Source organism: Helicobacter pylori, from assembly GCF_015904775.1.
GTDB classification, from domain to species: Bacteria; Campylobacterota; Campylobacteria; order Campylobacterales; family Helicobacteraceae; genus Helicobacter; species Helicobacter pylori_DM.
This window is the reverse complement of the sequence record NZ_JADZNC010000001.1, coordinates 57,672-115,342: the sequence shown is the minus strand read 5'-3', so window position 1 is coordinate 115,342 and position 57,671 is coordinate 57,672. Positions and strand designations below refer to the sequence as shown.

At 39.7% G+C, this 57,671-nt stretch carries 51 protein-coding genes, 1 other RNA gene and 1 pseudogene (2 of these 53 cut by a window edge); 35 read left to right on the top strand and 18 right to left on the bottom strand.

Going from position 1 to position 57,671, the window contains the following annotated elements; genetic code table 11:
• Positions 1 to 79, bottom strand: partial view of a co-chaperone GroES gene (gene groES / locus I6852_RS00525; RefSeq protein ID WP_033767138.1) — the 5' portion only. Its footprint begins 278 nt before the window's first position; only the first 79 of its 357 coding nucleotides appear in the window; its start codon is at positions 77 to 79; its stop codon lies beyond the left edge, outside the window.
• A gap of 283 nt (positions 80 to 362) precedes the next feature.
• Here groES and dnaG point away from each other — a divergent pair, with 283 nt between their 5' ends.
• From dnaG to I6852_RS00495, 6 genes are all read left to right on the top strand, one after another.
• Positions 363 to 2,042, top strand: coding sequence for a DNA primase (dnaG, locus tag I6852_RS00520; RefSeq protein ID WP_197291165.1), 1,680 nt, complete (start codon positions 363 to 365; stop codon positions 2,040 to 2,042).
• A complete protein-coding gene (locus tag I6852_RS00515) occupies positions 2,039 to 3,091 on the top strand; it encodes an MnmA/TRMU family protein (RefSeq protein ID WP_150200036.1) in 1,053 nt (350 codons plus the stop codon). The genes dnaG and I6852_RS00515 overlap by 4 nt, the downstream gene beginning before the upstream one ends.
• A 92-nt stretch (positions 3,092 to 3,183) precedes the next feature.
• A complete protein-coding gene (locus I6852_RS00510; RefSeq protein ID WP_165516843.1) occupies positions 3,184 to 4,011 on the top strand; it encodes a DUF5718 family protein in 828 nt (275 codons plus the stop codon).
• 145 nt (positions 4,012 to 4,156) lie between these two features.
• Positions 4,157 to 4,438: a TrbC/VirB2 family protein gene (locus tag I6852_RS00505; RefSeq protein ID WP_001272690.1), complete on the top strand. Its 282-nt coding sequence runs from the start codon at positions 4,157 to 4,159 to the stop codon at positions 4,436 to 4,438.
• Positions 4,438 to 4,701 carry a hypothetical protein gene (locus I6852_RS00500; RefSeq protein ID WP_000584948.1) on the top strand — a complete coding sequence of 88 codons (264 nt, stop codon included), beginning with the start codon at positions 4,438 to 4,440 and terminating at the stop codon, positions 4,699 to 4,701. Before I6852_RS00505 ends, I6852_RS00500 begins: the two co-directional genes overlap by 1 nt.
• A gap of 1 nt (position 4,702) precedes the next feature.
• Entirely contained in the window at positions 4,703 to 7,066 is a 2,364-nt protein-coding gene (locus I6852_RS00495; RefSeq protein ID WP_197291166.1) for a VirB4 family type IV secretion/conjugal transfer ATPase, read from the top strand.
• 30 nt (positions 7,067 to 7,096) lie between these two features.
• On the opposite strand, the gene ffs is transcribed toward I6852_RS00495, so the two are convergent.
• Positions 7,097 to 7,194: signal recognition particle sRNA small type (ffs, locus tag I6852_RS00490), an RNA gene on the bottom strand.
• A gap of 173 nt (positions 7,195 to 7,367) precedes the next feature.
• Between ffs and I6852_RS00485 the strand changes: the two genes are divergently transcribed.
• The 3 genes from I6852_RS00485 to nspC all read left to right on the top strand — a co-directional run bounded on the left by I6852_RS00485 (position 7,368) and on the right by nspC (position 10,995).
• A complete protein-coding gene (locus I6852_RS00485) occupies positions 7,368 to 8,708 on the top strand; it encodes a COG3014 family protein (protein ID WP_197291167.1) in 1,341 nt (446 codons plus the stop codon).
• Positions 8,709 to 8,815: 107 nt separating this feature from the next.
• Complete coding sequence (cheV1, locus tag I6852_RS00480) at positions 8,816 to 9,781, top strand: chemotaxis protein CheV1 (protein WP_197291168.1); 966 nt, start codon at positions 8,816 to 8,818, stop codon at positions 9,779 to 9,781.
• Positions 9,778 to 10,995, top strand: a complete 1,218-nt coding sequence (gene nspC / locus I6852_RS00475) for a carboxynorspermidine decarboxylase (RefSeq protein WP_197291169.1) — start codon at positions 9,778 to 9,780, stop codon at positions 10,993 to 10,995. Before cheV1 ends, nspC begins: the two co-directional genes overlap by 4 nt.
• A gap of 22 nt (positions 10,996 to 11,017) precedes the next feature.
• Here nspC and lpxE read toward each other — a convergent pair whose 3' ends face one another.
• The 4 genes from lpxE to I6852_RS00455 form a co-directional block, all read right to left on the bottom strand.
• Positions 11,018 to 11,551, bottom strand: coding sequence for a lipid A 1-phosphatase LpxE (gene lpxE, locus I6852_RS00470; RefSeq protein ID WP_231626082.1), 534 nt, complete (start codon positions 11,549 to 11,551; stop codon positions 11,018 to 11,020).
• Positions 11,552 to 11,600: 49 nt separating this feature from the next.
• Positions 11,601 to 13,166 carry a phosphoethanolamine--lipid A transferase EptA gene (gene eptA / locus I6852_RS00465; protein ID WP_197291171.1) on the bottom strand — a complete coding sequence of 522 codons (1,566 nt, stop codon included), beginning with the start codon at positions 13,164 to 13,166 and terminating at the stop codon, positions 11,601 to 11,603.
• 605 nt (positions 13,167 to 13,771) lie between these two features.
• Entirely contained in the window at positions 13,772 to 15,838 is a 2,067-nt protein-coding gene (sabA, locus tag I6852_RS00460; protein WP_197291172.1) for a Hop family adhesin SabA/HopD, read from the bottom strand.
• Between the two features lie 620 nt (positions 15,839 to 16,458).
• The gene (locus tag I6852_RS00455; protein WP_197291173.1) at positions 16,459 to 17,739 is read right to left on the bottom strand and encodes a citrate synthase; all 1,281 of its coding nucleotides are present in this window, start codon (positions 17,737 to 17,739) and stop codon (positions 16,459 to 16,461) included.
• 201 nt (positions 17,740 to 17,940) lie between these two features.
• On the opposite strand from I6852_RS00455, the gene icd reads away from it, so the two are divergent.
• Together icd and I6852_RS00445 are read left to right on the top strand one after the other, a co-directional pair.
• Positions 17,941 to 19,218 (top strand): isocitrate dehydrogenase (NADP(+)), encoded by a 1,278-nt coding sequence (gene icd, locus I6852_RS00450; protein ID WP_156563671.1) that lies wholly within the window; start codon positions 17,941 to 17,943, stop codon positions 19,216 to 19,218.
• Between the two features lie 64 nt (positions 19,219 to 19,282).
• Positions 19,283 to 19,810: a DUF1523 family protein gene (locus I6852_RS00445; RefSeq protein ID WP_197291174.1), complete on the top strand. Its 528-nt coding sequence runs from the start codon at positions 19,283 to 19,285 to the stop codon at positions 19,808 to 19,810.
• Here I6852_RS00445 and bioD read toward each other — a convergent pair.
• Together bioD and I6852_RS00435 are read right to left on the bottom strand one after the other, a co-directional pair.
• Entirely contained in the window at positions 19,787 to 20,443 is a 657-nt protein-coding gene (gene bioD / locus I6852_RS00440; RefSeq protein WP_197291175.1) for a dethiobiotin synthase, read from the bottom strand. The genes I6852_RS00445 and bioD overlap by 24 nt on opposite strands.
• 3 nt (positions 20,444 to 20,446) lie before the next feature.
• On the bottom strand, positions 20,447 to 22,174 hold the full coding sequence (locus I6852_RS00435) for a hypothetical protein (protein ID WP_197291176.1): 1,728 nt from the start codon (positions 22,172 to 22,174) through the stop codon (positions 20,447 to 20,449).
• 110 nt (positions 22,175 to 22,284) lie between these two features.
• Here I6852_RS00435 and I6852_RS00430 point away from each other — a divergent pair, with 110 nt between their 5' ends.
• From I6852_RS00430 to I6852_RS00365, 14 genes are all read left to right on the top strand, one after another.
• Entirely contained in the window at positions 22,285 to 22,698 is a 414-nt protein-coding gene (locus I6852_RS00430; protein WP_001023005.1) for a universal stress protein, read from the top strand.
• A gap of 14 nt (positions 22,699 to 22,712) precedes the next feature.
• Complete coding sequence (locus tag I6852_RS00425) at positions 22,713 to 22,988, top strand: ATP-dependent Clp protease adaptor ClpS (protein WP_033763268.1); 276 nt, start codon at positions 22,713 to 22,715, stop codon at positions 22,986 to 22,988.
• Entirely contained in the window at positions 22,988 to 25,213 is a 2,226-nt protein-coding gene (locus I6852_RS00420) for an AAA family ATPase (RefSeq protein ID WP_197291177.1), read from the top strand. Before I6852_RS00425 ends, I6852_RS00420 begins: the two co-directional genes overlap by 1 nt.
• Positions 25,203 to 25,556, top strand: coding sequence for an aspartate 1-decarboxylase (gene panD, locus I6852_RS00415; RefSeq protein ID WP_197291178.1), 354 nt, complete (start codon positions 25,203 to 25,205; stop codon positions 25,554 to 25,556). Before I6852_RS00420 ends, panD begins: the two co-directional genes overlap by 11 nt.
• 2 nt (positions 25,557 to 25,558) lie before the next feature.
• Positions 25,559 to 25,861 (top strand): YbaB/EbfC family nucleoid-associated protein, encoded by a 303-nt coding sequence (locus tag I6852_RS00410; RefSeq protein ID WP_000347928.1) that lies wholly within the window; start codon positions 25,559 to 25,561, stop codon positions 25,859 to 25,861.
• Positions 25,861 to 26,856: a PDZ domain-containing protein gene (locus tag I6852_RS00405; protein WP_197291179.1), complete on the top strand. Its 996-nt coding sequence runs from the start codon at positions 25,861 to 25,863 to the stop codon at positions 26,854 to 26,856. The genes I6852_RS00410 and I6852_RS00405 overlap by 1 nt, the downstream gene beginning before the upstream one ends.
• Before the next feature lie 7 nt (positions 26,857 to 26,863).
• The gene (locus I6852_RS00400) at positions 26,864 to 27,919 is read left to right on the top strand and encodes a type IV secretion system protein (protein ID WP_197291180.1); all 1,056 of its coding nucleotides are present in this window, start codon (positions 26,864 to 26,866) and stop codon (positions 27,917 to 27,919) included.
• 15 nt (positions 27,920 to 27,934) lie between these two features.
• On the top strand, positions 27,935 to 28,048 hold the full coding sequence (locus I6852_RS00395) for a hypothetical protein (RefSeq protein ID WP_001217877.1): 114 nt from the start codon (positions 27,935 to 27,937) through the stop codon (positions 28,046 to 28,048).
• Positions 28,045 to 28,788 carry a VirB8 family type IV secretion system protein gene (locus I6852_RS00390; protein ID WP_197291181.1) on the top strand — a complete coding sequence of 248 codons (744 nt, stop codon included), beginning with the start codon at positions 28,045 to 28,047 and terminating at the stop codon, positions 28,786 to 28,788. The genes I6852_RS00395 and I6852_RS00390 overlap by 4 nt, the downstream gene beginning before the upstream one ends.
• Positions 28,788 to 29,774, top strand: coding sequence for a TrbG/VirB9 family P-type conjugative transfer protein (locus tag I6852_RS00385; RefSeq protein ID WP_197291182.1), 987 nt, complete (start codon positions 28,788 to 28,790; stop codon positions 29,772 to 29,774). Before I6852_RS00390 ends, I6852_RS00385 begins: the two co-directional genes overlap by 1 nt.
• Entirely contained in the window at positions 29,767 to 30,897 is a 1,131-nt protein-coding gene (locus I6852_RS00380; RefSeq protein ID WP_197291183.1) for a DNA type IV secretion system protein ComB10, read from the top strand. Before I6852_RS00385 ends, I6852_RS00380 begins: the two co-directional genes overlap by 8 nt.
• Positions 30,898 to 30,966: 69 nt before the next feature.
• Positions 30,967 to 32,379: a mannose-1-phosphate guanylyltransferase/mannose-6-phosphate isomerase gene (locus tag I6852_RS00375; protein WP_197291184.1), complete on the top strand. Its 1,413-nt coding sequence runs from the start codon at positions 30,967 to 30,969 to the stop codon at positions 32,377 to 32,379.
• A gap of 26 nt (positions 32,380 to 32,405) precedes the next feature.
• Positions 32,406 to 33,551, top strand: coding sequence for a GDP-mannose 4,6-dehydratase (gmd, locus tag I6852_RS00370; RefSeq protein ID WP_197291185.1), 1,146 nt, complete (start codon positions 32,406 to 32,408; stop codon positions 33,549 to 33,551).
• A complete protein-coding gene (locus tag I6852_RS00365; protein ID WP_197291186.1) occupies positions 33,544 to 34,476 on the top strand; it encodes a GDP-L-fucose synthase family protein in 933 nt (310 codons plus the stop codon). Before gmd ends, I6852_RS00365 begins: the two co-directional genes overlap by 8 nt.
• Before the next feature lie 393 nt (positions 34,477 to 34,869).
• Here the strand turns inward: I6852_RS00365 and I6852_RS00360 are convergent, their stop codons facing one another.
• The 9 genes from I6852_RS00360 to I6852_RS00320 all read right to left on the bottom strand — a co-directional run bounded on the left by I6852_RS00360 (position 34,870) and on the right by I6852_RS00320 (position 47,886).
• Positions 34,870 to 35,154 carry a hypothetical protein gene (locus I6852_RS00360; RefSeq protein ID WP_197291231.1) on the bottom strand — a complete coding sequence of 95 codons (285 nt, stop codon included), beginning with the start codon at positions 35,152 to 35,154 and terminating at the stop codon, positions 34,870 to 34,872.
• Between the two features lie 170 nt (positions 35,155 to 35,324).
• A complete protein-coding gene (gene hypE, locus I6852_RS00355) occupies positions 35,325 to 36,323 on the bottom strand; it encodes a hydrogenase expression/formation protein HypE (protein WP_197291187.1) in 999 nt (332 codons plus the stop codon).
• A 2-nt stretch (positions 36,324 to 36,325) separates the two neighbouring features.
• Entirely contained in the window at positions 36,326 to 38,578 is a 2,253-nt protein-coding gene (hypF, locus tag I6852_RS00350) for a carbamoyltransferase HypF (RefSeq protein ID WP_197291232.1), read from the bottom strand.
• Positions 38,575 to 39,567, bottom strand: coding sequence for an agmatine deiminase family protein (locus tag I6852_RS00345; protein WP_197291188.1), 993 nt, complete (start codon positions 39,565 to 39,567; stop codon positions 38,575 to 38,577). Before I6852_RS00345 ends, hypF begins: the two co-directional genes overlap by 4 nt.
• A 51-nt stretch (positions 39,568 to 39,618) precedes the next feature.
• Entirely contained in the window at positions 39,619 to 40,317 is a 699-nt protein-coding gene (locus I6852_RS00340; RefSeq protein WP_079355123.1) for a DNA-methyltransferase, read from the bottom strand.
• Complete coding sequence (locus tag I6852_RS00335) at positions 40,314 to 41,381, bottom strand: DNA cytosine methyltransferase (RefSeq protein WP_079355122.1); 1,068 nt, start codon at positions 41,379 to 41,381, stop codon at positions 40,314 to 40,316. Before I6852_RS00335 ends, I6852_RS00340 begins: the two co-directional genes overlap by 4 nt.
• On the bottom strand, positions 41,378 to 42,610 hold the full coding sequence (locus tag I6852_RS00330) for an HNH endonuclease signature motif containing protein (RefSeq protein ID WP_197291189.1): 1,233 nt from the start codon (positions 42,608 to 42,610) through the stop codon (positions 41,378 to 41,380). The genes I6852_RS00335 and I6852_RS00330 overlap by 4 nt, the downstream gene beginning before the upstream one ends.
• A gap of 201 nt (positions 42,611 to 42,811) precedes the next feature.
• Positions 42,812 to 44,302: a sodium/proline symporter PutP gene (gene putP, locus I6852_RS00325; RefSeq protein ID WP_197291190.1), complete on the bottom strand. Its 1,491-nt coding sequence runs from the start codon at positions 44,300 to 44,302 to the stop codon at positions 42,812 to 42,814.
• A 26-nt stretch (positions 44,303 to 44,328) separates the two neighbouring features.
• On the bottom strand, positions 44,329 to 47,886 hold the full coding sequence (locus I6852_RS00320) for a bifunctional proline dehydrogenase/L-glutamate gamma-semialdehyde dehydrogenase (RefSeq protein WP_197291191.1): 3,558 nt from the start codon (positions 47,884 to 47,886) through the stop codon (positions 44,329 to 44,331).
• A gap of 320 nt (positions 47,887 to 48,206) precedes the next feature.
• Between I6852_RS00320 and I6852_RS00315 the strand changes: the two genes are divergently transcribed.
• The 10 genes and pseudogenes from I6852_RS00315 to I6852_RS00270 all read left to right on the top strand — a co-directional run bounded on the left by I6852_RS00315 (position 48,207) and on the right by I6852_RS00270 (position 57,160).
• Complete coding sequence (locus I6852_RS00315; RefSeq protein WP_000848998.1) at positions 48,207 to 48,416, top strand: hypothetical protein; 210 nt, start codon at positions 48,207 to 48,209, stop codon at positions 48,414 to 48,416.
• A 495-nt stretch (positions 48,417 to 48,911) separates the two neighbouring features.
• Positions 48,912 to 49,229, top strand: a complete 318-nt coding sequence (locus I6852_RS00310; RefSeq protein ID WP_197291192.1) for a hypothetical protein — start codon at positions 48,912 to 48,914, stop codon at positions 49,227 to 49,229.
• Positions 49,230 to 49,245: 16 nt separating this feature from the next.
• Positions 49,246 to 51,665, top strand: a pseudogene (locus I6852_RS00300) (hypothetical protein).
• Entirely contained in the window at positions 51,662 to 52,231 is a 570-nt protein-coding gene (locus tag I6852_RS00295; protein ID WP_197291195.1) for a hypothetical protein, read from the top strand. The pseudogene I6852_RS00300 and the gene I6852_RS00295 overlap by 4 nt, the downstream one beginning before the upstream one ends.
• 15 nt (positions 52,232 to 52,246) lie before the next feature.
• Positions 52,247 to 52,507: a type VII secretion protein gene (locus tag I6852_RS00290; RefSeq protein ID WP_197291196.1), complete on the top strand. Its 261-nt coding sequence runs from the start codon at positions 52,247 to 52,249 to the stop codon at positions 52,505 to 52,507.
• A 10-nt stretch (positions 52,508 to 52,517) separates the two neighbouring features.
• Positions 52,518 to 52,772 carry a hypothetical protein gene (locus I6852_RS08250; protein WP_231626073.1) on the top strand — a complete coding sequence of 85 codons (255 nt, stop codon included), beginning with the start codon at positions 52,518 to 52,520 and terminating at the stop codon, positions 52,770 to 52,772.
• A gap of 67 nt (positions 52,773 to 52,839) precedes the next feature.
• Positions 52,840 to 54,000, top strand: coding sequence for an HNH endonuclease (locus tag I6852_RS00285; RefSeq protein ID WP_414735717.1), 1,161 nt, complete (start codon positions 52,840 to 52,842; stop codon positions 53,998 to 54,000).
• The gene (locus I6852_RS00280; protein ID WP_197291197.1) at positions 53,970 to 54,389 is read left to right on the top strand and encodes an SMI1/KNR4 family protein; all 420 of its coding nucleotides are present in this window, start codon (positions 53,970 to 53,972) and stop codon (positions 54,387 to 54,389) included. The genes I6852_RS00285 and I6852_RS00280 overlap by 31 nt, the downstream gene beginning before the upstream one ends.
• Position 54,390: 1 nt before the next feature.
• The gene (locus I6852_RS00275; RefSeq protein WP_197291198.1) at positions 54,391 to 54,738 is read left to right on the top strand and encodes a hypothetical protein; all 348 of its coding nucleotides are present in this window, start codon (positions 54,391 to 54,393) and stop codon (positions 54,736 to 54,738) included.
• On the top strand, positions 54,731 to 57,160 hold the full coding sequence (locus I6852_RS00270; RefSeq protein ID WP_197291233.1) for an FtsK/SpoIIIE domain-containing protein: 2,430 nt from the start codon (positions 54,731 to 54,733) through the stop codon (positions 57,158 to 57,160). Before I6852_RS00275 ends, I6852_RS00270 begins: the two co-directional genes overlap by 8 nt.
• A 116-nt stretch (positions 57,161 to 57,276) precedes the next feature.
• Here the strand turns inward: I6852_RS00270 and I6852_RS00265 are convergent, their stop codons facing one another.
• A protein-coding gene (locus I6852_RS00265) for an urease accessory protein UreD (protein ID WP_197291199.1) crosses the window boundary here: on the bottom strand, positions 57,277 to 57,671 show its end. Its footprint extends 403 nt past the window's final position; only the last 395 of its 798 coding nucleotides appear in the window; its start codon lies off the right edge, out of view — the gene reads right to left on this strand; it ends in the stop codon at positions 57,277 to 57,279.

Here is a 57,671-nt window from a genome sequence, read left to right as displayed (position 1 = left end):
TGATAATGCCTGAACTGGTTTTGTTCTCTTCTTCAAGTCTTTCTACTAAGACCCTTTCTCCTAATGGTTGAAACTTCATTTCAGTTCTCCTAAGTTTTGATAAATAAAATAGAAATTTAGCGCTTAGTATTCTTAAGCGACACAACTATAGCGCATTTTTAGGGATAAGTCAAGCCATAAAAACAAAGCTAATAATATAACTATAAGGATTATTAAGTCTATTTATATAAAGTTTCATTAGTTTAAAAATATAAGGATTAGAAAAGGGGCGTTATTAACAAACCTTTTTGAAGATTTTATTTATTGAGTATAATTCATTCAAGCGAGTTAAAACAAGAAGCAAGATGAAGAAAGCATGAAAAATGATTCTTAAAAGTTCCATTGATCGCCTTTTACAGACGATAGATATTGTAGAAGTCATTAGCTCTTATGTGGATTTGAGGAAATCAGGTTCTAGCTACATGGCTTGTTGCCCTTTTCATGAAGAAAGGAGCGCGAGTTTTAGCGTCAATCAAATTAAAGGGTTTTACCATTGCTTTGGGTGTGGGGCGAGTGGGGATAGCATTAAATTTGTGATGGCGTTTGAAAAACTTTCGTTTGTGGAAGCGCTTGAGAAATTAGCCCACCGATTCAATATAGCTTTAGAGTATGACAAAGGCGTTTATTACGATCATAAAGAAGATTACCACCTTTTAGAAATGGTGAGTTCGTTGTATCAAGAAGAGCTTTTTAACGCCCCGTTTTTTTTGAATTATTTGCAAAAAAGAGGGCTTAGCCTAGAGAGCATCAAAGCGTTTAAATTAGGCTTATGCACGAATAAAATTGATTACGGCATTGAAAATAAAGGCTTGAATAAGGACAAGCTCATTGAATTAGGCGTGCTAGGCAAGAGCGATAAAAAGGATAAAACCTATTTGCGCTTTTTGGATCGCATCATGTTCCCTATTTATAGCCCTAGCGCTCAAGTGGTGGGTTTTGGAGGGCGCACCTTAAAAGAAAAAGCGGCCAAATATATCAATTCGCCCAAAAATAAGCTTTTTGATAAATCCAGTTTGCTCTATGGCTATCATTTGGCTAAAGAACACATTTATAAACAAAAGCGAGTCATCGTTACAGAAGGGTATTTGGATGTGATTTTATTGCACCAGGCGGGTTTTAAAAACGCCATAGCCACGCTTGGGACAGCTTTAACGCCATCGCATTTGCCCTTGCTTAAAAAAGGCGAGCCAGAAATCCTTTTGAGCTATGATGGGGATAAGGCAGGGCGGAATGCGGCTTATAAAGCGAGCTTGATGTTGGCTAAAGAGCAAAGAAAAGGGGGGGTGGTTTTATTTGAAAACAATCTCGATCCTGCGGAGATGATCGCTAATAACCAGATTGAAACCTTAAAAGACTTGTTATCGCGCCCCATGGCTTTTATTGAATTTGTTTTAAGGCACATGGCGGGTTCTTATGTTTTAGACGATCCTTTAGAAAAAGATAAGGCTCTTAAAGAAATGTTAGGGTTTTTAAAAAACTTTTCCTTGCTTTTACAAAGCGAATACAAGCCCTTAATCGCTGCACTTTTGCAAGCGCCTTTGCATGTTTTAGGGATTAGAGGGCCAGTTTCTTTTCAGCCTTTTTACCCCAAAACAGAAAAACCCAATCGCCCTCAAAGGTTTGCGCATGTTTCTAACACGATGAGTTTGGAATTTTTAGAAAAATTAGTGATCCGCTATCTTTTAGAAGACAGAAGCTTGTTGGATTTGGCGGTGGGTTATATCCATAGTGGGGTATTCTTGCATAAAAAACAAGAATTTGACGCTTTGTGTCAAGAAAAATTAGACGACCCTAAATTAGTTGCGTTATTATTAGATGCGAATTTACCCCTAAAAAAAGGGGGGTTTGAAAAGGAATTGCGTTTGTTGATTTTGCGCTATTTTGAGCGCCAACTCAAAGAAATCCCTAAGAGTTCGCTCCCTTTTAGCGAAAAAATGATCTGTTTAAAAAAGGCTCGCCAGGCCATTATGAAATTAAAACAAGGAGAATTAGTCGCCATATGAAACAAATAAAAGCTTTAGCCCTATTTAGTGGGGGGTTGGATAGTTTGTTGTCCATGAAATTACTCATTGATCAAGGCATTGAGGTAACCGCTTTACACTTCAATATAGGGTTTGGGGGGAATAAAGATAAAAGAGAGTATTTTGAAAACGCCACCGCGCAAATTGGGGCTAAGCTCTTGGTGTGCGATATTAGAGAGCAGTTTTTTAACGATGTGTTATTCAAGCCCAAATACGGCTATGGGAAATATTTCAACCCTTGCATTGACTGCCATGCCAATATGTTTAGGAACGCTTTTTATAAAATGCTTGAATTGAATGCGGATTTTGTTTTGAGCGGGGAAGTGCTAGGGCAACGCCCTAAATCCCAAAGGAAAGAAGCGCTCAATCAGGTGAGGAAATTAGTCAGAGAAGTGGGCGAAGAGGCGCGTTTTGATCCCATTTTAGACCGAACGCAAGCAGGCGGTGAAAAACCGCAATTTTTAGATGAGTTGCTCTTAAGGCCCATGAGCGCTAAACTCTTAGAACCTACTTTCATGGAAAAAAAGGGTTTTGTTGATAGAGAAAAGCTTTTAGATGTGAGTGGTAGGGGGCGCACTAGGCAATTGCAAATGATCAAAGATTACGGCTTAAAATATTATGAAAAGCCAGGTGGAGGGTGCCTGCTTACGGACATTCAAGTGAGTAACAAGATTAAGAATCTGAAAGAATACAGAGAAATGGTGTTTGAAGATAGTGCGATTGTCAAAAACGGGCGTTATTTTGTCTTACCCCATAACGCTCGTTTGGTGGTGGCAAGGAATGAAGAAGAAAACCATAAGTTGGATATTCAACACCCCTTAATGGATAAGATTGAATTGCTAGGCTGTAAAGGCCCTTTGAGTTTAGTGGATAAAAACGCCAGCAAAGAAGATAAAGAATTAGCCGGCCGTATCGCTCTAGGCTATGCTAAGACTTTAAAAAATCAAGCTTATCTCATTCAAATAGGGAACGAAAAGCGCGAGCTTTACCCTTTGGATAAAGAGAGCGCTAGAGAGTATTTATTCGCTTAAAAGGGAGTTTTTGAGAGTTTTTAGGGGTTTTCTTTTTATGCTATAATGGAAAAAGTTCTGATCAGCGTTAAGCGATTTGCTAGGAGGTCTGTATGCAAGAGTTTTTAGGTTTTGGTGTGGTGGGGAATTTTGCAGGGCATTTGGAACAAGCAGGAGAGAGTCATAGTTTTATTAACATGAAAAGCGAAGAAAAGGACGCCCCTAAGGGACTATTCCCTTTTTATATCCCCTATGAAAATTGCTATTTGGGGCGTTGTTGCATTGATAACCATAAGATTATTTTGCCTAGTGATCCACATTTAAGGGTGCAAGCAGAGCCAGAAATCGCTTTAGAATGCGATGTTAAATACGATGAAAAACATTTGGTAACCAAGCTCGTGCCTAATTTTTTCATGGCGTTTAATGACGCTTCTGTGCGCAATTTAGAAGCCGCAAAACTCTCCCAAAAAAAGAATTTTTCACCAGCTTCTAAAGGCATAGGGCAGAAATTGCCCATTGACAGGTTTGTTTATGGGGGGGTGTGCAACAATTTCTCTATCGCGTCTTTTTTGAAATACAATCATGTTTGGCACATTTACGGGGAAAACAGCAAATTGCTCAAATACGAGTTTTTTTATCAAAAGCTTTTAGAGTGGCTCAAAGACCAACTAAACCACCAACAAGATGGCGACTCTTTAGAGGCTCTAAGACCTTTTTTAGAGCGCCATAATTTCCCCACTAAAATGATTTTTGCGATTGGGGCTACCCCTTATATGCCTTTTGCGCAAGAGCATTTTTTACAAAAAGGCGATGAGGTGGTGATTGTTGCTTACAACCATTTGCAATACAGTTTTGAAAAGATTCAAAGCCTCTTAGAAGAAGACACCCTACAAACCAAAGAACACACTAATCTTTCTTATGTCTATCAAATCGTAGAATAGTAAGGCTTTTACCTCTTTAGCTTTGCTTTTTTACCCTTTTAAAGATTAAATGCACCCCTTTTGACCCCCTTTTAGAGGATTTTTATGGTTTTTTTGAGATAATAAAGCGTTATAAAGTTAATTAAAATTAAACAAAAGGGTTTTGATGTCCGCTCATTTTTTAAAAATCGTTTTTTTAGTAGGCATGTGCGTTTCAAGTTTGTTCGCTGAAGGTTTAGAAGGGTTTTTTAACGCTCTAGAAGCCCAGCTCAAAAGCCCCATCGCTAAGGGGATTTTAATGGTGATTTTCATAGGGATCGCTATTTATGTGTGGAGGAATTTAGACCGGTGGAAAGAGATCTTATTCACGATCCTTGGCGTGGTGTTTGGGATTTTTTTATTCTTTAAGGCCCCGAGTTTAGCGAATTGGTTTATGGGAATTTTTTAATGATTATTCTCTCAGCGAGCGTGAAGAATTTGCGTGAAATTTCGGTTAAAGAAAAATTTTTATGGCTGAACGCTAAGTCTTATTTGATTTCTGTTTTTGCACCTTTTATTTTGCTCCCTTGGATTGATTTGTTGAGCGCTTTTTTATTGTATTTAGGGTTTTTAGCGCTCTTTAGCGCGCTGGAATTTTTTGATGAAGACATTGCAGATATTATTATCGCTAAAAGCAAAATAAAGACTAAAACCAAATGTTATAGAGCGTAGGATGTTAGAAAAGCTTTTAAGTGCTATCAAACAAAAAGTTTCAAACTATTTTTTAGGGGTTTTGCCTAAAAGCTATTCTATGAGCGAAGAAAACAACATTTTAGGCTTGTATGATGAGCATTTTTTACTCACTAAAAACGAAAACTTAGTGGGCGTCCTCCGTTTAGAGGGGGTGAGTTACACCCATTTAAACACAGAGCAATTGCAAGATCTTTTCACCGAGCGCCAAATGGCTTTGGATTCTTTGGAAAAAGTCGTGGCGCGCCTGGTGGTTAAAAGGCGTAAAATTGATCACCAACAAAACATTCAATCTGACTCTCAATACTTGCAAGCGATTTTGAATCAATTTGAAAACAAAGAAGTGTATGAGAATCAGTATTTTTTAGTTTTAGAAAGCGCACACTCTTTACAGGGCGTTTTAGAGCATAAGAAAAAATCCTTAATGCATGCCAATAGGGAAAATTTTAAGGATATTCTCTCTTATAAAGCACATTTTTTGCAAGAAACTTTAAAAAGCTTAGAAATCCAGCTCAAAAATTATGCCCCCAAACTCTTAAGCTCTAAAGAGGTTTTGAATTTTTACGCGGAATACATTAACGGGTTTGAACTCCCTTTAAAGCCTCTAGTAGGAGGGTATTTGAGCGATAGCTATATCGCTAGTTCTATCACTTTTGAAAAAGATTACTTCATTCAAGAAAGCTTTAACCAAAAAACCTATAACCGCTTGATTGGTATTAAAGCTTATGAGAGCGAACGCATCACTTCTATAGCGGTGGGAGCGCTTTTATACCAAGAAACGCCTTTAGATATTATCTTTTCCATAGAGCCTATGAGCGTGCATAAAACGCTAAGTTTTTTAAAAGAGAGGGCCAAGTTTAGCATGTCCAATCTCGTTAAAAACGAGCTACTAGAATACCAAGAATTAGTCAAAACCAAACGCCTATCCATGCAAAAATTCGCCCTAAACATTCTTATCAAAGCCCCCAGTTTAGAGGATTTAGACGCTCAAACGAGCTTAATTTTAGGGCTTTTATTTAAAGAAAACTTAGTGGGCGTTATAGAAACTTTTGGCTTGAAAGGGGGGTATTTTTCCTTTTTCCCTGAACGCATCCACTTAAACCACCGCTTGCGTTTTTTAACCTCTAAAGCCCTAGCGTGTTTGATGGTGTTTGAAAGGCAAAATTTAGGCTTTAAGGCTAATTCATGGGGGAATAGCCCTTTGAGCGTGTTTAAAAATTTGGATTATTCCCCTTTTTTATTCAATTTCCACAACCAAGAAGTGAGCCACAATAACGCTAAAGAAATCGCCAGAGTGAATGGGCATACTTTAGTTATAGGGGCAACCGGAAGCGGTAAAAGCACGCTGATTAGCTATTTAATGATGAGCGCTTTGAAATACCAAAACATGCGCCTTTTAGCCTTTGACAGGATGCAAGGGCTGTATTCTTTCACCGAATTTTTTAAAGGGCATTACCATGACGGCCAATCTTTTAATATTAACCCCTTTTGTTTAGAGCCTAATTTACAGAATCTAGAATTTTTGCAATCCTTCTTTTTGAGCATGTTCGACCTTGCCCCTTCAAGGGATAAAGAAGCCTTAGAAGACATGAATGCGATTTCTAGTGCGATTAAGAGCCTTTATGAGACTTTATACCCTAAAGCCTTTAGTTTGCTAGACTTTAAAGAAACGCTTAAAAGAACCTCATCTAACCAATTGGGCTTGAGCTTGGAGCCGTATTTGAATAACCCCCTTTTTAACGCTTTGAATGACGCGTTCAATTCCAGTGCTTTTTTAAATGTAATCAACTTAGACGCTATCACCCAAAACCCTAAAGACTTAGGGCTTTTAGCCTATTACTTGTTTTATAAAATTTTAGAAGAATCCAGGAAAAACGACAGCGGTTTTTTGGTTTTTTTAGACGAGTTTAAATCCTATGTGGAAAACGATTTGTTGAACACTAAAATCAACGCTTTAATCACGCAAGCCAGAAAAGCTAATGGCGTGGTGGTGTTGGCTTTGCAAGACATTTACCAATTAAGCGGGGTTAAAAACGCCCATAGTTTTTTAAGCAACATGGGAACTCTCATTTTGTATCCGCAAAAAAACGCTAGGGAGTTGAAACACCATTTCAATGTGCCTTTGAGCGAAACTGAAATTTCATTTTTAGAAAACACCCCTTTGTATGCCAGGCAGGTTTTAGTCAAAAATCTGGGTAATGGGAGTTCTAACATGATTGATGTGAGTTTGGAGGGCTTGGGGCGTTATTTGAAAATCTTTAATTCAGACTCTAGCCATGTCAATAAAGTGAAAGCGTTACAAAAAGACTACCCTACAGAGTGGCGTGAGAAACTTTTGAAGAGTTAGTTTAAAAAAGTCAATATCATTTTGAAGCACTCCTATTCAGATGGCTAAGGCACACAAGAAATTAGGGGACTCTGCTGTATTCCTACCCTGAAGCGTTACCCTAAATTCCTATTGCATAGGTCTAAATAAGAGCTTAGGGATCATTTTAGCCATAAAAAGCTTATGTTTTCATTAAAAATGTTATGATACGCTCAAATAGTCAAGCAAAAAAATGTCAATTAAAAGGGTTAGATTGAAAATATTCGTTCTGTTGATGTCGGTAATTTTAGGAATATCATTAACAGGTTGCATAGGCTATCGTATGGACTTAGAACATTTTAACACGCTCTATTATGAAGAAAGCCCTAAAAAAGCTTATGAATATTCCAAACAATTCACTAAGAAAAAAAAGAACGCTCTTTTATGGGACTTGCAAAACGGCTTGAGCGCTTTATACGCAAGAGATTACCAGACTTCTTTAGGGGTGTTAGATCAAGCCGAGCAACGCTTTGATAAAACCCAAAGCGCTTTCACAAGAGGGGCTGGTTATGTGGGCGCTACCATGATTAATGATAACGTGCGCGCTTATGGGGGGAATATTTATGAGGGCGTTTTAATCAATTATTACAAAGCGATAGACTACATGCTTTTAAACGATAGCGCGAAAGCTAGGGTGCAATTCAACCGCGCGAATGAACGCCAGCGCAGGGCTAAGGAATTTTACTATGAGGAAGTTCAAAAAGCCATTAAAGAGATCGATTCTAGCAAAAAGCACAATATTAATATGGAACGCTCTAGGGTAGAAGTGAGCGAGATTTTAAACAACACCTATTCTAATTTAGACAAATACGAAGCTTATCAAGGCTTGCTTAACCCAGCGGTTTCGTATCTTTCAGGGTTGTTTTACGCTTTAAATGGGGATAAGAATAAGGGGTTAGGCTATCTTAATGAAGCCTATGGGATCAGTCAAAGCCCTTTTGTAGCCCAAGACTTGGTTTTTTTCAAAAACCCTAACAGGAGTCATTTCACTTGGATCATCATTGAAGATGGTAAAGAGCCGCAAAAAAGCGAATTTAAAATTGATGTGCCTATTTTTATGATCGATTCGGTTTATAACGTGAGTATAGCCTTGCCCAAGCTAGAAAAAGGGGAAGCGTTTTATCAAAATTTCACTCTTAAAGATGGAGAAAAAGTAACCCCCTTTGACACTTTGGCCTCAATAGATGCGGTGGTCGCTAGCGAGTTTAGGAAGCAATTGCCCTACATTATCACCAGAGCCATTTTATCGGCTACTTTTAAGGTGGGCATGCAAGCGGTGGCGAATTATTATTTGGGGTTTGTTGGAGGGTTAGTAACTTCGTTGTATTCAGGTGTGAGCACCTTTGCAGACACCAGAAACACGAGCATTTTTGCCCATAAAATCTATCTTATGCGTATCAAAAATAAGGCTTTTGAAAATTATGAAGTTCGAGCTGATTCCATTGACGCTTTTTCGTTTTCATTAAAGCCTTGTAAAAGATCGCTTGAAAGCCCCAAAGTCATTGACGCTAGGGAATTACTTTCTGGGTTTGTAACAGCCCCACAAATCTTTTGCTCTAACCGCCATAATATTTTATACGTGCGCAGCTTTAAAAACGGGTTTGTTTTGAGTCGTTTAAAATGATTTCAAAACCCCCACCAAAGGAATTTTAGTTTTTAAGTGTCGTTGGCATTAAACACAAACACGATATAATTATAAAACGATACGAAAACCTAAATTAAGGGGAAGTCATGGCTGATAGTTTAGCGGGCATTGATCAAGTTACGAGTTTGCATAAAAATAACGAGTTGCAATTGTTGTGTTTTAGGCTGGGTAAAAATAAGGATTTGTATGCGGTCAATGTCTTTAAGATCCGTGAAGTGGTGAAATACCATGGCAATCTCACCATCATTAGCCACGAAAACAATTCGCTTGTTGAGGGGCTAATCATTATAAGAGAGCTCACCATTCCCTTGATTGATATGAAAAAATGGTTTTATTATGACAGCCAAAACAAAAACAAGGATTTACGCCCTTATAGGATAGAAAAAGAAAAAGGCGAAGACGATATTGTCATGATTTGTGAGTTTTCTCGCTGGACCATAGGGGTTAGGATCTATGAAGCGGATAGGATTTTGAGCAAGAAATGGACTGAAATGGAGCAAAGCGCTGGGCTAGGGGGATCTGCAGGCAATAACAAGCTCGTGAGTCGCACACGCTATTTTGACGGGCGCTTGGTGCAAGTGGTGGATATTGAAAAAATGCTTATAGACGTGTTCCCTTGGATTGAAGATGAAAAACACAGCGATTTAGAGACGCTCTCTAAAATCCATTCTAACCAATGCGTTTTGCTCGCTGATGACTCCCCAAGCGTTTTAAAAACCATGCAAATGATTTTAGACAAGCTGGGCGTCAAGCATATAGATTTTATCAATGGTAAAACCTTATTAGAGCATTTGTTCAACCCAACAACCGATGTGGGTAATATTGGCTTGATTATTACCGATTTGGAAATGCCAGAAGCGAGCGGTTTTGAAGTGATCAAGCAGGTTAAAAACAATTCTCTGACTTCAAAAATCCCCATCGTGGTCAATTCTTCTATGAGCGGCAGCTCTAATGAAGACATGGCCAGGAGCTTAAAGGCCGATGATTTCATCTCCAAGTCTAACCCCAAAGACATCCAGCGGGTGGTTAAGCAATTTTTGGAATTAGCATGAAAAAATACAGCGCTATCCCCACCCCTTGCTATGCGCTAGAGAGCGAACGATTAGAAAAAAACGCCAAGATTTTAGAAATCGTGCGCCAACAAAGCGGGGCAAAGGTTTTGCTCGCTTTAAAGGGGTATGCATTTTGGCGTGAGTTTGGGATTTTAAGGCAAAAATTGAACGGGTGTTGCGCGAGCGGTCTTTATGAGGCTAAGCTCGCTTTTGAAGAATTTGGGGGGCGAGAGAGCCATAAAGAAATTTGCGTTTATAGCCCGGCTTTTAAAGAGGCTGAAATGAGCGCGATCTTACCCCTAGCGACAAGTATTATTTTCAACTCTTTTCACCAATACGCCACCTACAAAGACAGGATTTTAGATAAAAACAAGCAATTAGAAAACTTGGGCTTAAGCCCCATTAAAATGGGTTTGAGGATTAACCCCCTTTATAGCGAAGTAACCCCAGCGATCTATAACCCATGCTCTAAAATGAGCCGGTTAGGGATTACGCCTAGCGGATTTGAAAAGGGGGTGAAAGAGCATGGCTTAGAGGGGGTGAGCGGGTTGCATTTCCATACGCATTGCGAGCAAAACGCCGATGCTTTGTGCCGGACTTTAGAGCATGTAGAAAGGCATTTTAAGCCTTATTTAGAAAACATGGCGTGGGTGAATTTTGGTGGGGGGCATCATATCACTAAGAGCGATTATGACATGAATTTACTCATCCAAACGATTAAGGATTTTAAAGAGCGTTATCACGATATAGAAGTGATCTTAGAGCCCGGGGAAGCCATAGGGTGGCAATGCGGGTTTTTAATCGCAAGCGTGATAGACATCGTTAAAAACGATCAAGAAATTGCGATCTTAGACGCTTCTTTTAGCGCTCACATGCCCGATTGCTTAGAAATGCCTTATCGCCCTAGTATCCTTAAAATTTCCGTAGAAAACGATGAAGAGCTTGTTGAAGTTGAAAAGGGCGAAAATCAAGGGGCGTTTTCTTATTTTTTAGGCGGCCCCACTTGTTTAGCGGGGGATTTTATGGGGAGCTTTAGCTTTGAAACGCCTTTAAAAAGGGGCGATAAAATCGTGTTTCAAGACATGCTCCATTATACGATTGTCAAAAACAACTCGTTTAATGGCGTGCCGCTCCCAAGCCTGGCTAAAATAGACTCGCAAGGTTTTAAAATCCTCAAAAACTTTTCTTATGAAGATTATAAAAACAGAAATTAAGATCTCAATTAAAGCCTTTTGATTAAGGCTTTTTGGGGCTTGTAAAAAGACCCACGCACAACATTCCAACGCCAAGCCCGGCTAGCACTGCGCCAATGGTGTGCATGTCTAAATAAATGCGAGCGAGCATGGTTAAAGGGACTAGGGGTAAGAGCCACAAGTATTTTTTAAAAGAATAACGGCGCATTAAAAACGCCACCGCCAAACCCACCATAGACGAATGCCCGCTTGGCATGTTGAAATTACCCCCATAAGGGCGCTCGCCCAAACGCTGCTCATTGATCGTTACATGGTTTAAGGCTCTTTTGGTGGTGTGCGTGAGGAGGGTTGTAGCGATAGAAGCGTTAGCGACTTGAAAAAGCCCTACCGCATCTCTTTGAATCAAGGGAATCGCCACAGATAAAATCGTAGGGATAAAGCGCGCATAATGCTCGGTGAAATGAAGCGCCAAAGGCACGCTTTGGTGTTTAGGGACTTTAGGGAAGGGCGCAAAAATGCCCAATAAAATCAAGCCCAAACTGAGCGCTAACAAAGTCTTAGAAAAGCTTTTGGGCAGGCTTTCACAAAATTTTTGTTTAAATAAGAATTTTTTCATGCGTGTTATTTTACTCTTTTTTGTGTTTGATCAGGTCTAAAGAAGGGCGATAAACAACGCTTGGGTTTTTAAAATCCAAAAACACCCCTAAAACGCTATGGAAAATCACATTTTGATTAATGGGGGTTTGGGTTTGAATGATGGAATGCTTCTCTTTAAAAAGATCATTGGCATAAACGATAAAGGGGATCTCGTATTGTTCTTTGGGGGCGATGCTTTTAGGAATGCCATGCAAATAGAACGCCTCTTCGCCCAAACTCTCGCCATGATCGCTTAAATAGATCATTAAGGCGGGCTGCTTGGCTTTTTCAAGCATGCTAATGATTTTGTCTAGCAGATAGTCGTTGTAAAAAATGGTGTTGTCATAGGCGTTAATCAGGCTTTCTTTGGAGCAAGAAGATAAATCAGCGCTTGAGCAATAAGGCTTAAACACCCTAAAATTTAAAGGCACTTTATTGTCATAGTTGGGGCCATGTGAGCCGGCAAGGTGTAAGATGAGCAAGACATTTTCGTTAGAGTGTTCTTTTAAAAGGTTAGGCAAATTATAGAGTAAGGATTCATCATAAGGAGCGATCGCTTCGCAATTGGGGCATTTTTGAATCAATTCGTAGTTTTTACGATAGCTGGTAACCTTAACGTTCTTTTCGCCGTCATTCGCGCTATACCAAAAGACTTTGATACCGGCTTTAGTCAAGTAAGTCGGCAAATTTTCATAAGCGTTGTTTTTAAAAGAAGAATCTAAAATGCATTCCAAACTCGCTGTCGTGTAAGTGGCGCAAGAAGTGGCGTTAAAAAGAGTGAGTTCGTGATTTTCTAATCGTTTGCTTAGTCTTGGGGTGGTGGGTTTTTCATAGCCATAAAGGGCGTAATTATGCTTCCTGGCGCTTTCGCCAATGACTAGCACCACAAACGAATTGGAATGGTTGGGTGAAAAGAGAGGGAGCGGCTTGATAGTGGGGGCGAAAAATTTAAGAGCGCTCACTCTAAAGGCGTTCACGCTATAAGCGAAGGGCAAAATTAAGCCCCCTATGAATTTCGCATGCTTGTCAAACCACAGCCAATTTTTAGCGTTCATAAAAGCGCTAGCGATAAAGATAAACACTAACGCCAAGATCGCTAAAAAGGGCGCTTTTTTAGAAGAATTTTTAAGGGGGATTTTATAGATGACATAGCTAGGCAACACCCCAAAAACAACGATAAAAAGGAATAATTTAACGCTCAAAAAGCCTAAAACTTCATGCGTGTTGGTGTTTAAGACATTGCCCATCATGCTCTTATTTAAAAACACCTTATAAGCGCTAATGAAATAGAAAGCGACGGAATTGAGCAGACTAAAAACTATCGCGCTCCAACGCATCAAAGAAGCAGAGATCAAGCCTAACGCCAAAAAGAGAGCACCATTAACGCAAAAAAGCACGATAATAATCATGGCTATAAAACTAACCTGGTTGCTTTCTTTATAAACGTAAGCGAATAAAGGGAAATGGTATAAAACGCCAAAAATAAGGCTATAAAGCAGACCGGCTTGCAGACAACTTAGGGGCTTTAAAAACTTCAGATGGAATAATGATGTCAAACACGCCCTTTAAAATCAATCGATCTTAGGATTATATCGTAGGTATGGGGATTTTATGGTTTATTTTAAGGGTGGAAAGCGCGTTTTTTAGGGTGGCTTGCATTTAAGAGCTTTAAAGCGTGTTTGTTGCAGGATTTCATCACGCCCCATAGTTAGGATATGGGGCAAACAAGGAGCATGCCATGAAGCTAAAAGTGGGAAGCGTAAAAGTGGCAAACGCTCTTGGAAACTATTATACCTTGAAATTTCTTTTTCTTGGTTTAAGGTAGTGTTTTTGATGAAACGCTAATTTCTAAGAGCGTTCCCCTAAGCCTAAAAAGCTTAGGGGTTTCCTTTTTAAGCGGGTTTGTCCTTGACTTTGGGGCGTTTGCATTGGGTTATAAAAATGATCGCTTGAATAACGCTAATTTTTATTTAGATTGTAAAAAACGCCCTTGAGTATTTTTTATGATTAACGCTTGAAGTCAAAAAACTTTGTTTGGTGGAAAAAATTAAAAAAGTTTAGAAAAATAAAAGCTTTATGAAAAGTTAAAAAGCGAGTGAGAGAAGTCAGCGAAAAAAGATTAAACCCCCTAAAAAGAGGGTTTAAAAAGGGGTTTAATGCTTTAGTAAGCGAACACATAGTTGAGATACACACTATAAAGCCTTCTGTATTGCAAGGTAGTGCCTAGCAAAGAATAGTAATTCGTGTTGATCGTGGGGATCTTCACGCCTAATTCCATGCCATGTTGCGCGCTATGATCAGCGCCTCTTCTCTTATTTCTGGCGAGATTGGTCCTTAAGCCTAGATTGAATAAGAATTGGAAGTTAGAGGTGTTGATTTTAGCTTTATAGTAATTGTTCACATTCGCTAAATTCACATACTGAGAATTAAGCCATGAAGTCCCGGCTAAGGCGATACCGCCAAATGCGCCAAAAGAAAGCTTGTTGTTTTTAGTGGCTTTATCGTTGATGAAATTCACTAACAAATCGCTCCCCACGCCATAAGTCCAAACATCTGAAGAAGCGTTGAAAAATTGGGATTTGTTATAGGTGTGGTTGTAATCCACAAAGCCGTAGTATCTCGCGCCCCATCGTTTGTTTTTCCCAAAGAATTGTTTATAACCCACTTGAAAGCCGATCCCATTCATCGCGCCGTTATTGGTGGTAGAAGCGGCGATTAGCCCGGCACGTCTGAAAGGGTTACTGCCGAGTTCCTGACTCCTAGATTGCACTTGAGAGTGGATGTTGGAGTCAATGTAGTAGTTATCCTGTATGCCTTGCGGGCTATTGGGGTTAGTCTTTTTGCTCACCACATTTTGTAAAGACTGAGCGTCAGGCAAGCTAGAAATGGCCGCTGTGATGCTGTCATAATGTTCGCCTAGCTTTTTATACTGGCCGCTGAAATTCGCTAAAGTGTAGGCGAGGTTTTGCGCGTTATGGATTCGCTCCGCTTGGTCGCCAAAATGAGCGATGCTGTTTTTTAGATTCGTTACGGTCTCTCCCACATACGCGCAACCGGCTCCCCAAGTGTTAGAAGTAACCGTGCCAGATGGCGTGCCACGGAGATTGCCGTCGCTACCCTTTTCATGGCATACTCCTAAAGAGTCTTTCACGAACGCTGCAGGGATTCTTTCAAAGTCCCTCACCACTGCTTGAGTGCGGTTTAAAATCTCCGCTTGCGCTCTAGCGTTAGCGAACATGCTTTGGGCGAAGTTGGCGTCTTTATAGGGGTTGAATGTCTTCCCGGTGTCTAGGTTGTGCTGGTTTTGCGCGTTTGCAGCAACGATCTTGGATTGCTCTACGGCTATTGCAGCGTTTTTGATCATGTCTTGAATCGCGCTGATTTCATTTTTAAAAATCCCGCACGCACTCCCATCGCCTTTCAAATATATTCCTTCCCATAAACTACCACTACTCGCACCACCTGCACCACCATTGTTGATCCATGGGCATGCGCTATTAAGGGTGGTTATAATAGTGCTAGCCTGTTCTAAAAGAACTTGAGCGTTATTTTTTGTAACAATTTCTTCTCCATTATTCGTGTTTCCATTACTTTTATTGATTGTAAATTTGAGTTCTGTGTTGGTGTCGCTTAAAGCAGGAATATCTTTTCCGCTGCTCCCAAAAGCCTTTTGGATGATTTGATAAGCTTTATTGATTTTCGCGTAATTTTCAGTGGATAAAATGCTGTATGGTCCTGGTTCATAACCAGTAGTGCCACAAGTAATGGTAGTGCCTCCCCATTGATTTGAAGGCGTGTTGTGGAAAGTTTGAACGCCCCCATTTTTGTCTTTGTTAGAGCCAGGGCCACAAGGGCTGATCGCATAGCTCATGACTTGCCACAACCCTGCTGCCGCATTCAAGGCTAAAAGCACGGCTTGATACGCCGGGGAATTCTTTCTATCATTGATTAAATTCTTCGCGCTAGCGTTCAAATTGCCCCTTGCGTTATTGATGGCGTTGGGGTCGGCGGACTGCCTGATGAGAGCGTTTAGGACGCTATAATTCGTTAAAAGGTTGTTCAGTCTTTCATAGCTGTCTGAGAGATCTTGAATGCCTTTGGTGTTTTTCACCATTTGAGCGGATTCACCGATTTGATAGCCCGCGCTCACAAAAAAGCCGTTGTCTTCAGCGCTTAAAGCGGAAACTAAAAGCGAACCTAAGGTTAATGACAGAAATTTTTTCTTCATGTTTTCTCCTTTACTTTATTAAAATAAGATTGAAATTGTTAGTAAATCTTGCGGAAGTGTGTCTTTAAGTAAGACCATACCGCAAGCTTTCGTTAATATAGTATAAATTAATGGGATTTTGATACTAATTAGGCGTTTTTGCCCTTTCAAAAAAAAAAAAAAAAGGTTTTTGTAGCGTTTCTAAACAAATATTAAACCAATAAAGGTCATTTTAAAAGAAATGAGGTTGTTTGAATGAGGGTAGCTATAAAAAAGGGGTTTTTAACTTTGATTGTTTGAGATTTGTTCGTAAAAAGGATTTTTCTTTAGATTTGTTGTAAATTTTGTTGTAAAAATGATTTTATTAAGGAGATAGAAAGGTTTTGCAATCATTTTCCCCAAAAACTCAAGGGTTTTTTAAAATAAAGCGGTGGTTTCAATGAAACGCTAATTTCTAAGAGCGTTCCCTGAGCCTAAAAACTCAAGGGTTTCTTTAAAAAATCGGGGTTATCCTTGAGTTTTGGGGCGTTTGCATGCGGTTAGTAAAAAATTACCGCTTGCTTGGTGCGAGTTTCTCACTCTTTTAAAAAGGCTTTGAGCGTCTTTTAAAACCATCATCAACGCTCTGTTAGAACAAAGCCTTAATCCCCTACATAGACTTGTCTTGGGCGCGTGATCCTAGCTTGCGGGCTTTTGACATGCTCTAAAAGTTGAGCACACCAGCCTACGGTTCTGCCAATGACAAACACCGGCGTGAAAAAACGCACTGGGATTTTTAAAGCCCTTAAGATCGTGCCGGAGTAAAAATCCACATTGGGGTAGAGATTCCTTTCAATGAAATACTCGTCTTTTAGCGCGATTTCTTCCACTTTCGCAGCGATTTCGCTCAACCTTTCGTCCATTTTAACGCCTTTTTGGTGCAGTTCGTCCTTTAAGCCTTTTAGGATTTTAGCACGCGGATCGTAGCTTTTATACACCCTATGCCCAAAGCCCATGAGTTTGAAATTGTCGTTTTTGTCTTTCACGCGTGCGATGTATTTATCCACGTTTTTCACATCGCCGATTTCTTCTAATTGTAAAAGGACTTTTTCATTCGCCCCACCATGCAAATGCCCCCACAAAGCGCTAATGCCCGCGCTTATAGCGGCATAAGGATGCACGCCGGTGCTAGCGACATTCCTTACCGTGGTAGAAGAGGCGTTTTGCCCATGGTCAGCGTGCAAAGTTAGGATTTTATCAAAGGCTTCCACTTCTAGGGGCGTGATTTCTACTTCGCCTTGAGTGGTGTGTTTTAAGCGGCTATAAGGGTAACCTCTCAGCATGAAAAGGATATTTTCCACATAAGAGCGCGCGATGTCCGGATAAATGATAGGTGCTCCCACTTCATTGCGATAGCAAATGGCCGCAAGCGTGGGGATTTTAGCGATAATTCTTCTGGCCATCGTTTGGTAATCTTCTTCAGTGTGCATGTTTTGGTGCGTGGAATAAAGGGTGGATAAGATAGATACGCCGCTAGAGAGTTTCGCCATAGGGTGGGCGTTGCTAGGGAAAGCTGAAAACATGTTGAGTAAGCTCTCATGCACAAAGCTTCTGTGGCGTAGTTCCAGTTCAAATTCCAAGCTTTCATCTTGATTTTTGGGTAATTCCCCTGTGAGTAATAGCCTGCACACATCTACATATTTGTATTTGGCGACTAAATCCTCTATCCTATGCCCTCTGTAATACAATTCGCCTTTTTTGCCATTGATATAGCTGATTTTAGATTGGCACCCGGCAGTGGAAGAATACCCTGGATCGTAGGAAAAAAACCCGGTCGTTTCAAAAAGCTTGGAAAAATCCACCGCTTTAGGCCCACGAGTGCATTCAATCGTTTCAAATTCGTAGCGTTCATTATTTTCATTATTGATTAAAGTAACAGACATTCAATTTCCTTAAGTTTTGATAGTATCCAACTCCTAATTATAAGCCAAAAAATTAAATGATTTCTTTTTAAAAACATTGCGTTTTTTCAAGTTATTCCTAACCGCTACTTTTAAACACGCATTCAAAAAAAAAGATTTTTAGGGGTTATATAGTATTTTTGCGCTAGTATAGTTACTCAAACTTTAGAAAAAGGATAAACAATGGCTTACAACCCTAAAATTTTACAAAAGCCTAAAGAGGGCGAAGAAATTACGATTAAAGACAACAAATTGCATGTGCCAAATTACCCCATTATCCCTTTCATTGAGGGCGATGGCATTGGATCAGATATTACCCCAGCGATGATTAAAGTGGTGGATAGCGCGGTTCAAAAAGCGTATAAGGGCGAGAAAAAAATCGCATGGTATGAAGTGTTTGTGGGCGAAAAATGCTATCAAAAATTTAAAGATCATAAGGAATTAAGCCCCGAAGAGCAATGGCTCTTACCGGACACTATTGAAGCAATCAACCATTATAAAGTCTCCATTAAAGGGCCTTTGACCACGCCTATTGGTGAGGGGTTTAGATCTTTGAATGTAGCGTTACGCCAAAAAATGGATCTGTATGTGTGCTTGAGACCGGTTCGGTGGTATGGGAGTCCTAGTCCGGTGAAAGAACCACAAAAAGTGGATATGGTGATTTTTAGAGAAAATTCTGAAGACATTTATGCGGGCATTGAATGGCAAGAAGGCAGCGCGGAAGCGAAAAAACTCATCCATTTTTTACAAAATGAATTAAAGGTTAAAAAAATCCGCTTCCCTGAAAGCAGCGGCATAGGGATAAAACCCATCAGTAAAGAAGGCACAGAGAGGCTGGTGAGAAAAGCGATTGAATACGCGATTGATAACGACAAGCCAAGCGTGACTTTTGTGCATAAAGGTAATATCATGAAATATACCGAAGGGGCGTTCATGAAATGGGGCTATGCGCTCGCTCAAAAAGAATTTAACGCTCAAGTCATTGATAAAGGCCCATGGTGTTCTTTGAAAAACCCTAAAACCGGTAAAGAAATCATCATTAAAGACATGATCGCTGACGCGTTCTTGCAACAAATCTTATTGCGCCCTAGCGAATACAGCGTCATTGCGACCATGAATTTGAACGGGGATTATATCTCTGATGCGTTAGCGGCGATGGTGGGGGGTATTGGTATCGCTCCTGGGGCTAATCTCAATGACACGGTGGGCATGTTTGAAGCCACCCATGGCACCGCTCCTAAATACGCTGGGCTGGATAAAGTCAATCCGGGGTCTATTATTTTGAGCGCGGAAATGATGTTAAGGCATATGGGCTGGGTGGAAGCGGCTGATTTGATTGTCTCTGCTATGGAAAAAGCGATTAAGAGCAAGAAAGTCACTTATGATTTCGCTCGTTTGATGGATGGGGCTAAAGAAGTCAAATGCTCTGAATTCGCTAGCGTGATGATTGAAAACATGTGAAAGAGCCTTTAAGCTCTGGTGTTTGGATGGCGATTATAGGCTAATACTATCATAAGGAATGAAGTTGATAAAATTTGTGCGTAATGTGGTTTTGTTCATTTTAACGGCGATCTTTTTAGTGCTCATGCTTTTGGTGAGCTATTGCATGCCCCATTATAGCGCGGCTGTCATTAGCGGGGTGGAAGTCAAAAGAATGAATGAAAATGAAAACACGCCCAATAATAAGGAAGTAAAAACCCTCGCTAGAGATGTCTATTTTGTGCAAACTTACGACCCTAAGGATCAAAAAAGCGTAACCGTTTATCGTAACGAAGACACGCGCTTTGACTTCCCTTTTTATTTTAAGTTTAATTCGGCTGATATTTCGGCCCTCGCTCAAAGTTTAGTCAACCAGCAAGTGGAAGTGCAATACTATGGCTGGCGGATCAATTTGTTTAACATGTTCCCTAATGTGATTTTTCTAAAGCCCTTAAAAGAGAGTGCTGACATTTCAAAACCCATTTTTAGTTGGATTTTATACGCCTTGCTGTTAGGGGGCTTTTTTATCAGCGCGCGTTCTGTTTGCACTTTATTTAAGGGCAAAGCTCATTAATTCTTTTAGGCTTTGTTGGAAAATCACAATGGGGTTATTGGAGCGTTTGTTAAAAAGCTCAATATAGGGCAAACTGATGCTGTGAAAAGCGGTGTTATTTTCCCTCAAATTGATAGCGATTTTATAGTCTAGTTGGTGGGATTTCAATAAAAAGTCATTCAGCAAACAATCATTAATCAAGCCCAAATTGTCATGGCTAATCAAAAGCATTTTGGCTTTTAATTTTAGGGCCAAATCCAGCATGTTTTCTTCTAAAGTGATAGGCACGCATAGCCCCCCAGCCCCTTCAACGATGACTAAATCGTAAGTTTTGGTGAAATTTTGGAGGCGTTGGATTAAATGATCTATATCAATGGGAGCGTTTGGATCTTCTTCTTGTTGGGCGATGAGAGGGGCTGAGACTTTATGATAACGATAGAATGAAATGTCTTTTAAGGTTAAAGAGCGATCCAAAAGGCGGTTATCTTGCAAGAACAAATGCGCATCGCTAAAGTGGTTAATGGCGTCATTAACGCCTGTTTCAATGGGTTTTAATAGAATCGTTCTAACGCCACAAGCGTTGCAATATTTTGCTAATAGTCTAGCGCATGTGGTTTTTCCGGCATTGGTGTTAGTCGCGCTGATAAAGAGCATGGTTTAACCTTTAAATTGATAGTCATTACCTCTAAAGTGGTAAGCCCCATCAAAGATTTGAGCGGTCAATACATTTTTAATTTGTGGTAACTTCACATTTTTTAGTGCTTCTCTTGGGACTTCAATCACCAACTCCTCAAACGCTTGGTCGCTTAAAGGGTTATCAATATCAAAAACGAAACTTAAGATATTGTGGAGTGAGTTATAGGTAACCTTGTCAATCAACGCATAATTCAGTCTAACGCCCTCTGCTTGCTCTATGGCGGTTACGATACTCTTGGATAGTCTAGGACTAATATTATCAAGCTGTGTCGCTAAATCTGTCGGTGAGATAAAGCAATACCCCGCATCGGTGTCTATGGTGTTAGCAAGCGCTTTAGCAATCAATGTCCTACTCATTTTTCTACCTTGTCTTAAAGCTTTAACAAGGTTATTGACTTTAATGTTGTGGTTGTAACTTTGTCTGTAACTTTTACTCATAGCGCATTTTCGTTGTTCTCTTGTTTTAATTGCTTGTTGCTCCCAATTTTCTATCTCATCAACATTGAAAGTCTTTGGATACCCATACGCACGAACCCTACTTTGTGTCCTTTTAATAAACCCTTTAATTTCATTTTCAAATGTGTCTGTAAGGTTGCCAATAGTGTAAGGCATATAAGTTGCTTTGATTTGTGTCTTAACAATGTCTTTAAAAGCTATACCATAATTGTCTTTTTCAGGGTTTTTCTCAAAGAATGTATAGACTTTGTTCTGTAGTCTTGTGAGAGAGTGTGGTAATTCTTTAGGGACAGAGAATGTGATGTCAGTGAATTTCGCCCACACATCGCCAAACTCACTAGGTAAAGCACTCACCAATTCCACATAGTATCTGTCTTTGTTATTATAGATACTATTTTGACAATAACAAATCGCCGCTTGATTGAATTGTCTCGCCCATAATAACAAATGGTTTCTTAAATAAAATGTGCTACTAGGTTCATTGACAAATACAAAAAAACTAGTCTCTTTATCAGGTATTAGGGCGTCCTCGAGATTGTCTTTCCAATAGCCGATTACTTGAATATAACCAATGAAGTCTCTCTTACTATCCAATAGTCTTTTTAGCTGTTGTGTCCTTTCCATATTGTCTTTTTGAGTGTAGCGGTATCTCTCAACAAATTCTTTACTAGACATAAGGTCTTTCATTGTGGTTTCACTTTTAGGGTTTAAAAATTTACTAACAAAAGACTTACCTAGTGCTGTGGATAGTTTGAGAGCGATAGTCCTATACTCTCTCAAAAAGGCGTCAGCAAGATAAGAAGCGTCTATGGGGTTAGGGTCGTCATTCCAATTTTTAGCTACTTTGTCTAATTGAGATGCCTTATAACCGCTCTTATAAGCTTCTATCAATAATTCTTGTTCCTTTTCAGTAAAGTCTTTTTCAAAGACAGGTTTAAAAACTCTAAACGCTGAAATAGTCCCAAAAGGTAGTCCGCTTTTGATTTTATTGACAATGCTGTTAAGACTAGTAGCTTTAATAGTCGTGTTTTGTTCTCTTTTAAGTCGTGAGAGTTCCTCACCAAACGCATCTAGTGTCGCTCTTAAAGATAAGTTGTCTTTTATCCTTACTCTAGGTTTATTTTGTCTAGCTAATTTCCTGTCCGCTAACGCCTTATCAATAGATGCTGTCAAAGAAGTGCTTCTATTATGTGGCTCATCAACAAATTCTAAAAAGTCGTAATTCAATAACATTATCGTGTCCTTTTCTTTAAGCGAGATTATAGCGCTTTATCTTTGAGCCTTCAGCGGGTCATTAGGGTTTATTTGGTATAATACCAAAACTTCATTTAAGGTTGGTTCTTATGAATATTTTATTTGGGATTAGCGACACGCAAGAATGTTATAACGCTATTAAATTCGCTGTCAAATTAGCCCATTCGCTTAAAGAGGTCCGTTTCACTCTATTGCATGTGAGCATGGAAGTGTTTATTTATAGCGAAAGCGGGATGATGGATTATGGCCAAACAGAAGCCTTAGAAGAAGAAAAAGCTAAGGCTTTGTTAAAGCAATTTGAAGACGCTTTCAAAAAAGAAAATATAGAGTGCGAGAGCGTTCTAAAAAGCGGTGATTTGATTGATGTGGTCTTGGATATGGCTAAGGATTATGATTTGTTATTGATCGGGGCGAGCGAATCTAATTTGTTGTATCGTTTGTTCATTTCACACCAAAATAGCTTGGTTGAACAATCCAGTATCCCTGTTGTGATCGCCAAGTAGCATGGATAAGCAGCATGAAAATGTATAACATACCCACCCCCACCATGGCGCAAGTGATCATGGTTGATGACCCCATTACGACAGCGGAATTTGTCATCTCTGCTTTGAGGGATTTTTTTGACAAGTCTTTAGAAGAGGCCAAAGATCTCACATCAAGCATCCATCGTGATGGCTGTGGGGTTTGTGGCGTCTATCCTTATGATATTGCCAGGCATAGGGCAGCATGGGTTAGGGATAAGGCCAGAGAGCTAGATCTCCCCTTAAAATTATTGGTAGAAGAGATAAAATAATGGCTAAATTCAATCAAGATCTCAATGAAGTTCTAAACCAAGCTTTAAATTTAGCCCTAGATCTTAACCACGCCCTTTGCACCACAGAGCATGTGCTACTAGTTATTTTAGAACATGAGAGCGGGGAAAAGATTATTGGCGCTTTAGAAAGAGATGACTATGATAAATTAAAACAAATCCTTAAAGACTATTTGTTGCAATATGTGCCTTTAAAGAGCGATCCAGCCAAAATGCCTGCTAGGAGTTTTGTGTTATTAAGAATGCTTAAAAGAATGTATGCGAGTTGTTTTGAGAGCGTGGGCGTGGAAGAATTGCTTATTTTAATGCTGGATCACCCCGATTGTTACGCTTCAAAACTCATGGATAGTTTTGGCATCGCTCGTTTGTATTCTAATCCTGCTTTATTGGATTTGGATAACCATGGTATTCCTAATGACATTAATGATAATGAAGAAGCGCCCAAAAACACTCCCCTAAAAAAATACGCTAAAAATTTGAGCGCTTTAGCCCAAGATAACGCTTTAGATCCAGTCATTGGCAGAGAAGAAGAGATTTTAAGAGTGATAGAAATTTTAGGGCGCAGAAAAAAGAATAATCCGCTTTTAATTGGCGAAGCGGGCGTAGGGAAAACCTCCATCGCTGAAGCTTTGGCTTTAAAAATCGCTCAAAAAGAAGTGCCGGAGTTTTTGCAAGAATATGAAGTTTATTCTTTGGATTTGGCTTTAATGGTGGCTGGGGCAAAATACAGAGGGGATTTTGAAAAACGCTTGAAAAAAACGCTCAAAGAAATCCAACAAAACGGCCGCATCATTTTATTCATTGATGAAATCCACACCCTTTTAGGCGTAGGGAGCAGTAACGCTGGGAGCTTGGACGCGGCGAACATATTAAAACCGGTTTTAACGGATGGGGGCTTGAAATGTTTAGGAGCGACCACTTTTGAAGAATACCGCAGCGTGTTTGAAAAAGACAAGGCTTTTAATAGGCGTTTTTCAGTCATAAAAGTTGAAGAGCCTTCTAAAGAGGCGTGTTACTTGATTTTGAAAAAGATCGCTCCCCTTTATGAAGAACACCACCAGGTGCGTTATGATGAGAGCGTGTTTAAGGCATGCGTGGATTTAACGAGTGATTACATGCATGATAAATTCTTGCCGGATAAAGCGATTGAATTATTAGATGAGGTGGGATCGAGGAAAAAAATCAACCCCAAAAAGGGCAAAAAAATCGGCGTTGATGACGTGAAAGAAACGCTCGCTCTGAAGCTTAAAATCCCTAAAATGCGTTTGAGCAGCGATAAAAAAGCCCTTTTAAGGAATTTAGAAAAATCGCTAAAAAATAAGATTTTTGCCCAAGCAGAAGCGATCAGTCTCGTCAGCAATGCGATTAAAATCCAGTATTGCGGGCTTTCTTCTAAAAATAAGCCTGTGGGGAGCTTTTTATTCGTGGGGCCTAGTGGGGTGGGGAAAACGGAGTTGGCTAAAGAATTGGCCTTGAATTTGAATTTGCATTTTGAACGCTTTGACATGAGCGAATACAAAGAAGCCCATAGCGTGGCAAAACTCATCGGGAGTCCTAGCGGTTATGTGGGGTTTGAGCAAGGGGGGCTGTTGGTGAATGCGATTAAAAAACACCCGCATTGTTTGCTGCTTTTAGATGAAATAGAAAAAGCCCATTCTAATGTGTATGATTTGTTGTTGCAAGTGATGGATAACGCTACTTTGAGCGATAATTTAGGCAATCAGGCGAGTTTTAAGCATGTGATTTTGATTATGACTTCAAATGTGGGGAGTAAGGATAAGGACACGCTAGGGTTTTTTAGTGCTAAAAATACCAAGTATGATAAAGCCGTTAAAGAGCTTTTGACCCCTGAATTACGCTCCAGGATTGATGCGATCGTGCCGTTTAACGCGCTCAGTTTGGAGGATTTTGAACGCATTGTTTCTGTGGAATTAGACAAATTAAAAGCCTTAGTGCTAGAGCAAGACATAACCTTAAAATTCCATAAAGAAGTTTTGAAATGCATCGCGCAAAAAAGCTATCAAACGACTTTAGGAGCGAGAGAAATTAAAAAAATCATTCATAATGAAATCAAAACTAAATTAAGCGATATACTGCTCTTGCAATCGTTTAAAAAACCTTGTAAGATCGCTTGCTTGCTAGAAAAAAACCAATTGGTTCTAAAAGAAATCGAGCGCGCGCAAAAGGTGAAAGAAAATGATTTTTGAAATGCTTTATAGTAAAATCCATAGGGCTACTATCACAGACGCTAACCTCAATTATATAGGCTCGATCACCATAGATGAGGATTTAGCCAAGTTCGCTAAGCTCAGAGAGGGCATGAAAGTGGAAATCGTGGATGTCAATAACGGCGAACGCTTCAGCACCTATGTGATTTTAGGGAAAAAAAGGGGCGAAATTTGCGTCAATGGTGCAGCGGCCAGAAAGGTGGCCATAGGCGATGTGGTGATCATTTTAGCTTATGCGAGCATGAATGAAGATGAAATCAACGCACACAAGCCAAACATCGTGCTAGTGGATGAAAAAAACGAAATTTTAAAAAAGGGTTAGAGATGGATTTTAGTCAATTGGGCGGTCTAAGCGGGTTATTAGACGGCATGAAAAAAGAGTTTTCCCAACTAGAAGAAAAGAATAAAGACACGATCCACACTTCCAAAAGCGGTGGGGGAATGGTGAGCGTGAGTTTTAATGGGGTGGGGGAATTAGTGGATTTGCAAATTGATGACAGCCTGTTAGAAGATAAAGAAGCGATGCAAATCTATTTGATGAGCGCTTTGAATGACGGGTATAAAGCCGTAGAAGAAAACCGAAAAAATTTAGCCTTTAACATGTTGGGGAATTTTGCTAAATTGTGATGTTTCACAAAGCCTTTATCGTTCTATGGTTTTTTTTGAATGGCTTAGGGGCTTATGATTTCAAGCATTGTCAGGCGTTTTTTAAAAAAGCGAGCCTTCAAAAAGGGGGCGTGGCTTTAAAGGAATTGCCTAAAGGCGTGTATTTGTATTATTCCAAAACCTACCCCAAACACGCCAAAGTCATCAAATCCGATCCTTTTGTAGGGTTGTATTTGTTGCAAGGTGCGCCAAGCGAGTATGTTTATACCTTAAGGGATTTGGACAAAGACGCCCTTATAAGGCCTATGGCTAGCATAGGGGATAAAGAAGCCCTAGAAGCGCGATTATTAGTGGGGCAAAAAGGCTATGACCGCTACGCTCAAATTTCACAAAAGACTCAAAAAAATGGCGTTATCAGCAATATTTGCTATCAAATGTTAGGGCTAGGGGTAGGGGGGAACGGCTTTATAGAAACGAAATTTATCAAGCGCTTTTTAAACCAAAAAGAGCCTTATTATGGGGATATTGGGGTGCGTTTAGAAGAAGATGATAAGCGTTTAGTAATAGCGCAATTTGATCCCTTTTTCCCTAAAAACCCTTTTTTAAAAAACGATGAAATCCTAGCGATCAATGATTACAAGATCCGCTCGTTAGCGGAGTTTGAATGGGTGGTGAGCAATCTTAAATACCAAAGCCTTGCAAAAGTGAAAATCAAACGAAACCACAAAATCAAAGAAGTAACGCTCAAAGTCAATAAGCGTTATGGGGGGTTTTTACTCAAAGACACTTTTTTAGAGCGCTATGGCATCGCTTTAGATAGGCGTTTTATCATCACTAAAATAGGCGTTCATTTGCCCAAAGGCTTGGATTTTTTAAAGCTTGGGGATAGGATTTTATGGGTGAATCATAAAAGCGTTTCATTCACCCCAAAGGCTTTAAGAGAAGCGTTAAGCACGCCTAAAATTGAATTATTAGTTTGGCGTAAAGGCTTTGAATTTTACATTAAAGTCCGTTGAAACATTGATGAAACATGACGCTTATGAGATTATCCTTTCTTGGTTTATCACGCCTCTCACGGCGATTTTAGGGCGTTTCGCTGAATTTTTTCTCTACACTTTGCATGCGCAATTGGTGTTTAATAGCGTGGTCGCTTTAGCGTTCATGCTCTTTGCTTACAGGAGTTTGAAAGAACAGAATTTTTTCAGCGCTAGTGCGCTTTTAGAGGCGTTATGGTTTGTGGGGTTTTTTGTGCTGTTTAACTACGCTTTGAAAAACCCTTCGCGCTTTTATGAATTGTTTCAAAACGCTATTTTTATTGCGCCTAACATGATCGCACAAAGCCTTTCTCAAAGCTTGAGTAACTTTTCTAACCACGCGCTTTCTTTAGATTTTATTTTTAATCATGGTTTTTATGCCCTTAGCTTCATCAGCGATTTGAGCCATAACGAAATGCCCGTGTGGCTTTTTTTAAGCGTTTTGCAAGCGCTTTTTTTGAGCGTGCTGTTTGCGATCATCATTTTAGTGTATTTGGAAGCACATGTGTGGTGCTCTTTAGGGGCGTTGTTTTTAGCGTTTGGGTTTTTTAAAACCTGGAGGAGCGTTGTGGTTATATGCCTAAAAAAATGCTTCGCTCTTGGGTTTTACAAACCTTTTTTGTTGTTGGTGGGGTTTTTGAACGTGTCGGTTACTAAGGCCTTAATGGACGCTAGCATGCAAGAAAAACAAGACTTAAGCCTTTTATTGGTGGTGGCGTTATTTTTGTGTTGCGTTTTTATCATAGGCGTGCCTTTTTTTATCAACGCTTTGTTTAGGGTGCAAAACAGCCTCAAAGAAACTTACAAACTCGCCACCAATTTGAGCGCTAACCTCAGCCAAAACGCTCTTACTTCCTTACAATATATCACGACCTCGCCCGCTCTTTCTAGTGTTTCTCCTTCTACAAGCGGTAGCGTTTCTAAAGAAAAGGAAACGCATTCCCCCACATTCAAGGTAGAAACCACTCAATTAGATGTAAAAATCCCAAATTTCAAGCAAAAAAAGGTTAAAAAGGATACAATAGATACAAAAAATGAAATTTAAATAAATAGGAATTTAATGAGGATTTTTTTTGTTATTATGGGACTTGTGTTGTTTGGTTGCACCAGTAAGGTGCATGAGATGAAGAAAAGCCCTTGCACCTTGTATGAAAACAGGTTAAATCTCGCATGAAAGAAAAGCCTTTCAATAGCGAGCAGTTGATCTATTTAGAAGAGCTTTTAAGCCACCAAGAAAAGCATTTAGAGAGCAAGCTTTCTGGTTTTTCGGTGAACGATTTGGACATGCAAAGCGTGTTTCGGCTAGAAAGGAACCGCTTGAAAATCGCTTACAGGCTTTTAGGTTTGATGAGCTTTATCGCGCTTATCTTAGCGATCGTTTTAATCAGTATCCTGCCCTTACAAAAAACCGAACACCATTTCGTGGATTTTTTAAACCAGGACAAGCATTACGCCATTATCCAAAGAGCGGATAAAAGCATTTCCAGTAATGAAGCGTTGGCTCGTTCGCTCATCGGGGCGTATGTGTTAAACCGAGAGAGTATTAATCGCATTGACGATAAATCCCGCTATGAATTGGTGCGCTTGCAAAGCAGTTCTAAAGTGTGGCAACGCTTTGAAGATTTGATTAAAACCCAAAACAGCATTTATGCGCAAAGCCATTTAGAAAGAGAAGTCCATATCGTCAATATTGCGATCTATCAGCAAGACAATAACCCCATTGCGAGCGTTTCCATTGCGGCTAAACTTTTGAATGAAAACAAGCTCGTGTATGAAAAGCGTTATAAAATCGTGCTGAGCTATTTGTTTGACGCCCCGGACTTTGATTACGCTTCCATGCCTAAAAACCCTACCGGCTTTAAAATCACTCGCTACAGCATCACTGAAATCGCGCCGATTAATAGGAATGATTGATGCGTAAGGTTTTATACGCTCTCATGGGCTTTTTGTTGGTTTTTAGCGCTTTAAAAGCCGATGATTTTTTAAAAGAAGCGAACGAAACAGCCCCGGTGAATTTAAACCACCCCATGCAGGATTTAAACGCCATTCAAGGGAGCTTTTTTGACAAAAACCGCTCCAAAATGTCCAACACTTTGAACATTAATTATTTTCAAGGGCAAACCTATAAAATCCGCTTGCGTTATGCGATGGCGACCTTATTGTTCTTTTCAAAACCCATTAGCGATTTTGTTTTAGGGGATAAGGTGGGCTTTGATGCGAAAATCTTAGAAAGTAACGATCGCATTTTACTCATCAAGCCTTTACAAATTGGCGTGGATTCCAATATCAGCGTGATTGATAGCGAGGGTAAGATTTTTTCTTTCTATGTGTTTTCTACCACTTTCACCAGCTCCAAACACCCTAATTTACAGGTTTTTATAGAAGATAAAAACTATTACACTAACGCTTTTATCAAGCCCCAAAAAGAAAATAAAGAAAATATGGCTGAAAATGCCCCTAAAGATGCCCAAAAAAATAATAAGCCCCTAAAAGAAGAAAAAGAAGAAACTAAAGAAAAAGAAGAAGAGGTGATAATTATTGGCGATAACACCAACGCGATGAAAATTATTAAAAAAGACATCCAAAAAGGCTATAAGGCTTTAAAAAGCTCTCAAAGGAAATGGTATTGTTTATGGGCTTGTTCTAAAAAATCCAAACTCTCCTTAATGCCTGAAGAAATCTTTAACGATAAGCAATTCACTTATTTCAAATTTGACAAAAGATTAGCGCTCTCTAAATTCCCGGTGATTTATAAGGTCGTTGATGGCTATGATAACCCGGTGAATACAAGGATTGTGGGCGATTACATTATCGCTGAAGACGTTTCGGCTAAATGGACTTTAAGGCTGGGTAAGGATTATCTGTGTATCCGTTTTATCAAAAGGAGCAAAGGTGAATAAGTGGATTAAGGGGGCGGTTGTTTTTGTAGGGGGTTTTGCAACGATTATAACAACTTCTTTAATCTATCATCAAAAGCCAAAAGCCCCCTCAAATAACCAACCCAATCTTTTGAATGACGATGAGGTGAAATACCCCTTACAAGACTACACCTTCACTCAAAACCCACAGCCAACTAACACAGAAAGCTCTAAAGACTCCACCATCAAAGCCTTACAAGAACAGCTCAAAGCCGCTTTAAAAGCCCTAAACTCCAAAGAAATGAACCATTCCAAAGAAGAAACTTTTACTAGCCCTCCCATGGATCCAAACACAACCCCCCCTAAAAAAGATTTTTCTCCAAAACAATTAGACTTACTTGCCGCTCGCATCACCCCTTTCAAACAAAGCCCTAAAAATTACGAAGAAAACCTGATTTTCCCCATGGATAACCCTAATGGCATTGATGGTTTCACTAACCTTAAAGAAAAAGACATCGCTACTAATGAAAACAAGCTTTTACGCACCATTACAGCCGATAAAATGATACCCGCTTTTTTGATCACGCCCATTTCTAGCCAGATCGCTGGTAAAGTGATTGCGCAAGTGGAGAGCGATATTTTTGCGAGCATGGGAAAGGCTGTTTTGATCCCTAAAGGCTCTAAAGTCATAGGCTATTACAGTAACAATAACAAAATGGGCGAATACCGCTTGGATATTGTATGGAGTCGAATCATCACTCCCCATGGCATTAATATCATGCTCACTAACGCTAAAGGGGCGGACATTAAAGGCTATAACGGATTAGTGGGGGAATTGATTGAAAGGAATTTCCAACGCTATGGCGTGCCGTTACTGCTTTCTACGCTCACTAACGGCTTATTGATTGGGATCACTTCGGCTTTAAACAATAGAGGTAATAAAGAAGAGGTGACTAATTTCTTTGGGGATTATCTTTTATTGCAATTGATGAGGCAAAGCGGCATGGGGATCAATCAAGTGGTCAATCAAATTTTAAGAGACAAAAGCAAGATCGCCCCCATTGTGGTGATTAGAGAGGGGAGTAGGGTCTTCATTTCGCCCAATACTGACATCTTCTTCCCTATACCCAGGGAGAATGAAGTCATCGCTGAGTTTTTGAAGTGACTCAAAAATGCCAGTTTAAAAACGCTATAATAACCCTAAAAAACAAAAGAGAGCCTAGCAAGAAAGCCCATGAAAATTAAAAATGTCTTATTGAGTGGGGGGAGTGGCAAACGCTTATGGCCTTTAAGCCGTAGCCTATACCCCAAGCAATTTTTAAAGCTTTTTGATCATAAAAGCTTGTTTGAGTTGAGTTTTAAAAGAAACGCTTCCTTAGTAGATGAAACGCTCATCGTGTGCAATGAAAAGCATTATTTTTTAGCCCTAGAAGAAATAAAAAACGAAATCAAAAACAAGAGCGTGGGTTTTTTACTAGAGAGTTTGAGTAAAAACACCGCTAACGCCATCGCTTTGAGCGCTTTAATGAGCGATAAAGAAGATTTACTCATCGTTACGCCAAGCGATCATCTGATTAAAGACCTTCAAGCGTATGAAAGTGCCATGAAAAAAGCGATTGGTTTAGCCCAAAAAGGTTTTTTAGTCACTTTTGGTGTGAGTATTGACAAGCCCAATACGGAGTTTGGGTATATTGAAAGCCCTAACGCTCTAGATGTCAAGCGATTCATTGAAAAGCCAAGCCTAGAAAAAGCGATAGAGTTTCAAAAAAGCGGAGGGTTTTATTTCAATAGCGGCATGTTTGTTTTCCAAGCGGGCGTTTTTTTAGACGAACTAAAAAAGCATGCCCCTGCTATTTTAAAGGGGTGCGAAAGAGCGTTTGAATCCTTAGAAAACACGCATTTTTTTGAACAAAAGATCGCTCGTTTGAGCGAAAAAAGCATGCAAGATTTAGAAGACGTGAGCGTGGATATTGCCTTAATGCAACAAAGCCACAAAATCAAAATGGTAGAATTGAACGCCAAATGGAGCGATTTAGGGAATTTTAACGCCCTTTTTGAAGAAGCGGCTAACGAGTCTAAAGAAAATGTCAGCCTGAATCAAACGCCCGTTTTTGCCAAAGAGAGCGAGAATAATTTAGTGTTTTCTCATAAAGTGAGCGCTCTTTTAGGGGTTGAGGATTTAGCGATCATTGACACTAAAGACGCTCTTTTAGTCGCTCATAAAGACAAAGCTAAGGATTTAAAAGCCCTAGTGAGTGAGATAGAAACACACAACCAAGAATTATTACAAACGCACACTAAAGTCTATCGCCCTTGGGGGAGCTATGAAGTCTTGCATGAGAGCGGTTGCTACAAGGTTAAGATTTTAGAAGTCAAACCAAACGCTAGGCTTTCTTTGCAAAAGCATTTCCACAGGAGCGAACACTGGGTGGTGATTAGCGGGATGGCGAGCGTGGAGTTGGATCACCAATCGTTTGAATTGCAAGCTAACCAATCCACTTATATCCCTAAAAACACCTTACACCGCCTGGCTAATTATGGCAAAATCCCTTTAATCATCATAGAGGTCCAAGTGGGCGAGTATGTCGGTGAAGACGATATTGTGCGCATTGATGATGATTTTAACAGGCAAAATCAAAACGCCTAATGAAAAAATTTGATAAAGGAACAATGATGAAAGAAAAAATCGCTTTGATCACTGGGGTTACCGGGCAAGACGGGAGCTATCTGGCTGAATACTTGCTGAATTTGGGTTATGAAGTGCATGGGTTAAAAAGGCGCTCTTCTAGCATCAACACTTCTAGGATCGATCATTTGTATGAAGATTTGCATAGCGATCATAAAAGGCGTTTTTTCTTGCACTATGGGGATATGACCGATAGCTCTAACCTCATCCATTTAATCGCTACCACTAAGCCTACAGAGATTTATAATTTAGCCGCTCAAAGCCATGTGAAAGTCTCTTTTGAAACCCCAGAATACACCGCTAACGCTGATGGTATTGGCACGCTAAGGATTTTAGAGGCCATGCGGATTTTAGGCTTAGAAAATAAAACACGATTCTATCAAGCCAGCACGAGCGAATTGTATGGCGAAGTCTTAGAAACCCCACAAAATGAAAACACCCCCTTTAACCCACGAAGCCCCTATGCGGTCGCTAAAATGTATGCCTTTTACATCACCAAAAATTACAGAGAGGCTTATAACTTGTTTGCGGTTAATGGCATTCTTTTTAACCATGAGAGCAGGGTAAGGGGCGAAACTTTTGTCACTCGTAAAATCACACGAGCCGCTAGCGCGATAGCGTATAACTTAACGGATTGCTTGTATTTAGGGAATTTAGACGCTAAAAGAGACTGGGGGCATGCCAAAGATTATGTGAAAATGATGCATTTAATGCTCCAAGCGCCCACTCCACAAGATTATGTGATCGCCACAGGAAAGACCACAAGTGTGCGCGATTTTGTGAAAATGAGCTTTGAATTTATCGGTATCAATTTAGAATTTCAAAATACAGGGATTAAAGAAATCGGTTTGATTAAAAGCGTTGATGAAGAAAAAGCGAACGCTTTAAACTTAAACTTAAGCCATTTAAAAAAAGGCCAAATCGTGGTGCGCATAGACGAGCACTATTTCAGGCCTACTGAAGTGGATTTGCTCTTAGGCGATCCCACTAAGGCTGAAAAAGAGCTGGGCTGGGTTAGGGAATACGATTTAAAAGAGTTGGTTAAGGACATGTTAGAATACGATTTAAAAGAATGCCAGAAAAACCTTTACTTGCAAGATGGGGGCTATACTTTAAGGAATTTTTATGAATGAGATCATTTTAATCACCGGCGCTTATGGCATGGTGGGGCAGAACACGGCGTTGTATTTTAAAAAAAACAAGCCTGATGTTACCTTACTCACCCCTAAAAAGAGCGAATTGTATTTATTGGATAAAGACAACGTTCAAGCTTATTTGAAAGAATACAAACCTACAGGCATTATCCATTGCGCCGGGAGAGTGGGGGGCATTGTGGCGAACATGAACGATCTTTCAACTTACATGGTTGAGAATTTACTCATGGGCTTGTACCTCTTTTCTAGCGCTTTAGATTTGGGCGTGAAAAAAGCCATTAATCTGGCGAGCTCTTGCGCTTATCCTAAATACGCCCCTAACCCCTTAAAAGAGAGCGATTTATTGAACGGCTCTTTAGAACCAACGAACGAAGGCTACGCTTTAGCTAAACTCTCTGTGATGAAGTATTGCGAATACGTGAGCGCTGAAAAGGGCGTTTTTTATAAAACCTTAGTGCCTTGCAACCTTTATGGCGAGTTTGACAAGTTTGAAGAAAAGATAGCGCACATGATACCAGGGCTTATTGCTAGGATGCACACCGCTAAATTAAAAAATGAAAAAAATTTTGCGATGTGGGGCGATGGCACGGCCAGGAGAGAGTATCTAAACGCTAAAGATTTAGCCAGGTTCATCGCTCTCGCTTATGAGAATATCGCTCAAATGCCTAGCGTGATGAATGTCGGCTCTGGAGTGGATTACAGCATTGAAGAGTATTATGAAATGGTCGCTCAGGTTTTAGATTATAAGGGCGCGTTTGTGAAAGACTTGTCCAAACCAGTGGGCATGCAACAAAAGCTTATGGATATTTCCAAACAAAAGGCTTTAAAATGGGAATTAGAAATCCCTTTAGAGCAGGGCATCAAAGAAGCTTATGAGTATTATTTGAAACTTTTAGAGGTTTGAAATAAAATCAAGGCTCTTATAGGGCTATAAAAACGCTCCGCTATTAAGCGTCAGGCTAGCGGTAGTTACGATATTATGATTATTTAGCTTTAAACCAAGCTTTGAGCCATTAAAAGGGTTTGGTCGCTTCGCTCTCAATCTCAAGCACTTTCAAAAAGCAAGGCGTGTTAGCATTTTAATTTTTCATAAAGAGCTAGGGGGTGAGGAATGTAAGGGGCTTTTTTGTTAGGCCAATCACCAACTTCTTTGCATTAAAAACAAACTCGTATTTTACAAGAGAGAGTTTTGATTGGCATGAGATCTATCTTTTAGATGAGCGGACAATTCCCTCTATTGAACTGAATGTCCTAGATTTCTATGCTGTCTGTTTTGGAGGTGATTGTCAGTTGGTTTTTACTTTCCAAAAAACCAAGTCCCTTTATCAGTCTCTATGCTAACTTCTTTTATATGCTGACACCTAAATGGAAGTAAATAAAATTGATAGCTATCGCCAAATCTTAGCGTTTTATTAAACTTGAAATAAGGAAATCCATCATTGTTAGCACAATTCCCACGATTGATTTTTGCACTCAATATAGTGATACTATCAACATTTGAAATGATGTCTATCCAATAAAGATGGTTCCTAAAAGCTACTTCAATGTCTATTGGTGGTTTTCCACTACCACTACACTCCATAAAAAACCCAAAAAACCCAAAAATGACCGCTAATATCAAGCCCGCTTTTTTGTAGCACCCGCCATGAAACCCTCTCTTATTGCAAGTTTTCTCAAATAGATTGAGTATAGTAGACTTAGACTTAGCTTAAGTAAAAAATTTTAGAGGGTAGAGAGGTTTTAAAAATCGCCTTAGCAAATCCTAGGCAATAATTCGCCTTCTGGCACCTCTAAAATCCTTTCAAAACCCCATGCGTTCTTTAAAACCACGCTAGGATAGGGGTTTTCAAGCACTTCGCCAATCACGCAAGCGTTTTTAGCTTTTTCGTTACTTTTTAAAATTTCTAAGGCTTTAGGGGCGTCTTTTTGATCGAGCGCTAAAACAAACACCCCCTCATTGGCTAACGCATAGGGTTCTAGCCCTAAAATCTCACAAATCCCTTTAGTTTCTTCTTTTAAAGGGATTTTTTCTTCTTCTATAACGATTTTCACTCTAGAGCTGTTCGCCCATTCATTCAGCACGCTCGCTAACCCGCCCCTAGTCGCATCTCTTAAAGCATGGATTTTGAGATCGCTTAAAAATAGAGGTTTTAATAAGGGATAGAGCAGTTGGCAATCGCTTTCTAGATTGGTTTTAAGCTTGATTTCATGACGCATCGCAAACAGACTTGCCCCATGATTGGCGATCGTGTCGCTTAGGATAATGGCTTGCCCTGGTTGTAAATGGTGCGAAGAAATCCCTGGCTTGATGATTTTACCAATGCAGGTTGTGTTGATAAAAAGCTTATCCACGCTCCCTTTTGGCACGACTTTAGTGTCTAGGGAGAGGAGTTTTAAGTTGGCTTTAAGCAATTCTTTTTGTATGGATTGTAAAATTTGTTTTAAAAGAGGGATTTCTAAGCCTTCTTCTAAAATAAAACCCATATTCAAATACAAAGGTTCGCCCCCTTGCACGCTCACATCATTCGCGCTCCCGCAAACGCAAAGCTTGCCTATATCGCCCCCATTAAAAATTAAGGGCGTGATGACAAAACTATCCGTACTCACGCAATATTCCCCACTAGCTTTAAATTTAGGGGCGTCTTCATCAAACGCAACGATAAATTCTTTTAAATAGGGCATAAAGACCCGCTCAATCAAAGCGTTTGTTTCTTTCCCTCCGTTCCCGCATGCTAGAGTTACGCTATCCATTTTTATCCTTTTTTGATGATTGTAGGGTTGAAATACGCCATTAAGGCTTGACCGACAGGGATACTGCTGTCATTAGGGGGGAAATGCTTGTGGAAAAAATACTCCCTTTGAAGCTTTTTGAATCGTTGGGCCAATTGTTCGCACAACAATTGGTTGCAAAACACGCCCCCACTGCACACCACGACATGCTCTTTAAAAGGCGCAATCAAAGCGGTAATGATTTCTACTAGGCTGTTAAAAAATTTCTTAGCGATGCGTTTAGGCTCTAAAACGCCCAAATCCTTTTCAAACGCTTGATAAAATTCTTTCAAACACACCACGCTGTTTTTGATTTTAAAAGGGTAAAAAGCGATCTCATCGCTTTGTAAGGCTAGATTTTCTAAAACCTGCCCGCTCTCTGCTTCAAAGCTAATCGTTCCTGTTAAATCCAAACTAAACGCTACTATATCAAACAAACGCCCTATGGAATTGGTGGCTATGCTTTGAATTCCTCTGTCATGCATTTGCTGAAAAATTTCTAATTCGTCTTCTTTAAAATGTTTTTGAACGCGCTTTAAAAGCTTGTTGAGTTGGTGTTTTAAAGCGATTTCTAAAACCAGGCGTTTAGGCTCTTTGATCGCTTTTTCCCCCCCTAAAAGCAGAAATTCTTCAAACCTGGCGGTTTCTTCAATGCGTTCAAAATCCCCCACAAAACACTCCGCCCCATAAATCTTATTTTCATAAGCCCCACTCCCATCCCAGACAATACCTATAAAAGGATGATTTAAATGCGGATCTTGTAACAATGCGTCTAAAACGCTCGCTAAAAAGTGGGCATGGTGGTGCTGGACTTGCAACAAGGGCGTATTAAATTCAAAAGCCATTTTAGTGGTGGTGTAGTTTTGATGCTTGTCGCAAGCTAAGAGCGTGGGTTTGAAATCATAGGTTTTTAAGAAAAAATTCAAAGTTTCTTGAAAATGTTTTTCATTTTCTAAAACGCTCAAATCCCCACAAAAAGGCGAGAGCAAAAGAATGGAAATTTCACTATCTAATAAGCTAAAATGCCCTTTTTGCTCCGCTCCAAGCGCTAGAATCTTTTTTGGCGAATAATTAGAGCGTTTAGGCAAAGTGAGGTAAAGGGGGGCAAACCCCCTAGCCAAACGCATGGGGCGAATAATATTATCCACGCGCTGCACGATGCTATCATCAATCCTGTGAATGATGGCGCGATTGTGCGTGAGCTTAAAATCAAAAATAAAATGAAGCGAATCGATCTCTTTTTCATCGCTCGCTAAAGGGAGGGAGTTGAAATTCGCGCTCGTGAACACAATAGGGAAATCCAATAAATCCAGCAATAAAGCATGCAAAGGGGTATAGGGCAAGATAACGCCATAAAAGGGGGAGTTTTTAGCGATATTGGGGGCTAATTGGGTGTCAGGTTTTTTACGCGCTAAAAGAATGGGGGCGCTTGTAGAAATTAAGCTTTCGCATTCTAACGCGTTCAAAAACGCATGCTGTTTGGCTGATTCTAAGTCTTTAAACATGAGCGCAAAAGGCTTTAGGGGGCGGTTTTTTAAAAGCCGTAATCTTTCTATGGTTTGAAAATTCCTTCCATCGCACAAGAGAGCAAAGCCTCCCAAACCTTTAAGAGCGATGATTTTACCCTTTTGAATGTCTTTAGCGCATTCTAAAAGAGCGTCATCATTTTTGAATCGCTTGTAATTGAGCGCGATACCGCACTTTTTGCAGCTGATGCCTTGAATGTGGAAGCGTTTATTGGTGGGGTCTTGATAGACAGAAGCACAAAATTCACAGAGTTTGAAAGGCTTTAGGGCGGAATTTTCTCTGTCATAGGGCATGGCGTTTAAAAGGCTGTATCTCGCCCCACACTTCGTGCAAGAATTGAAAGCGTAATGAAAATAGGGGGAGTTTTTGTCTCTGATTTCGTGCAAGCAATCCTTGCACACGCCTAAATCTTTAGGGATTTGACTGAGCAAATTTAAAGGGCGGTTCTTGCTTTCTAAAATCCTAAAATCATTGAAATGAAGCGCCTTATCATAAGGGCTAATAATGATTTTTTCCACCAACGCTAAAGGGGGCAATCCTTTTTTTAGGGCGTTTAAAAAAGACTCTGTTTTGTGAGCGGGTAAGACAATCTCTAAAGCCGCTTGGGCGTTACGCGCAAAGCCTACAAGCCCTAATTTTTGAGCTAGGGTATAAACAAAAGGGCGCATGCCCACGCCTTGAACCACGCCAAAAAGCGTGATTTTATTCAATAAAGTTGCATCGTTACACAATGCAAGCTTCCATGCTGTTTGATTAAGGTGTTGCAATCAACCCCTATCACTTCTAAGGGCGTGTGTTGTCTTAAGGTTTCTAAAATGAGCGTATCTTTAGGGTCGTTGTAAGTGGGGACGATTAAAGCGTTATTGCACAATAAAAAATTCACATAAGTTGCCGGCAAGCGTTGTTGGTTTTCATCATAAATGGCTTTAGGGATTTCTAGGGGGATGAGTTTATAAGGCGTGCCATCTAGTTTTTTAAAGGTTTTTAATTCTTCTTGCATTTTCTTTAAGGCTGTGTAATGTTCATCGTTTTCATCTTCGCATGCACTATAAACAATGGTGTCTTTATTTAAAAAACGAGCGAGCGTGTCGGTATGGCTATCCGTGTCATCGCCTTTGAGATAGCCATAAGAATACCACAGCACTTGTTTAGCCCCTAATTCCTTTTTAAGCATGGTTTCTATCTCGTTTTGATTCAAATGGGGGTTACGATTTTTTTCTAGCAGGCATTGGGTGTTGGTTAAAACACTCCCAGCCCCATCGCTCTCTATGCTCCCGCCCTCTAAAATATAGGGCATCGTTTTTAAAGGGTGTTTTAAAAACCCTAAATGTTTGAGCTTGAAATTCACTAAATTGTCTAAATTGGACGGGTATTTTAACCCCCAGCCATTAAAGCCAAAATCCAAGCACTCTAAAACGCCCTGATTTTCAACGCTGATCGCTCCAAAATCCCTAGCCCATGTGTCGTTAGTGTCAATCCTTGCGATCTCTACACCGGGTAAGTTTTTAAGCGTTTCATAACCGATAATATCGTTAGTGTGGACGCACACTAGCACTTTAGCGTGTTTGGCTATGGTTTGAATGATGTTTAAAAAACTCTCTCTCGCTTCTTTGATACAATACGCCCAGTCGCCAAACTCGTGGGGGAAAGCCATTAGAATCGCTTGGATTTTTTCAAACTCCGCTAACATTCTTTTCATTAAAAATATCCTTTTAAATAACTATAACACAATCTCATTCAAATAGCGTTTTTAAAACAGATTCAAACGCTTTTGTGCGGTTTGAAAGTATTCTTTTTCTGATTCTATACCGATAAAATTTCGTTCTAAATTTTTGCACGCTAAGCCCGTGGTGCCGCTCCCCATGAAAGGATCCAGAACGATGTCATTAGGGTTTGTGTGGATGGAAATGATTTTTTCCATTAAGGCTAGGCTTTTTTGCGTGGGGTGTTTGGTCTTTTCAATTCCGCTCACCACAGGGCTTTTTAAAATCAAGGGCCGTAAATATTTTTCATTGTCTGGTTTGTTAAACACCCATTTGGCTTTCTTTTTAACCGCCCACAGGGCAAATTCCGTGTCTTGGATATAGCGCCGGTGGATGTTTCTTGGCATGGGATTAGTTTTAACCCATTGGATAAAGTCTTTGACTATAAAGCCGTTTTCTTCTAAAAAATCAGCGATATAGCTTATAAACCTGTAAGAGCAAAAAATCACCATGCAGCCGTTTGGATTGACTAAGGGGGCGTAGCGCTTGATCCATTCTAAAAGCTTGAAATTTTTATCCCATTCCCCAAAGTCTATGCCCTGTCTTTTAGCGCTCTTTAGGGTGGGAAAATTGTTTTTAACCGAAATATTGTAAGGAGGGTCCGTGATGATCGCATCCACTTTTAAATTTTGCTGGTAAAAATCTTTGATGATTTCAAAAGCGTCAGCGTGATAAATTTGTATCATTTTCTTAAGTTTTTTAAGATCGCTTTGCCTAAGGCTAGGGCTAGAAGAGGAGGCACAGCGTTACCGATTTGCTTGCAAACGCTCGTTTTATTACCATAAAAGATATAATTATCGCTAAAACTTTGTATCCTAGCGGCTTCTCTGGGCGTGATAGAGCGGTGCAATTCAGGGTGGGAGTTGGTGCCATTACTCGGGGTATCAAAGCGTGTGTCTATGGTGGGACTGATTTTATTCCAATTTAAGCGCCCCCATGTGCTTTTGAATTGCTGTTTGCCATGCAAGTTTTTAGGCAAGCATTCTTTGCCTTGCTCTTTATTGATGAGCTTTAATTTCTCTAAAGCGGCTTGCGAGTGGTTGGTGGCTTGGTGGTTGTATAATTTAGGGCTATCTTTTCGCATTAAGGCTTGATAGCTTGATTGGATAGGGTTTAAATAATCGCTCTCAAACGCCCCCTCATTAGAACAAAGATAGGCTAAATCGCTTATGGCATCTTGAATATTCACGCTTTGAGAAGGCTCTAAAAGATTGAAATCAAAACTAAAACGACTAGCCCCTACAATAAAAGCCCTCTCTCTGTTTTGAGGCACGCCATAATCTTTAGCGTTTAGGATTTGATAGCTCAATTGATACCCTAAAGCGTTCAATCTTTCTTTAATTTCTTCTAAAAAATAGCCTTTAGCGCAAGAGATTATGTTTTTCACGTTTTCAATGATAAAAATTTCTGGCTTTATGGCTTTGACTACTTCTATATATTCTAAGAATAAAAAATTCCTAGGGTCTTTTAGCCCTAAATTTTTCCCTTTATTAGAAAAGCCTTGACAAGGAGGCCCGCCAATGATCATGTTGATTTCTAATTTTTTAGCCAACTCTATGACTTTTTCTTTAATTTCGGTTTGAGTGATGTCCCCACAAACGCCTATAGCGTTTTTATGGTTGTTTTCAAAAGTGATTAGGGCTTGTTTGTCGCAATCTAGCCCTATTAAAGTGTCAAACTCTTTTAAATACTCCAACCCAGCGCTAAAACCTCCAGCCCCACAAAATAAATCTAAAATTTTATAATTCATTTCAAACTTTCATAAATTTTATCAATAAGCGTTGGAAGATCATCGGTTTCAAAACGCAATTGCACGAACTCTAAATTGTCTTTATTGTGATTTAGAATGTTTCCAATCAATCGTTTTTGAAACCCTTCTGTGCTAGCCCCTTTTTTTAAAGCCCTATGACAAGTAGGGCAAAGTTTAGCGAGATTTTCTAAAACATCTAATTCTTTATCTTTGCCTAAAGAAATCACATGGTGTATTTCAGTGTAGTAGGAATCAGATCTTTGAGTGATTTGATATAAAGGTAAAGAAAGAAAACTTCTTTCTTTAATGTCATAATCATCGCAGCATGCGTTGCAAATATTAGGCGTTGCAATGCGATAAAAATTGATGATTTTGCTATCTCGTTTAAACTCTTCGCTCTTTTGAATCCATCCTAACTGTTCCCTTAATTCTTTAATTCTTTTTTTATCTAAATCTTGTTGATAAACACTTTTCAAATAAAAATGAACTCGTTCTGTAAAGCCATTACCATGATACTTTGTTGTTGGCGGGTAGTTTAATTTATAATAAATACCATCATAAATAAGGGTAGTTTTAAAAACATGATGAGCGATTCGCGCTTTATAGGGGTTAAACAGACCGATATGGTATAAATACCAATCTAGATAAATCCTAAATTGAGCGTTTCGTTGGTTAATGCCTTGCGCGTGTTCAGGCTGTAATTCCCTGAAATTGAAATTCAGTGCTTCGCTAGGGATATTGAAAAGATCGATTAAATAATGGAACTTGTTAAACTCTAAAGGGCTATGAAAGAAGTAATCTAAAGTCAAAAAATTTCGTTGCGTATCAATGCTGCCCCTGCTTTCAAAAAAGCCGCTTAAAAAGCGTTTTTGATTGAGAGTCATTAAATTCATTAAATTAGAGCGGTTAAAAAAGTCGTTGTCTATGAGCGAGTTTAAGAGTTTCTTGTAGAAAGCGTTTTCGTCTAAATGCAAGTCGTTTTCTAAAATAAAAACAAAAGTTCCTTTGATTTTTGTAACGCTCTCTTGATTGGATTGCCAAATTGGATGTGCACTTAAAGTGTTGAGAGCGTTTAAAACCTGCACTTTGCTTTCTTCATAGCCAGGGGTAAATTTTGAAGACTTGTAAGAACACACCCCATAAATACAACCATTTTTAATTTGGAAACGGCTCAACAACACCCCTAAATTAAAGGGGTCAATAGCGTTTAAAAAGCGAGAAACAAGCAACAACAACCTTTCGTTTTTTAAAAAGATTATAAAATAACGCTCATTAGTTTTTGTTTAAAGGTTTTAGAATTGATTATCTCATCATAGAGTATCGTCACTCAAATTTTGCCCTAGCCCCAGAAAATAAAGAAATATAGGTTAAGGTTTGATTAAAGAGCATAAGGGGGATTTAAAGATTAGATCAAACTCATTTGAAGCGCCTCAACGCCTCAAGCTCTCAATTTCTTTAAGCATGGTTTCAAAGGCCTCTTTAGTGCCTGCTCGCACGCTAGAAAACAAACTAAACGCAACAATGGCTATGCTCGCCACAATAAAGCCCGGAACGATTTCATAAATATCCAAAAAGCTTTTGCCAAATTTATCGTATAAAATCACCGTGCTAGCCCCAGAGAGCATGCCAGCAATCGCGCCAATGCGCGTCATTCTTGACCAAAAAAGCGAGAATAAAATCACAGAGCCAAAACTCGCGCCAAAGCCAGCCCATGCGTAACTCACAATGCTAAGAATGCTAGCGTTTCTATCCGTTGAAATGAAAAAAGCGATGCAAGCCACCCCTAAAACCGAAAGCCTAGAAATAACCATCACTAATTTTTGCGGGGCGTTTTTGTTGAAAATCGTCGCATAGAAATCTTCAGCAATGGTAGAAGAGCTTACAAGCAGTTGCGAACTGGCCGTGCTCATCACCGCCGCTAAAATCGCGCTCAATAAAATGCCTGTGATCCAAGGGTTAAAGAGCAATTGACTCATCACAATGAAAATCTTTTCAGGGTCTTCTAAGCTCAAATCAAATTTATGCACATACGCAACGCCTAAAAGCCCCATAACGCATGCCCCAATCAAAGAAATAACCATCCAAGAAATCCCAATAGCGGTCGCTTTAGGCACATCTCTAATGGAGCGGATAGACATGAAGCGCACTAAAATATGAGGTTGCCCAAAATAGCCTAACCCCCAAGCAAGGCTTGAAATAATGGCGACTACGCTAGAGCCTTGCAAGAAAGAAAGGTTTTCAGGCTTGATTTCTCTAATGATTTTAATCCCCTCTCCAATCCCTCCAAGATGGATTATCATAACGATCGGCACCACGATTAAAGCGCTCATCATCAAAAGCCCTTGAATCAAATCCGTCCAACACACCGCCTTATACCCTCCTAAAAAGGTGTAAGAAACAATGATCAGCGTGCCAATGCTTAAAGCGTAGTTGTATTGGATGCCAAAGGTCGCTTCAAAGAGTTTAGCCCCACTCACTAGCCCTGAAGAAATGTAAAAAATAAAAAAGATTAAAATCACAAAAGCTGAAATCAAGCGCAAGATGTGTTTGTCATCGCTAAAGCGCGTTTCAAAATAATCTGAAATGGTGATGGAATTAGCGATCACGCTTGTATAAATGCGCAAGCGTTTGGCCACAAAAACCCAGTTAATCAATGCACCCAAACTTAAGCCTATGGCGATGTGCGAGTTGATTAAGCCCCCCACATATAAAGCTCCCGGTAATCCCATTAAAAGCCACCCGCTCATATCGCTCGCCCCCGCGCTCAAAGCGCTAATCACAGGGCCCATAGAACGATCGCCTAAGAAATAATCTTCAGTCGTTTCATTTTGTTTGTAAAAATAAAAACCAATATAGAGCATTAACAGCGAATAAACGACAAACATCGTAACAATAGGGGTGCTTAAAACAACATGTCCCATTTTGATCTCCTTATTTAATACAATATTTATTTTTCAGCACAGCATGATTTGTGGCAAGTTGGTTGCCTTAAAACCCTTGAGCCTAAATTCCCGTAACGATGATAAGAGATGCTAACCGATCGCTCTAAGTGGTAATACAGCAATTCAAAACGCCCGTTCAAGCAGGGTTTAGCCGTGGCTAAAACCATCCCTAAAGCGCTCGCTTGCTTGTGCAATAAATCCAAATCGCTTTTTAAATAACGGATACGATTGAAAGCATGCAATTTTTCGCTAAATTTTTGCAAGCTTTCATAAACGATAGGGGCGTTTGCTTGGAGTGTTTTTAAGCATTCTAAAAAAAAGGTTAAATCCTTGTTCGTTCGCTCGTTTTCTATGCTGATTGTTAAAGGGATTTGAGAAATGAGACATGCCAAAGCCACGCCCAACATATCGCTTAAGGTGTCCTTTTCGGTGATGCGATAGCCCACGCTTTTAACTTTGGTGTAGGAAAAAAGGTTGTCTTCGCCTCTGATTTTGACATAGTCTTTAGTTTGGCTGAATTCATGCTTATAATGATAAGCGTAGCTCTTTGCCATAAAAATCGCGCGCTTCAACTCATGCGTATGCTCGTCATAGCCTTTTTGAGTCAAGCTCTCTAAAGCTTCGCTTAAGGGGTTTTTTAGGGCGTGTTCATCTTCTTCTTCTTGGTGGATATTCACAAATTGCGTGATATAGTTAAAAATGCCTACTTTCCTCCCAAACCCCACAGCGGATTTTTTAATCCCCCCAAAAGGCTGGCGCAAAACGATCGCTCCTGTGGTGGGCTTGTTGATATAGATATTACCGGCTTCAATGCGATTTAAATAATATTCCCACTCCCTTTCATCCAAAGACTCTAACGCGCTAGTCAGCCCATAACCGGTAGAGTTGACTATCTCTATCGCTTCGTCTAAATCTTGCGCTTTCATCACGGATAAAATGGGCGTAAAAAGCTCAGTTTGGTGCGTGAAATCGCCTTTTTTAGTGCCGTATTTGATGCTTGGCTTCATCAAATAGGGGTTATCATTGACAAAGCTTACCGGGATTTCGTAATTTTCATAGCTTTTCAATTCGTCTATGGCTTTAATGACCTTTTCATTAGGCTTGTCCGCTAGAGCGCCGATTTTGTTTTTGAAATCAAAAGGATCGCCCACGCTAAGGCTTAGAGTCGCATCTATTAGAGTCTTTTTAAAGTTCTCATCTTCATAGACTTCTTTTTCCAACACTAAAAGCGAAGTGGCGGAGCATTTTTGCCCCGAATTGCTAAAAGCTGAATGGATGACATTCTTAATCGCCTGATCTCTGTCTGCCATTTTGCTCACAATAGTGGCGTTTTTACCGCCTATTTCAGCACTCAAGGCTAAAGTGGGGTTAGCCTCTAGCATTTTATAAGCGGTGTCTTCGCCCCCTGTTAAAATGGCAAATTTGATGCTTTCATCTTTTAAAAGATGCTCGCTAATGTCGCTCCCTTTAGAGGGCAAGTAAATGAGCGCATCTCTAGGCACGCCCGCATCCCAAAAGCACTCACAAAGCTTATAACCCGTTACGCTAGACAAACTTGAGGGCTTGTAAATCACCCGATTGCCAGCGGCTAGGGGGGCAGCGATAGTGCCTACAGAAATACCCACAGGGAAATTCCATGGGGCAATGACCACACCCACGCCTTTGGGGGTGAATTTCGTTTTTTTATTCTGCTCTTGTAACACCCTTAAGCTGTAAGGGTAAAACTCTAAAAAGTCAATGGCTTCGCTCACTTCAGCGTCCGTTTCAGCGAAAGTCTTACCCACTTCTAAAGCCGAAATCCCTATCAAATCGCCTCTCCTTTCTCTAAAAAGTTGGGCGGTTTGACTCATTAAGGCATGGATTTCTGTAAAGCTTTTTTGGCTAAAACGGCTCTTATCGCTTTTAGCCACTTCTAGGGCTTTTAAAATCGCTTCCCTATCCGCTAAATGCACGCTAGCGATTTTTTTATGATGGATTTTATCAAAGACTTCTAAAGGGGTTAAATTAGGATCTTCAAACCTCCCATCCATTTCTGGGTAAAGCTCTAAAATAGGGGCGTTATGCATTTTCTCGCGCACTTTTTTAGCCCATTCTCGGTTGGCTTTTAAGATAAAATCGGTATCGCTTTCGTTTTTAAAAGAGTGGTTTGGGTAGGTGGTATGGCCGGTTTGCTTGGCGTTTCTGTCTTGGGTCCTGTGGGTGGTATTGTCTAAAGTGGCGATCCCTTTAAGGCTGTTTAAAAAGCGCTGTTCTTGGTCTTTCCATTCGCTCGTGCCTACTTTGAGGTTGAAGAAAGCTTTCATGAAATTATCGCTTGAGGTGTTTTCATCTAATCTCCTCACCAAGTAAGCGATCGCATTGTTAAAATGCGTTTCATCGCACACCGGTGCATAAAGAATGAGTTTGTGCATCTCTTTTAGTTCCTGGCTCGCTTGCAAGCTCATGCCCTCTAGCATTTCAAAGCTGAAATGCTCTAACACAACAGGGTCGTTAATGGCATGGATACGCGTATAGACATAAGCGATTTCAAAAATATTGTGGCTTGCTGCGCCAATATGAATGTATTTATAATTATCGCCCTCTAAAACAAAATCTAGCATTTTATTGTAATTAGAATCGGTGTCTTGCTTATTGGAAAATGTGGGTAACGCCCAGTCTTTCACGGAAGCGATCGTCTCTTCGCTCTCCATGTTCGCTCCCTTAACAAAGCGGATTTTAATGGGCTTTAACCCTTTTAAAACCCTTTCTTTAGAAAAAGCATGCAGTTTTTTCAAATATTCATAAGAATCAGGGATATAGGCTTGCAACACAATACCGGCGTTCAAATCAAATTTGGCGATAGACTCCATAAAAGACTCCACTGTTAGCTCTAAATCCCTGAATTCTTCCATATCCAAGTTGATGAATTTAGGCATGCCTTGCTTTTTTTCTTCTTCTAAAGCTAAAGCGTAAAGAGCGTCTAAACGTTTGACAATCTCTTTTTTAGAGTATTCAAAATCAAGGATATTGATTTGAGAAAAAATCGTCGTGATTTTAATGGAAATGTATTGGATGTAGTTGGATTTTAAGGCTTGAGAGTATTTTTCAAAACGTGCATTAGCTTCTTCTTCGCCTAAAACCTCCTCGCCAATAAAATTCACGTTCAAAATGATTTTTTCATTTTTCCTTTTTAAAATCCTCTCTTTCAATTGGCCCTCTTCTTGATCCAAAACCATCGCTTTTGTGTCGCTTCTGATTTTATTGACAAAGAAAGGCACGCTCATATCAGGGAGCATTTTCCCAAAGCTTAAAAACCCCATTAAAAGCCATTTTTCAAACGAGGAAAAAATCTCACGGCTTTTGTATTTGTCTAAAACATGCTCAATCATTTCAAAGCGGGCTTTATTGTCCAAACACCTAAAACTCCGATCCATAAGCTCTATGAGCATGACTTTGTTTTCGGGGTTGTTTAAAAGCTTTTGCATTTTAGAATGGAACGCTTTTTCTTGATCGCTCAAATGGTTACTGATACTATCTTGCAGTTTTTTAGCTAATTCTAATGAATCCTCAATGATTTTTTGCATGAGCTTACCTTTTATTTAAGAATTTGGCTTGATTGTAGCATGTTTTAAGCGGGTGGCTTTAAGTCTCACTTATTGGTAATGTTTTTTAATTTTAAATTTTGTTCCAGTGGTAATTAATTCTCATTCCAACCTTTTTGAGTTTATCACGCATTTTTACACAATGATAAGAATTTGAGTGATAATTTGTATTGTTTTTAGCTTCATTTACTTTTCGTTTAATAATAAATTATAATATTCGCATCGTGTAATTTAAAACCATTGAATGAAACGATTTTAAATTAAACGGATTGATAAAAATTTTACAAAACAAAGGATATAAAATGAAAACAATTAAAAATGGTATTATGATCGGCACACTCGGCGCGTTGTTATTGAGCGGTTGTTCTAGCTTTGATGCTCAGCGTTTCGCTTGTCTCCCTAAAGACCATTCTTCAAAAGACGCTTCCACCAAAAAAGAAGCGCAATACATGCCTAAGGGCTTTTTTGACCCTTATTCTTCTAACTTAAACCATTGGGATTCTACATTCTAGGGGTTTATGAGAGGGGGCGAAAAAAGGGGGGGAAAATAAAGCTCATTTTAAGTTTTCTCAAATTACAACAACAATCTTTTTAACTGAAAACTGATGTCAATATAAAAGGAGATGTTCTTATGAGTGGTGTTCATATTGTAGAAAATACGAATAATGAGAAAATAGAAAAACCAAATACTTCAAACCCCACCGCTTCCACCCCCCAATAATGAAGAGCTTTTAAAACTTGTTGGAGATCTTGCAGATCGCATTCAAAAATTAGATGATAAATTAGAAGATCTCGAACCCTTTATAAAAATCTCTCGTTTTATAGGCCATTGGTTTGGAAACCCCTCTAACGACACCCAAGAAAACCCAAAAGACACTCAAAAATCCACCAATTTCCACGAGAAATGCACCAAACCGACTGAAGCCACCGAGCTAGTTGAAACAAATCAAAAGCTGACAGCAGAAAAAGAAAGGCTAACCAATCAGCTTATCGCATCACAAAAGCAAGTGGAAGCGTTAGAACAATCTCAGCAAGTTTTACAAAATGAAAAAGCCGATCTGACCAACGAAAACACCAAGCTAAAAACAGAAAAAACAGAGCTGACTGAAAAAATCAAAGCACTAACCACAGAAAGAGAAATTCTAAACGATGAGCTTATCGCATCGCACCAAGAAAAAAGCGACCTGGACTTACACAACAGGCGTTTAGCGAGCGCAAACCAGGATTTAAAACGCCAAAACCGAAAATTAGAAGAAGAGAACATCGCCCTCAAAGAGAGGGTTGATGGCTTGAAAGAGCAACTCTCAAAACAACAAAAATCATAATTGAAGGAGAAATATCATGGTAAACCCCTTACAAAGTTTAAGACTGCCTCTTGGCCACCCCTTAGTAGAGAAATTGTGCGATCGGTCTTTAAAAGATGGAGTCAAATTCAATGAAAAAATTGAGCTGAATTTCAAAAAAGAAGTGCCAGAAGAAGACAAAATCAAATTCAAACAAGCGCTGTGGGTGCTTCATGCGATCGTTAATAACAGCACTTCTTTAAGGTATCTTTCTGATGACAATCAAAAATTCCTAGAGGATTTAGTGCAGGCTGAAAAGATCACTAATGAGCAAATAGAAAAAACCTTAGAGATCGTTTCTACTAGCGATGTGGATGTGGATTTTGAAGCATTTAAAGAATTGATGCTCAATGTGGATAGTGTAGCGGTAGACCTTAAGAGCTATAGCCAAAGCCAATTGCTTGATTTAAATGGAGGGTATTGGGATTTAGAGGTGCCTAGCACACCTAAAGAAAGCGTAACCTTTAGGTTTGATAATTTAGACCCTAACGGCAAAGAAATGGATTTTTATGTGCGCTCAAGTTTGAAGGATTTAAAAAAGGGCGTTGTCGCTATTGATTTTGGGACTAAAAGCACGACCGCAAGCTATATGGATGAGACAGGAACATACCGCTTGCTCTCTATTGGCGGGCTAGTAGATGACGCAAGCCTAACAAAGTTTGAAAACCCCACGATCATGGAGTTTAGACACAGAAAAAAATTTATTACAGAATACAACGCACTAGATCACCGCCCTTTCACAGAAAAGAACGATATAGAAGTGGCGCATGAAGCCCAAAAGAATGCTGAAGGCGTTAAAGGGAATGATTTGTATCGGTCTTTTCTAAATTGAAGCAATGGGCTGGAGCGGATGAAAAACAGAATTTTAGGGATTTGGAGGAGGATTTTTCTTTAGAGAGTTTTACTGATTGCACGGGTTTTAACCCCATAGAAATCTACGCTTACTACATCGGCCGCTGCGTTAATAACATGCATAATGGCGTGTTTTTGAAATACTTTTTATCCCACCCCATCAAGTATGAAAAGCATCAGGCTGAAAAAATCAGAGAGAGTTTTGAAAGAGGCTTGAAAAAATCCTTACCCCGGCATGTTTTTGACGATGAAAAAACGGCTAAAACTTTCAAAGTGGAATTGAGAGCGAGCGAGCCTTGCGCGTATGCCATTAGTGCTTTAAAAAGCTATGGGTTTTTTAAATCAGAGAAGTTAGACAAGCCGGTTTATTACGGTGTGTTTGATTTTGGGGGCGGGACGACGGATTTTGACTTTGGCAAATGGGAAAAAAGCGCTAGCCCTAAATTCGCTTACAAAATGACGCATTTTAGCAGTGGAGGGGATAAGTATTTAGGCGGTGAGAATTTATTGGAATTATTGGCTTTTGAAGCGTATGGCCAAAATTTTCAAACGCTAAAAGAAAAAGACATTGTCATCGCTAAGCCCAACTATGACAGGATTGATACGCAACGCTTTGGATCGTTTATGCAAAACTCCAGGGAAGCGCACTTGAATTTGCAAGAGATCGCTTCTAAATTACGCCCTTTTTTAGAAAATTTAGACGCTGATATTATAGAAGCGATAGAAGAAAATGAAGAGTTTAGCATAGAGGGTTTTGAAAAGGATTTTAAAACCATGCTGTTGGATAGGAATGGGGTAGAAACAGAATGCGATCTTAAAGTTGATTGCAAAGAGCTTTTAAACCTCTTAAAAGACAAGATCAATGAAAGCGTTGCCAACTTCTTTGCCAGATTTTCTAAAGTGATGGCTGAAAACATTGATGATCAGTGTCGGGCGTTTCATATTTTCTTAGGAGGGAATGCAAGCAAATCGGTGTTGGTCAAACAAGCGTTTGAAAACGCCAAAGAAAAGCAGCTCAAAGATTACCAGCAAAAGACTTCTAAAGATGATTTTAAATTCATCATTTATGAGCCGCTAGGCACAGAAAAATCAGACAAACAGATTTTAGAGCTTACAGGAGAAGATGTCTCTAACACGCCCGCTTATTTGAAGCCCACTTGCAAAACCGGGGTGGCTTTTGGGCTTTTAGAAAGCAGGGACAAGCCTAATGGGATTGAAATGCCCTCTATAGATTCCAACCCGGTGTTTAAATACGATTTAGGCATTGAGATAGAGGGGAAATTCCACGCTAAAATCCATAGGGATTCTTTAAAGCCTAATGAATACCAGATTTTCCAAACTAAAGAGGAATGGGGAGGCTTTGATGAGTTAGAGATACGCTACAGCGACAAAGCCCTAGCCAACACCAACACTCTGGACATTAAAGATACGCAACTGATTTCCATAGCGCTAGAAGAGGTTGAAGAAGTGGATGTGAAGGTGTGTTGCGTGGATTCTAAAAGCATTAAAGTGGGGCTGTTTAAAGACGACCAATTGATCTATGAAAGCGAGGTAGAAAAATTATGATAACTAAGAACGCTTACGCGTTTGTCGTGATTGAAAAAAGTATTATGGTGTTTAAATGCGCCAAAGACAAGGGGCTAATCAATATCACGGAAGGCTTTGCGCCTTTAAAAGAGGGCTTTTTAAAAAGTTTTAAAGAGCGTTGCAATCTGGAATTTTTAGAAAATTTAGACCTTTTGTTTTTGTATGACTACCAGTTTCCAAGCGAGGTTTTTTCCTTGTGTAAGGATTTGAAAAATTCCATTTGGGACAGGAAGCTTGTGGTGGAACTGGTGGAGGCTTTGGAGGGTTTTAAGGGCTTGAATTTGTCTCTTAAGATAGAAGACAGGCATTCTAATAGCCTGGGTAATGGCGCTCAAAAATTGCTCACCAACGCTGATTTAGGGAGCACCCACAAAACAATCGTGATAGACAGCATGAAAACATACCACCAAAGCCAGCAAGAAAAATACAAAAGAGAAAGAGGCGAAACGCTAGAGGTTCGCCCCACAACACCCCCTAGCTATGGGGGTGGGAGCATTAGAATCAGCGGCGATAAAAAGCCTGATTCCAATGAAGAAAATTTTTAAAAGAAAGGACAACCGATGAGCAGAGTGCAAATGGATACCGAAGAGGTCAGAGGATTTGTGGAACATTTAGAACGCTTTAAAGAGTTGCTAAGAGAGGAAGTGAATAGCTTGAGCGGCCATTTCCATAATTTAGAATCATGGCAAGACGCTAGGAGGGATAAATTTAGCGAGGTGCTGGATAATTTGAAAAGCACTTTCAATGAATTTGATGAAGCCGCTCAAGAGCAAATCGCATGGCTTAAAGAGAGGATTAGGGTTTTAGAGCAAGATTATTAAGGGGTGGTTTATGGCTGAATGGAAAACGGACACAGAAGAAGTCAAAAAGGTTGTTGAAAAATGCAGGGAATTTAAAAGATCCCTGCAAGAAGAAAGGTGTCTTGGTTTTATCAAAGACCTTGATAGTTACGCGCGAGGAATCCTAGTAGAACGCAGAAAAATTGAAATGCAATTGGAAAAAGCCATAGAAGAATTAAACAAAGCCAAAAAGGAGCGAAAGGGCTTTTGGGGATCTGTTTTAGATTTTGGAAAAGGTTTTTTTTGATGCGGTAGGGTCGGCTATCCCTCCTTTTAAATTAGGCGCTGAAGCTTGTGAAAAGGGCTTAAACCTTATGGAAGACAATATAGAAAAACGGAAACACAATGTAAGGTTATTAGAACGAATGCTTGAAATCTACTCGAATCAAGCCAAAGCGAGCGCGGATCTTGTGAATCAAGCTTGGGAGGGCGTTAAAAAGAGGTTGCATTTTTATACCGATAAACACCAGGAATTTATCAGGCGTTTGAAACAAGCGAGCGATGCGATAGATAACGAATACAACTTTCCAACCCCAGGCGTTTTATTGGAATACGATTTTGAACGGCCTGCTATCTCTTATACCCCTAAAAAAAGCGTTTTTAATGAGCGCTTGAAAGATTTGAGGGAAAATTTTAGCGCTTCTTTATACGCTGATTTGAAAGACAAGATCAACGCTTTTTCTCATAGGGAACGCGCTAAAGTCTCTAAAGAGCGAGAGTTGGAAAATTTAGAGGATTGGATGGGCGCATCTTCTTATGATGAAAACCCTAACGATGAACTGGATCGCATGGCAAGCTCTAAAGAGCGAGAATTTGAAAAGAGTTTAGAGGATTTGATGCCAAGCGTTTTAAGCGTGCCTTCTTATAACGAAAGCTTGACTTTAGCCAAAAAGAATTGCGTTAAAAATTGTAAGAAAGCTTTAGAAGGTTTTACAGAAAAAATCAAAGAAGCCCCCAACGATTTGAACGCTGTCAATGAAGCTTTTGATAATTTAGAAACAGAGTTGGAGCGTGCTACAGAAAGTTTGAGCCAAAAAATAGATCCCATTTTAGAACGCAATGAAGATTATACGCAAAAAGCGTTGGAGTATAGGGAGTTTTTAGAAAGCCGTAAAGAGGGCTTTATTGTAGATGAAAAAAACCCCTATCCGGAAGAAGTCCGCTTTAATGAGTGGCGTTTGGCGGAATTTGATAGCGTTTTTAGCGCCATTGTGCCTTTAGAAGATTGGAGTAAAACCGCATGCGCTCATCATGCCCTAAAGGCTTTACAAGCCGTGCTTAAAGACAACGATTTGGGCTTTGATGCGACAGAGTTGGAACAGATCGCAAAAGGATTCATCCCTAGGGGTTATTTATGGCATTTTGACGCGAATGTTTTAGGGAATGTGGCGTTGGTGAGAGAAGAGTTATTATTAGGCGTGAAACACACGAAAGGATATTCACTATGGACAGAATTTCTACAGAAACAGAATTGAATTGGGAATTTGTAGAGCCGATCAATGGAAATGCGTTGAGCGATCTAGAAGAGCGGTTGAAAATAGGCTTTAGCGATGCGTTTAAGGACTTTATCAAACGATCAAACTATGGTTTTAGCCAATTGCGTTATTTCATGGTGGGCAATGAATCCTACATGTTCAAACATGTTTTGAACTTCAATTTAGAGAGCTTGTTTGTTGATTTCATGCAGAGCTTGAAAGAATGGTTAGAACCTGAAGAAATCGTTTTTGCTAATGACGGGTATGGGGGGTATTATCTTTGGAATACGACTACTGATGTGGTGCTGTTTTTAGACACTGATGATGGCTCAAAAAAAGCGCTATTAAATCTTAAAATGTTTTTAAAAAAACTGGAATCAAGGGGTTAAAATGTTTTCTCATGAAGTTTTTTTGGAGAGTTGCACCAATAAATTAAGAAAGATTTGCGATGAATTTGTAGAAAACGCCATGCAAGATGATTTGGGGCAGAAACTCAGGAGCGAGGTGCTAGAGGAGATGCTAAAAATTGCGCATGATTTAGAAAATTTAGAAGATGACACTCAATACCAAAGAAGAAAAATCAACGAGCAACTTGGAGAAGCCAAGCGTTTGGAGAAGCAAATTCATATGAATTTCCATCCATCAAGCGAGATCGATAGGCTTATGCGTGAAGCCAAAGAGCATGAAAGAGAAGCTAAGAGGCGCTATGATGAATATCTTAAGGATAAAGATGATTGATGCGGGTAATTTATTAAAAGAACTGGACGATGCCTTAGATAAAGTTATCGCTAAAAAAGAGCCAGAGAGTTTTCTCAAGCCGATCGTCTCACCAATAGAGGACTATCAAAAGAGTATCAGGCAAATTCAAGCGCAATTCACAGACGCGCCACAATTCAATGAAGAGGGTGCTTACCCTAAATTTTTAAGCTGTGGTTTGTTGGAAATTAAGGGCAAGAATGGCATTAACATGGAATTTTTATTGCCTAAAGTTTATCCTTTCCCCCCTAAAAGCTTGTATATAGAGCATGAAAAAGACGGGCAGTTTTTAAGAGAAATGCTCATGCGCTTACTCTCCAGCGCGCCTTTAGTGCAATTAGAGATCGTCTTGGTTGATGCGCTGAGTCTAGGGGGCATTTTCAATCTGGCCAGAAAGCTTTTAGATAAAGACAATGACTTTATTTACCAGAAAAGGATTTTAACCGAAAGCAAGGAAATAGAAGAAGCCCTAAAGCATTTGTATGAATATTTAAAGGTTAATTTGCAAGAAAAATTAGCCGGTTTTAGAGATTTTGCGCATTACAATGAAAACGCCAAAGACCCCTTGCCTTTAAAAGCGCTTTTTTTAAGCGGGGTAGATGCTTTAAGTCAAAACGTGCTTTATTATCTGGAAAAAATCATGCGTTTTGGCTCTAAAAATGGGGTTTTGAGCTTTGTCAATTTGGAGAGCGAAAAAAACAATAAATCCGCAGAAGATCTGAAAAAACATGCGGAGTTTTTTAAAGATACGACAAGTTTTGAACGCTTAAAATACCTTAATGTGGAAGTCATCAACGATCAAGGTATTAAATCCCAACACATGAAAGACTTCGCTGATAAAATTAAAGCGTATTACAAGCAAAAAAAAGAAGTTAAAAGGGAGTTGAAAGACTTACAAAGAGAAAAAGAATTTTGGACTAAAAGCTCTCAGCATGAGGTGGTTGTGCCGGTGGGGTGGGATATTAACCATAAGGAAGTGTGTTTTGAAATCGGTAACGAACAAAACCACACGCTCATTTGCGACCACAGCGGGAGCGGGAAATCCAATTTCTTGCATGTGTTGATCCAAAATCTAGCCTTCTACTACGCGCCCAATGAAGTCCAACTTTTTTTGTTAGACTATAAAGAGGGGGTGGAATTTAACGCGTATGTAGCAGATACCCCTTTAGAGCATGCGAGGTTGGTGAGCGTGGCGAGTTCGGTGGGTTTTGGTGTTAGTTTTTTAAGCTGGCTTTGTAAAGAAATGCAAGAAAGAGCCGATCGGTTCAAGCAATTCAATGCGAAAGATTTAAACAATTACCGAAAGCATGAAAAAATGCCCAGATTGATCGTAGTGGTTGATGAATTTCAGGTGCTTTTTAGCGATAATAAATCCACTAAAGTGGTGGAGGGGCATTTAAACACCCTGCTTAAAAAGGGCCGCAGCTATGGGGTGCATTTAGTTTTAGCCACTCAAACCATGCGCGGCACTGACATTAATCCAAGCTTTAAGGCTCAAATCGCTAACCGCATCGCTTTGCCTATGGATGCAGAAGACAGCAGTAGTGTTTTGGGCGATGATGCGGCTTGTGAGCTTGTCAGGCCAGAAGGCATTTTCAACAACAACGGAGGGCATCAAAAATACCACACCAAGATGAGTATCCCTAAAGCCCCCGATGATTTCAAATCTTTTCTCACAAAAATACACGCTGAATTTAACCAAAGAAATCTCGCGCCCATAGATCGTAAAATCTATAATGGTGAGATACCTTTAAAAATGCCCAACACCCTTAAGGCTAATGAAATGCGTTTGCATCTGGGCAAAAAAGTGGATTATGAGCAAAAGGACTTGATAGTGGAGTTTGAAAGTAACGAATCGCATTTGTTGGTGGTGAGTCAAGATTTAAACGCTCGCATCGCTTTAATGAAGCTTTTCGCTCAAAATTTCAAGACTGCCAACAAAGAGTTGCTCTTCTACAACGCCGAAAAACGCCTTGTGAGAGAACTTGATGAATTGAAAAAACACCACATCACGCCCATGCAAGGCTCTCTAGGGAGCGTTTTAGACACCGCCATGAACCCTAATAGCGTGCTGATGGTAGACAATTTAAACGAAGCCAAAGAGTTGCACGACAAAGTAGGGGCGGAAAAGTTAAAATCGTTTTTAGAAAAAGCCACAGACAACGAGCAGTATTGCGTCATTTTTGTACATGACTACAAACAAATTAAAACTAATTACCATCTTGACAAGTTAAGAGAATTGTTAAGCAACCACTTCAAGCAATGCCTAGCCTTTAGGTGCAATGGGGAAAACTTGAACGCTATCAAAAGCGGTTTACCCTCACCAAGCGAACACAACGCGCTCTTCATAGAGCTTTCCAAAGACAGCCGCACTGAGTTTAGACCCTTCAGCTTACAAGATTAAAAAAAGGGGGGGGTTAAAAAAAGAGAGTTAAAAAAAGTGGGGGGGTTAAAAAAAGAGAGTTAAAAAAAGGGGGGGGGTTAAAAAGACTAAAGGGATTTAATCTTTTTAAAGTGCTTTTAAATCTTTGGCGTAATCGTTTGGGTGATAAAGCGAGCGATTTTTTCTCTTAAATGCAACAAGGGTTCTGAGCCTTTCGCTAAAGCTTTTAGGCATAAGTGAGAACTAGCAATCTCGCTCACGGCTCCATCCACCCCTTCGCTCTCTTCAATGCATTCTCGCACACCAGACAGCTCTATGGGGCAATTGACAAGCACCAGATTCAAATAATGCGTGTAGCCATCAAACATGCACATGTTATTCATATCGGTGGTTTTGGGATCTAAAATCGTGTTGTCATAATAGATGGGTTTCTCATCTTGTAAAATAGCGATTTTGGTGTGCAAGCGGTTGAATTGGAACAACTCGTTTCGCGCCACTCGCCCGGCGACAATGATTTCACTATAGAGCAATT

What these genes read in the sequence shown, in the direction of transcription:
- dnaG (WP_197291165.1), top strand. Translation starts at nt 363, where the DNA reads ATGATTCTTAAAAGTTCCATTGATCGCCTTTTACAGACGATAGATATT.
- I6852_RS00515 (WP_150200036.1), top strand. Translation starts at nt 2,039, where the DNA reads ATGAAACAAATAAAAGCTTTAGCCCTATTTAGTGGGGGGTTGGATAGT.
- I6852_RS00510 (WP_165516843.1), top strand. Translation starts at nt 3,184, where the DNA reads ATGCAAGAGTTTTTAGGTTTTGGTGTGGTGGGGAATTTTGCAGGGCAT.
- I6852_RS00505 (WP_001272690.1), top strand. Translation starts at nt 4,157, where the DNA reads ATGTCCGCTCATTTTTTAAAAATCGTTTTTTTAGTAGGCATGTGCGTT.
- I6852_RS00500 (WP_000584948.1), top strand. Translation starts at nt 4,438, where the DNA reads ATGATTATTCTCTCAGCGAGCGTGAAGAATTTGCGTGAAATTTCGGTT.
- I6852_RS00495 (WP_197291166.1), top strand. Translation starts at nt 4,703, where the DNA reads ATGTTAGAAAAGCTTTTAAGTGCTATCAAACAAAAAGTTTCAAACTAT.
- I6852_RS00485 (WP_197291167.1), top strand. Translation starts at nt 7,368, where the DNA reads ATGGACTTAGAACATTTTAACACGCTCTATTATGAAGAAAGCCCTAAA.
- cheV1 (WP_197291168.1), top strand. Translation starts at nt 8,816, where the DNA reads ATGGCTGATAGTTTAGCGGGCATTGATCAAGTTACGAGTTTGCATAAA.
- nspC (WP_197291169.1), top strand. Translation starts at nt 9,778, where the DNA reads ATGAAAAAATACAGCGCTATCCCCACCCCTTGCTATGCGCTAGAGAGC.
- sabA (WP_197291172.1), bottom strand. Translation starts at nt 15,838, where the DNA reads ATGAAGAAAAAATTTCTGTCATTAACCTTAGGTTCGCTTTTAGTTTCC.
- I6852_RS00455 (WP_197291173.1), bottom strand. Translation starts at nt 17,739, where the DNA reads ATGTCTGTTACTTTAATCAATAATGAAAATAATGAACGCTACGAATTT.
- icd (WP_156563671.1), top strand. Translation starts at nt 17,941, where the DNA reads ATGGCTTACAACCCTAAAATTTTACAAAAGCCTAAAGAGGGCGAAGAA.
- bioD (WP_197291175.1), bottom strand. Translation starts at nt 20,443, where the DNA reads ATGCTCTTTATCAGCGCGACTAACACCAATGCCGGAAAAACCACATGC.
- I6852_RS00435 (WP_197291176.1), bottom strand. Translation starts at nt 22,174, where the DNA reads ATGTTATTGAATTACGACTTTTTAGAATTTGTTGATGAGCCACATAAT.
- I6852_RS00430 (WP_001023005.1), top strand. Translation starts at nt 22,285, where the DNA reads ATGAATATTTTATTTGGGATTAGCGACACGCAAGAATGTTATAACGCT.
- I6852_RS00425 (WP_033763268.1), top strand. Translation starts at nt 22,713, where the DNA reads ATGAAAATGTATAACATACCCACCCCCACCATGGCGCAAGTGATCATG.
- I6852_RS00420 (WP_197291177.1), top strand. Translation starts at nt 22,988, where the DNA reads ATGGCTAAATTCAATCAAGATCTCAATGAAGTTCTAAACCAAGCTTTA.
- panD (WP_197291178.1), top strand. Translation starts at nt 25,203, where the DNA reads ATGATTTTTGAAATGCTTTATAGTAAAATCCATAGGGCTACTATCACA.
- I6852_RS00410 (WP_000347928.1), top strand. Translation starts at nt 25,559, where the DNA reads ATGGATTTTAGTCAATTGGGCGGTCTAAGCGGGTTATTAGACGGCATG.
- I6852_RS00405 (WP_197291179.1), top strand. Translation starts at nt 25,861, where the DNA reads ATGTTTCACAAAGCCTTTATCGTTCTATGGTTTTTTTTGAATGGCTTA.
- I6852_RS00400 (WP_197291180.1), top strand. Translation starts at nt 26,864, where the DNA reads ATGAAACATGACGCTTATGAGATTATCCTTTCTTGGTTTATCACGCCT.
- I6852_RS00395 (WP_001217877.1), top strand. Translation starts at nt 27,935, where the DNA reads ATGAGGATTTTTTTTGTTATTATGGGACTTGTGTTGTTTGGTTGCACC.
- I6852_RS00390 (WP_197291181.1), top strand. Translation starts at nt 28,045, where the DNA reads ATGAAAGAAAAGCCTTTCAATAGCGAGCAGTTGATCTATTTAGAAGAG.
- I6852_RS00385 (WP_197291182.1), top strand. Translation starts at nt 28,788, where the DNA reads ATGCGTAAGGTTTTATACGCTCTCATGGGCTTTTTGTTGGTTTTTAGC.
- I6852_RS00375 (WP_197291184.1), top strand. Translation starts at nt 30,967, where the DNA reads ATGAAAATTAAAAATGTCTTATTGAGTGGGGGGAGTGGCAAACGCTTA.
- gmd (WP_197291185.1), top strand. Translation starts at nt 32,406, where the DNA reads ATGAAAGAAAAAATCGCTTTGATCACTGGGGTTACCGGGCAAGACGGG.
- I6852_RS00365 (WP_197291186.1), top strand. Translation starts at nt 33,544, where the DNA reads ATGAATGAGATCATTTTAATCACCGGCGCTTATGGCATGGTGGGGCAG.
- I6852_RS00360 (WP_197291231.1), bottom strand. Translation starts at nt 35,154, where the DNA reads ATGGAGTGTAGTGGTAGTGGAAAACCACCAATAGACATTGAAGTAGCT.
- hypE (WP_197291187.1), bottom strand. Translation starts at nt 36,323, where the DNA reads ATGGATAGCGTAACTCTAGCATGCGGGAACGGAGGGAAAGAAACAAAC.
- I6852_RS00345 (WP_197291188.1), bottom strand. Translation starts at nt 39,567, where the DNA reads ATGAAAAGAATGTTAGCGGAGTTTGAAAAAATCCAAGCGATTCTAATG.
- I6852_RS00340 (WP_079355123.1), bottom strand. Translation starts at nt 40,317, where the DNA reads ATGATACAAATTTATCACGCTGACGCTTTTGAAATCATCAAAGATTTT.
- I6852_RS00335 (WP_079355122.1), bottom strand. Translation starts at nt 41,381, where the DNA reads ATGAATTATAAAATTTTAGATTTATTTTGTGGGGCTGGAGGTTTTAGC.
- putP (WP_197291190.1), bottom strand. Translation starts at nt 44,302, where the DNA reads ATGGGACATGTTGTTTTAAGCACCCCTATTGTTACGATGTTTGTCGTT.
- I6852_RS00320 (WP_197291191.1), bottom strand. Translation starts at nt 47,886, where the DNA reads ATGCAAAAAATCATTGAGGATTCATTAGAATTAGCTAAAAAACTGCAA.
- I6852_RS00315 (WP_000848998.1), top strand. Translation starts at nt 48,207, where the DNA reads ATGAAAACAATTAAAAATGGTATTATGATCGGCACACTCGGCGCGTTG.
- I6852_RS00295 (WP_197291195.1), top strand. Translation starts at nt 51,662, where the DNA reads ATGATAACTAAGAACGCTTACGCGTTTGTCGTGATTGAAAAAAGTATT.
- I6852_RS00290 (WP_197291196.1), top strand. Translation starts at nt 52,247, where the DNA reads ATGAGCAGAGTGCAAATGGATACCGAAGAGGTCAGAGGATTTGTGGAA.
- I6852_RS08250 (WP_231626073.1), top strand. Translation starts at nt 52,518, where the DNA reads ATGGCTGAATGGAAAACGGACACAGAAGAAGTCAAAAAGGTTGTTGAA.
- I6852_RS00285 (WP_414735717.1), top strand. Translation starts at nt 52,840, where the DNA reads ATGGAAGACAATATAGAAAAACGGAAACACAATGTAAGGTTATTAGAA.
- I6852_RS00280 (WP_197291197.1), top strand. Translation starts at nt 53,970, where the DNA reads ATGGACAGAATTTCTACAGAAACAGAATTGAATTGGGAATTTGTAGAG.
- I6852_RS00275 (WP_197291198.1), top strand. Translation starts at nt 54,391, where the DNA reads ATGTTTTCTCATGAAGTTTTTTTGGAGAGTTGCACCAATAAATTAAGA.
- I6852_RS00270 (WP_197291233.1), top strand. Translation starts at nt 54,731, where the DNA reads ATGATTGATGCGGGTAATTTATTAAAAGAACTGGACGATGCCTTAGAT.